Source organism: Paraburkholderia sp. EG287B, from assembly GCF_040965595.1.
Taxonomy (GTDB): domain Bacteria; phylum Pseudomonadota; class Gammaproteobacteria; order Burkholderiales; family Burkholderiaceae; genus Paraburkholderia.
Map to the genome: position 1 here is coordinate 284,133 of NZ_JBFRCG010000011.1, position 57,671 is coordinate 341,803.

The following is a 57,671-nucleotide window of genomic DNA, read 5'->3' on the forward strand; positions in this document are numbered from 1 at the left end:
CGTGCCCGCGAACAAGCTCCGTGACGTGAGCGCGGTGTGCGCGTCCTGTCCGCCGCTTTCGGCGCAATGGCTCGCGCTGGCTGGCTTTGCCGCCGACTACTACCAGCGGGGCTTGGGCGAAGTCGCCTTGCCGGCGCTGCCGCAGGCGTTGCGCGATCCGTCGCGCTGGACGCGCCTGCTCGCCCCCGAGGAGCGCTACCGTCTGTCGCCGCAAGGGCGCGCCGCGCTGCCCGACGCCTTGCCGGCGCGCGCCCAGGCGCTGCGCCGTCTCGCGCAGGCGCTGGCCGACGCCGGCGAACTCGACGCCGCCGCGGCCCGCGCGCTGCATCCCAAGGCGATTGGGACGCTCGAAGCCTGGTGCGAAGCCGGCTGGGTCGAGCATGAATCCATCGAATTCGGCGCGGCCGCAAGCGTGGCCCACAGCGCCGCGGCGACGGCGGCCGTGGCGGAAGTCCCGCGCCTGAGCGACGAGCAGGCCGACGCCGTGGAAGCCATCGGTGCGGCGAGCGGCTTCGCGCCCTTCCTGTTGCACGGCGTGACGGGCAGCGGCAAGACCGAGGTCTATCTGCGTGCGCTCGCGGCGCTGCTCGAGCGCGACCCGGGCGCCCAGGCGCTCGTGCTGGTTCCTGAAATCAATCTCACGCCGCAGTTCGAGGCGGCTTTTCGGACGCGCTTCGCGGCCACGCTTGCCGACGAGGCCATCGTCACGCTTCACAGCGGCCTCGCGGAAGGCGAGCGCGCCCGCAACTGGCTCGCGGCGCACACGGGCCGCGCGCGCATCGTGCTCGGCACACGGCTCGCGGTGCTGGCCTCGCTGCCGCGTCTCGCGATGCTCGTGGTCGACGAGGAGCACGACCCCGCCTACAAGCAGCAGGAAGGGCTGCGCTACTCGGCGCGCGACCTCGCGGTATGGCGCGCGAAGCAGCTGGGTGTGCCGGTCGTGCTGGGCTCGGCCACGCCGTCGCTCGAAAGCTGGTGGCAGGCCGAGCAGGGCCGCTATACACGCCTCACGCTCTCGCGCCGAGCGATTGCCGATGCTGTGCTGCCCACGGTCAAGCTGATCGATCTCGAAGAGGAGCGCCGGCGGGGCCGCGCGTCGTTCGAAGGGCTCTCCGGGCCTTTGGTCGCGGCGATGAAGACGCGCCTCGAGCGCGGCGAGCAGAGCCTCGTGTTTCTCAACCGTCGCGGTTACGCGCCCACGCTCGCGTGCGACGCCTGCGGCTGGGTGGCGGGCTGTCCGCGCTGCAGCGCGTACGTCGTGCTGCACAAGCCCGAGCGCGCGCTGCGCTGCCATCACTGCGGCTGGGAATCGCGCATTCCGCATTCGTGCCCCGAGTGCGGCAACGTCGACATCGCGCCGATGGGGCGCGGCACGCAGCGCATCGAGGAGGCGCTCGCGAGCGCGGTGCCGGGCGCGCGGGTGCTGCGCATCGACGCCGACAGCACGCGCCGCAAGGGCAGCGCGCAGGCGCTTTTCTCCGACGTGCACGCGGGCGAGGTCGACATCCTCGTGGGCACGCAGATGATCGCGAAGGGGCACGACTTCCAGCGCGTGTCGCTCGTTGGCGTGCTGAACGCCGACAATGCGCTCTTTTCACACGATTTCCGGGCGAGCGAGCGCCTGTTCGCGCAGCTGATGCAGGTGAGCGGGCGGGCGGGGCGCGCCGGGCTGGCCGGCGAGGTGCTCGTGCAGACGCGCTACCCGCGCCATGCGCTCTATCACGCGCTGGCGCGCCAGGACTATGTGGGGTTTGCGAATACGCAGGTCGCGGAGCGGCGCGACGCGCACCTGCCGCCGTTCGTCTATCAGGCAATATTGCGCGCCGAAGGGCGCACGCTCGAGGCGGCGCTGGCGTTTCTCGCCCAGGCCGCAGAGGCGCTCACGGCGATTCCAGGCGCCGAGCGTGTCATGGCTTACGACGCCGTGCCGCTCACCATCGTGAAGGTGATGAACGTGCATCGCGCGCAACTGCTAGTGGAAAGCCAGTCGCGTGCCGCGCTGCAGGCCACGCTGCGCGCATGGCAACCCGCGCTGCGCGCCTTGCGCGGCGTGCTGCGCTGGAACCTCGAAGTCGATCCGCTCGATATCTAGCCGCGGACAGCAGCCGGCATGGCCCCGTTGCCGCAACAGCGGGGCCACCGGCATCAACTTCCCGTTACTTCCTTACTGGCCGACCGTATCGGCCACTTCCCTGCGCGCCGCGCGCTTCAAGCTCATGCGGCGTTCATCCGGCGCCGTCGCGCCGCGCATGAACAGCACGGCACACATGGCGCACATCGTCCAGATCCCTGCGATTACCAGCAGCTTTTCCATTTTTCGGTCCCTACGCTCTTTCTTGTGATCAACAACCCCCGCTCTGTTTGTATAACGGCACGGCCGCGGAATCGATTAGGGTTGTCCAGCGTGTTGCTGGGCCAGGGAAAATACCGAGCGCAACCCGCGCGGCCCGGTGGACGGCCATCGGCCGCAAACCCAGGCTGCACAAGGCCTCAACCGTGGTGCAACCATTTTGAGAGAGTGGTTGCACCTTTTTATTGGTAGGGTTACGATTCGCCAACTTTTTGGTCACCGCCGGTGCGGATCTGCCGGCATACGAAGGAAACATGGCTAGCACCACACTTGGCGTCAAAGTCGACGATCTCCTCCGCTCCCGTCTCAAGGACGCCGCCACGCGGCTCGAGCGCACGCCGCACTGGCTCATCAAGCAAGCCATCTTTGCCTATCTCGAGAAAATCGAGCACGGCCAGCTGCCTCCCGAACTTAACGGTCATGTCGGTGCGACCGATCTCGCGGAAGGTGCTACCGCTGACGACGACGAAGCCGCGTCGCACCCGTTCCTCGAATTCGCGCAGAACGTGCAACCGCAGTCGGTGCTGCGCGCGGCCATCACGGCCGCGTACCGCCGTCCGGAGCCGGAGTGCGTGCCGTTCCTGATCGGCGAAGCGCGCCTGCCGGCCAACCTCACGGGCGAGGTGACGAAGCTCGCCACGAAGCTCGTCGAAACGCTGCGCGCGAAGGGCACCGGCGGCGGCGTGGAAGGCCTGATCCACGAGTTTTCGCTGTCCAGCCAGGAAGGCGTGGCGCTGATGTGCCTCGCCGAAGCGCTGCTGCGCATTCCCGACCGCGCCACGCGCGACGCGCTCATCCGCGACAAGATCAGCAAGGGCGACTGGAAATCGCACGTCGGCCACGCGCCGTCGCTGTTCGTGAACGCCGCCACCTGGGGCCTCATGATCACCGGCAAGCTCGTCACGACGAACAGCGAAACCGGTCTGTCGTCGGCGCTCACGCGCATGATCGGCAAGGGCGGCGAGCCGCTGATCCGCAAGGGCGTGGACATGGCCATGCGCCTGATGGGCGAGCAGTTCGTCACGGGCGAGAACATCTCCGAAGCGCTGGCCAACAGCCGCAAGTTCGAAGCGCGCGGTTTCCGCTACTCGTACGACATGCTCGGCGAAGCCGCGACGACGGAAGCCGATGCCCAGCGCTACTACGCCTCGTACGAGCAGGCGATTCACGCCATCGGCAAGGCCGCGGGCGGCCGCGGCATCTACGAAGGCCCGGGCATCTCGATCAAGCTCTCCGCGCTGCACCCGCGCTATTCGCGCGCGCAGCAGGAACGCACGATGGGCGAGCTGCTGCCGCGCGTGCGCGCGCTCGCCGTGCTCGCTCGCCGCTATGACATCGGCCTCAATATCGACGCCGAAGAAGCCGACCGCCTCGAACTCTCGCTCGACCTGCTCGAAGCGCTGTGCTTCGACCCGGAACTCGCGGGCTGGAACGGCATCGGCTTCGTGGTGCAGGCGTACCAGAAGCGCTGCCCGTTCGTGATCGACTACATCGTCGATCTCGCGCGCCGCAGCCGTCACCGCATCATGGTGCGCCTCGTGAAGGGCGCGTACTGGGATACGGAAATCAAGCGCGCCCAGGTGGACGGCCTCGAAGGCTACCCGGTGTACACGCGCAAGATCTACACGGACGTCTCGTACCTCGCCTGCGCGAAGAAGCTGCTCGGCGCGCCGGATGCCGTGTATCCGCAGTTCGCCACGCATAACGCGTACACGCTCTCGGCGATCTATCACCTCGCGGGCCAGAACTACTATCCCGGCCAGTACGAATTCCAGTGCCTGCACGGCATGGGCGAGCCGCTGTACGAAGAAGTCACGGGCCCGCTCTCGCAGGGCAAGCTCAACCGTCCGTGCCGCGTCTACGCGCCGGTCGGCACGCATGAAACGCTGCTCGCATATCTCGTGCGCCGTCTGCTCGAAAACGGCGCGAACACCTCGTTCGTGAACCGCATCGCCGATGCCTCCGTGCCGGTCGCGGAGCTGGTCACGAACCCGATCGACGACGCCGCCAAGGTCGTGCCGCTCGGCGCGCCGCACGCGAAGATTCCGCTGCCGCGCGAGCTGTATGGCAACGAGCGTTTCAATTCGATGGGCCTCGATCTGTCGAACGAGCATCGTCTCGCGTCGCTGTCGTCGGCGCTGCTGGCGAGCGCGCATCATCCGTGGCGCGCCGCGCCGATGCTCGCCGACAGCGATATCGCCGAGGGCGCCGCACGCGACGTGCGCAACCCCGCCGATCATCGCGATCTCGTCGGGACCGTGGTGGAAGCGACGAGCGAGCACGTGAGCGCCGCGCTCTCGCACGCCGTGGCCGCCGCGCCGATCTGGCAGGCCACGCCCGTCGAAGCGCGCGCCGATTGCCTCGCACGCGCCGCCGATCTGCTCGAAGCGCAAATGCATACGCTGATGGGCCTGATCGTGCGCGAAGCGGGCAAGTCGCTGCCGAACGCCGTGGCCGAAATCCGCGAAGCGATCGACTTCCTGCGCTACTACTCGACGCAGATCCGCGAAGAGTTCTCGAATGACACGCACCGTCCGCTCGGCCCCGTGGTGTGTATCAGCCCGTGGAACTTCCCGCTCGCGATCTTCATGGGCCAGGTGGCCGCCGCGCTCGCAGCCGGCAACACGGTGCTCGCGAAGCCCGCTGAACAAACGCCGCTGATCGCCGCGCAAGCCGTGCGCATCCTGCGCGAAGCCGGCGTGCCGGCGGGCGCGGTGCAACTGCTGCCGGGCAACGGCGAAACCGTGGGCGCGGCGCTCGTCGCCGATCACCGCACGCGTGCCGTGATGTTCACGGGCTCGACCGAAGTCGCGCGCCTCATCAACAAGACGCTGTCCGAGCGCCTCGACTCCGAAGGCCGCCCGATTCCGCTGATCGCCGAAACCGGCGGCCAGAACGCGATGATCGTCGATTCGTCGGCGCTCGCGGAGCAGGTCGTGGCCGACGTGCTGCAAAGCGCATTCGACTCGGCCGGCCAGCGTTGTTCCGCGCTGCGCGTGCTGTGCCTACAGGACGACGTGGCGGATCGCACGCTCGAAATGCTCACGGGCGCGATGAAGGAACTCGCGGTGGGCAATCCCGATCGCCTCTCGACCGACGTCGGCCCCGTGATCGACATCGACGCGAAGCGCGGTATCGATACGCACGTCGCCGGCATGCGCGAAAAGGGCCGCAAGGTCCAGCAGATGCCGACGCCCGACACCTGCGCGCAAGGCACCTTCGTGCCGCCCACGCTCATCGAGCTCGACAGCCTCGACGAACTCAAGCGCGAAGTGTTCGGCCCGGTGCTGCACGTGGTGCGCTATCGCCGCAGCCAGCTCGACAAGCTGCTCGAGCAGATCCGCGCAACGGGCTACGGCCTCACGCTCGGCATTCACACGCGTATCGACGAAACGATCGCGCACGTGATCGGCCGTGCGCATGTGGGCAACATCTACGTGAACCGCAACGTGATCGGCGCGGTGGTGGGCGTGCAGCCGTTCGGCGGCGAAGGTCTGTCGGGCACGGGTCCGAAGGCGGGTGGCGCGCTGTATCTCTCGCGTCTGCTCGCGAAGCGTCCGGCTGGTTTGCCGAAGTCGCTCGCCGATGTGCTCGTCGTCGATGCGCCGCAAGGTGCCGAGGCCAACAACGGCGCGCCGCAATCGGCCCAGGCCGCGCTCACGACGCTGCGCGACTGGCTCATCGCCGAGCGCGAGCCCGCGCTCGCGGCACGCTGCGACGGCTACCTCGAATACGTGCTCGCGGGCGCCACGGCGGTTCTGCCGGGCCCGACGGGCGAGCGCAACACCTACACGCTTTCGGCGCGCGGCACGGTGCTGTGCGTGCCCTCGACGGCCACGGGCGCCCGCGCGCAACTCGCCGTTGCGCTCGCAACGGGCAACCGCGCGCTGTTCCAGGGCACGGCGGGCGAAGCGCTGGTGAGCGCGTTGCCGGCGGCACTGAAGGCGCACGTAGCGATCAAGAAGACGGCCGACGCCGACTTCGATGCGGTCCTCTTCGAAGGCGACAGCGACGAGCTGCTCGCACTCGTGAAGGAAGTGGCCAAGCGTCCTGGCCCGATCGTCTCGGTGCAGGGCGTGGCAGCCCACGCGCTCGCCAACGGCGACGAAGATTACGCGCTCGAACGACTGCTCGCGGAACGTTCGGTCAGCGTAAATACGGCAGCAGCAGGCGGTAATGCGAATTTGATGACGATCGGTTAAGCACAAGCCATACTGTCGGTCGTCTCAAGACAAGGAAGCGGCAAGGCCCATTGAAATCCGAAGCCGCTCGTTTGATACCTGGTACCAAGGAGAAGCAATGCAACACACGATGAAGCAGCTGGCAGGCGCAACGCTTGTTGCCGCCCTGTCGCTGGCGGGGACTGCGCACGCACAACAAGCCGAAGACGTGAAGATCGGTTTCGCCGGTCCGATGACGGGCGCGCAGGCGCACTATGGCAAGGACTTCCAGAACGGCATCACGCTCGCAGTCGAAGACATCAACGCGACGAAGCCCGTGATCGGCGGCAAGCCGGTTCACTTCGTGCTCGACTCGGCCGACGATCAGGCCGACCCGCGCACGGGCACGACGGTCGCGCAGAAGCTCGTCGACGACGGCATCAAGGGCATGCTCGGTCACTTCAACTCGGGCACGACGATCCCGGCTTCGCGCATCTACGCGAACGCAGGCATCCCGCAGATCGCCATGGCGACGGCGCCTGAGTACACGCAGCAAGGCTTCAAGACGACGTTCCGCATGATGACCTCCGATACCCAACAGGGTTCGGTCGCAGGCACGTTCGCAGTGAAGAACCTCGGCTTGAAGAAGATCGTCGTGATCGACGACCGCACGGCCTACGGCCAGGGTCTCGCCGACGAATTCTCGAAGGCTGCGAAGGCGGCCGGCGGCAACATCATCGACCGTGAATACACCAACGACAAGGCCGTCGACTTCAAGTCGGTCCTGACGAAGGCGAAGGCGATGGCCCCCGACCTGGTCTACTTCGGCGGCGCGGATTCGCAAGCGGCACCGATGGTCAAGCAGATGAAGTCGCTGGGCATCAAGGCCCCGCTGATGGGCGGCGAAATGGTTCACACGCCGACCTTCCTGCAGATCGCGGGTGACGCGGCGAACGGTACGGTGGCGTCGCTCGCCGGCCTGCCGCTCGACCAGATGCCGGGTGGCAAGGACTACGTCACGAAGTACAAGAAGCGCTTCGGCGAAGACGTGCAGACGTACTCGCCGTACGCCTACGACGGCGCGATGGCGATGTTCGACGCGATGAAGAAGGCCAACTCGACGGATCCGGCGAAGTACCTGCCGTTCCTCGCGAAGACCAGCATGCCGGCGGTCACGACGGCGGACCTCGCGTACGACACGCGCGGCGACCTGAAGAACGGCGGCATCACGCTGTACAAGGTTGTCGACGGCAAGTGGACGACGCTGCAAAGCGTGGGCGGCAAGTAAGCGTTTGACGCCGCACCGTAGTTGTCAAAAAGCCCCGCAGGTGTTGAGCCTGCGGGGCTTTTGTTTGTGCGCTCACCTTTAAAGGTGAGCTTGTTCAGGATTCCTTCTCAGTCATTCTCCGCGCATTTTCCTGCCCGCTTCGCGAATCTGTTCGAGCGTCGCCGCAGGCGTGCTCGCTTCCTTCGTCACGCGGATCTCGATCAGCGCGGGCTTGCCTGCCGTGAGCGCACGCTCCAGCGCGGGGGCGAATTGCGCCGTGCTCGTGACGACTTCGCCGTGCGCGCCGAACGACTGCGCAAACGCCGCGAAGTCGGGGTTCGTGAGCTGCGTGCCGTGCACGCGGTTCGGATAGTGGCGCTCCTGATGCATGCGGATCGTGCCGTAGTGCGCGTTGTTCACGACGATGAACACGACATTCAGGCCGTACTGCATCGCCGTGGCGAGCTCCGACGACGCCATCATGAAGCAGCCGTCGCCCGCGAGCGCGACCACGATGCGCGAGGGGTATTGCGATTTCGCGGCGATCGCGGCGGGCACGCCGTAGCCCATCGCGCCGCTGGTGGGCGCGAGCTGCGAGCGGAAATGGCGATACGCGAAATGGCGATGCAGCCACGTTGCGTAGTTGCCCGCGCCGTTCGTGACGATCGCGTCGTCGGGCAGACGTGCGCGCAGCTGCTGCATGACTTCGCCGAGCTGCACGTCGCCGGGCATCGGCAGCGGCTTGCGCCATGCGTGCCACGCCTCGTGCGCTTCGGCGGCGCTGCCGGCCCACGCGGGTTGCGCGGGCGCCGGAAGCGCTGCGAGCAGCGCGGCGATTTCCGCGAGGCCCGAAACGATCGGCAGATCCGCTGCATAGACGCGGCCGAGTTCCTCCGCGCCCTGATGCACATGAATGAGCGTTTGCTTCGTTTTGGGAATATCGAAGAGCGTGTAGCCGCCCGTCGTCGATTCGCCCAGGCGCGGACCGAGTGCGAGCAGCACGTCGGCTTCGCGGATGCGCTTGGCAAGCGCCGGATTCACGCCGAGGCCCACGTCGCCCGCATAGTTCGGGTGATCGTTGTTGAGCGTGTCCTGAAAGCGGAACGCGAGGCCGACCGGCAACTGCCAGTTCTCGACGAAGCGCTGGAAGTCCGCACAGGCCTGCGGGTTCCAGCCATGGCCGCCCGCGATCACGAACGGCTTCTTCGCGCCCGCGAGCAACTCGCGCACGCGCTCCATCTGCGCAGCGGAAGGCGACGCCTGCACGCGCTGCGCGGGCGGCGCGATGGGCTGCGCTTCGGATGCGCGAATCGCGCCGCTCAGCATGTCTTCGGGCAGCGCGAGCACGACCGGACCCGGCCGTCCCGACATCGCGACATGGAACGCGTGGCTCAGGTATTCGGGCACGCGGCGCGCGTCGTCGATCTGCGCGACCCACTTCGCCATCTGGCCGAACATGCGTCGATAGTCGATTTCCTGGAACGCCTCGCGGTCCATCTGCTCGCGCGCGACCTGGCCGATCAGGAGGATCATCGGCGTGGAGTCCTGGAACGCCGTGTGCACGCCAATCGAGGCGTGCGTAGCGCCCGGCCCGCGCGTGACGAGCGCGACGCCGGGCCTGCCCGTGAGCTTGCCGATCGCTTCCGCCATGTTCGCCGCCGCCGCCTCGTGACGGCACACCACGGTTTCGATCTGCGCGGTTTCGTCGGACAACGAATCGAGCACCGCAAGATAGCTCTCGCCCGGCACGCAGAACACGCGCTCGACGCCATTGGCGACGAGCGCATCGACGACGAGGCGAGCCCCGGTGGTAGTGGCTTCGGTGGTAGCGGATGCGTTCGGCTGCTGCATGGCGGTCAAGTCTCCTTCAATCGTTACGTGATGACGTTCAGATGCTTCAGGCAAGGCGACAGCGCTTCAGCGAATCAGCACTCGACGATGTTCACCGCGAGGCCGCCGCGCGAGGTCTCCTTGTACTTCGTCTTCATGTCGGCGCCGGTTTCGCGCATCGTCTTGATCACCGAGTCGAGCGAGACGTAATGCGCGCCGTCGCCGCGCAGCGCCATGCGCGCCGCGTTCACCGCTTTCACGGAGGCCATGGCGTTGCGTTCGATGCAGGGAATCTGCACCATGCCGCCCACGGGGTCGCAGGTGAGGCCGAGGTTGTGCTCCATGCCGATTTCGGCGGCGTTTTCCACTTGCAGCGGCGTGCCGCCCAGCACGGCGGCGAGCGCGCCCGCGGCCATCGAGCAGGCCACGCCCACTTCGCCCTGGCAGCCCACTTCGGCGCCCGAAATCGACGCGTTGAGCTTGTAGAGAATGCCGATGGCGGCCGCGGTGAGCAGGAAGTCGATCACGCCCTGTTCGTTCGCGCCCGGCGTGAAGCGCACGTAGTAGTGCAGCACGGCCGGGATGATGCCCGCTGCGCCGTTGGTCGGCGCGGTCACCACGCGCCCGCCCGCGGCGTTTTCCTCGTTCACGGCGATCGCGTACAGATTGATCCAGTCGATCATCGAGAGCGGGTCTTGCAGCGCGCGCTCGGGGTTGCTGGTCAGCGCGCGATAAAGCTGCGACGCGCGGCGCTTCACGGCGAAGGGGCCGGGCAGCGTACCGTCGGCGTCGGGATTGTTGATGCCGCAACCGCGCGACACACACGACTGCATCACGTTCCAGATGTGCAGGAGACCTGAGCGGATCTGCTCGTCGCTATGCCAGACGCGCTCGTTTTCGAGCATCAGCTGCGCGATGCTCTTGCCCGTCGAGGCGCACAGCGCGAGCATCTCCGCGCCCGTGGTGAACGGATTCGGCAACTGCTGGGCGGCGGCGAGCACCTTCGTGTTCGGCGCGCCGGCCGTGACGACGAAGCCGCCGCCCACCGAGAGGTAGGTGCTTTCGCGCAGCGTGTCGCCGTTCGCGTCGAGCGCGCGCAGCTTCATGCCGTTCGGGTGCTCGGGCAGCGCCTGGCGGTAGAACGCCACGTGCTCCTTCGCAACGAACGCGATGGGATGGCGGCCGAGCAGCGCGAGCTGGCGCGAGGTGCGCACGGCTTCGAGACGCTCGCCGATGGTGTCGGGATCGACGGTGTCGGGCGCGTCGCCCATGAGGCCCAGCATGACGCCGCGGTCGGTGCCGTGGCCCTTGCCGGTGGCGCCGAGCGAGCCGTACAGCTCGACCTTCACGGCGGCGGTGCTCGCAAGCAGACCGTCGCGATCGAGTCCTTCGGCGAACATCAGCGCCGCGCGCATCGGCCCGACCGTGTGTGAGCTGGAGGGCCCGATGCCGACTTTGAAGAGATCGAAGACGCTTACTGCCATGGGTACTGCTCCTGCTTGTCTGACTTTGGTTTGTGGGGATGCGGCGTGATTCGCGGCATCGTCCGTGCCGCCGCAACCCGCGCGCGTTTTACCGCGCCGGCAACGGCAGACAGACGGCGAGCCACGCGGGCGGCGTGGGCGCGAGTTTCAGCGCGACTGGCGCAAAGCGGCCGTCGAGTCGCGCCGCGAGATGAAACAGTTCGGCGGCGTTTTTCGGGTCCCACTGGCCGGTGTAGCCCGGCAGGCCCGCTTCGCGCCGCTTCGCGTCGAACGGTACGTTCGAATGCACGAATTCCTCGTGCGTTTTCTGGCCGAGCGCATACGGCGTGAGCCAGTCGAGCGCGCCCGCGAGCGTCGCGCCGTTGGCCGCGCGCTCGGTCAGCCAGTTGCGGTTGTGACGGCGCGCGGCGAGCGCGGCGGTCACGAGCGGCTGCAGATCGTAGGTCACGTAGTGCAGTGCGTCGCGCTCGGAGAAGTCGAGTGTCGAGCCGTCGGGCGCGACGTTGTCGCCGAGATGCTCCACGAAGAGCCGCTGCGCCGTCGCGATCATCTTCCGGTTGTCGAGCGTGAACGCGATCATCGCTATCAGTTTGACCCGATGGCTCTGCCAGTTGTTCGCGAAATTTCCCTTGAGCGGGCGCGGTTGCGCGTCGATCTGCGCGATATAGCCGGTCGCGAAGCTGTTCAGGAACTGCATGGTCGCGTTGCGCGTTTTCACGGGCAGCGCGCTCGCGGTCATGTCGTAGGCGAGTATCAGCCCCTCGAAACGCGTTTCGTCGATGGGATTGAAGCTCGGCTTGTACGTGGTGACCCAGGCGAGCAGAAAGCGGTCCACGAGCTTCAGGAAGCGCTCGTCGCTCGTCGCGCGCCACGCGAGCGCGGCGTTGCGCATGAGGTCGAGTTCCTTCGCGGCCTCGACGCTCTGGTCGTAGATGCCCTCGTGCGGCAGCGTGCCCTCGGTGTGCAGGCGCGGCAGCGGACGCGGCGTGTCGTTCACGTGCGTCAGCACCTCGGCCACGAGCGCCTTGACGCCCGGGTCGGAGTTGGTGCGCTCGCTCGATTGCAGCGCGGGGGCCGCGCAGAAGTTCATGGCCGCATGGGCCGTGCCGGCGAAGGTGCCGGTGAAGGTGGCGCAGGCCAGCGCCAGCGCGGCGGCAAGGCGCTGCGGGCGGCGTTGCAGCGCACCGCGCGCGTGCCGGGTCTGCCGGACCGAATTCCGCGTTGCGGCATGCGGTAAGTCCCGCACCGAGTCCCGCAATGGAACCATTCGCACCTTCCGCGCCATGCGCGACTCCCTGATTCAAGGCTGACAGGTGTGTGATGTTAGCGGTTTGCGGCGGCAAATGTGAGGGGGATGACCGCCGCTGCATTAACCGAAGATAACGCAGCGGCTTCGCAGCGGCTTATTCGCCGGCGGTCGCGTCGGCATGTTCGCCCGCATATTCGCTAAGCGGCACGCACGAGCAGAACAGGTTGCGGTCGCCGTAAGCGTTGTCGGCGCGGCCGACCGGAGGCCAGTACTTGCGCGCGACGAGCGACGCGACCGGGTAGGCGGCCTGCTCGCGCGAGTAGGCGTGCTGCCAGTCGTCGGCGACCACCACGGCGGCCGTGTGCGGCGCGTGGCGCAGCGGGTTGTCCTCCTTGTCCGCGCGGCCGTCTTCCACGGCGCGGATTTCCTCGCGGATCGCAACCATCGCGTCGATGAAGCGGTCGAGTTCTTCCTTCGACTCCGACTCGGTCGGCTCGACCATTAGCGTGCCCGGCACCGGGAAGCTCATGGTCGGGGCGTGGAAGCCGTAGTCCATCAGGCGCTTGGCGACGTCGTCCACGGTGATGCCGCTTGCATCCTTGATGGGGCGCAGGTCGAGAATGCACTCGTGCGCGACGAGCCCGCCCGGGCCGCTGTAGAGCACTGGGAAGTGCGGCGCGAGCTTGTTCGCGACGTAGTTGGCGTTGAGGATCGCGTTTTCGGTCGCAGCGGTCAGGTTGGCCGCGCCCATCATGGCGATGTACATCCACGAGATCGGCAGGATCGAGGCCGAGCCGTAAGGCGCCGCGCTCACCGCGCCGATGCCGTGATCGTCGCGCTTATAGCCCGACGAAAGCTGGTTCGGCAGGAACTGCGCGAGGTGCGCACCCACTGCGACCGGACCGACGCCCGGGCCGCCACCGCCGTGCGGAATGCAGAAGGTCTTGTGCAGGTTCAGGTGCGAGACGTCGCCGCCGAACTGGCCCGGCGCCGCCAGACCCACCATGGCGTTCATGTTCGCGCCGTCCACGTACACCTGGCCGCCCGCCGCGTGCACGATCTCGCAGACTTCGCGCACATTCTCTTCGAACACGCCGTGCGTGGACGGATACGTGATCATGATCGCCGCGAGCTTCGCCGCGTGCTGTTCGGCCTTGGCCTTGAGGTCGGCGACATCGATGTTGCCCTGCGCGTCGCACGCGACCACGACCACCTGCATGCCGGCCATCTGCGCCGATGCGGGGTTCGTGCCGTGCGCCGAAGCGGGAATCAGACAGACGTTGCGATGCGCTTCGCCGCGCGAGGCGTGGTACGCCTGGATGATGAGCAGGCCCGCGTACTCGCCCTGCGAGCCGGCGTTCGGCTGCAGCGAGACGGCGGCGTAGCCCGTTGCGGCCACGAGCATCTGTTCGAGCTGATCGACCATCTCGCGATAGCCCACCGTTTGCTCGGCAGGCGCGAACGGGTGGATGCGGCCGAACTCGGGCCACGTGACCGGCAGCATTTCCGAGGTCGCGTTGAGCTTCATCGTGCACGAGCCGAGCGGGATCATCGAGCGGTCGAGCGCGAGGTCCTTGTCGGAGAGGCTGCGCAGGTAGCGCAGCATTTCCGTTTCCGAATGGTGACGGTTGAACACCGGATGCGTGAGGTACGCGCTTTCGCGAGCCAGCGCGGCCGGGAACGTCAACGCGGCGGCTTGCGTGAGTTCGGCGTCGAGCTTGTCGACCGAGGGCGCTTCGCCGGCGAACGCGGCTTGCGCGAACACGGCGAGCAGGTCGGCCAGATCGGCGCGCGAGGTGGTTTCGTCGACGGACACGCCCACACGCGTCTCGCTCACGTGGCGCAGGTTCATGCCGCGTGCGAGCGCTGCGTCGTGCAGCGCCTGGGTGCGCGGGCCGGCTTCGAACGTGAGCGTGTCGAAGAACGCTTCGGTCACGAGCGTGTAGCCGAGCTGCTTTGCGCCCGCGGCGAGGATCGCGGCGACGCGGTTCACGCGCTGCGCAATGCGCTTCAAGCCTTGCGGGCCGTGGTAGACGGCGTACATGCTCGCCATGATCGCGAGCAGCGCCTGCGCCGTGCAGACGTTCGAGGTCGCCTTTTCGCGGCGGATGTGCTGTTCGCGCGTTTGCAGCGCGAGGCGCAGCGCCGGGTTGCCTTGCGCGTCGACGGTCACGCCGACGAGACGGCCTGGCATCTGGCGCTTGAATTCGTCCTTCACCGCGAGGTAGGCAGCGTGCGGGCCGCCGAAGCCCATCGGCACGCCGAAGCGCTGCGAGTTGCCCACAGCCACGTCCGCGCCCCATTCGCCCGGTGGCGTGAGCATGGTCAGCGCGAGCAGGTCGGCGGCGGCGATCACCGCGCCGCCGGCTGCGTGCACGGCTTGCGCGAGCGCGCGGTAGTCGCGCACGTCGCCGTTGACGCCCGGATATTGCAGCAACACGCCGAAGGCGCCTGCATTTGCTGCCTCAGCGGCCGGGCCGACCTTCACTTCGATGCCGATCGGCTTCGCGCGCGTCTTCACGACTTCGACGGTCTGCGCCAGCACGTCGTCGGCGACGAAGAACACGTTCGACTTCGACTTGCCCACGCGCTGCACGAGCGTCATGGCTTCGGCGGCGGCGGTGGCTTCGTCGAGCAGCGACGCGTTCGAGATCGCGAGGCCGGTCAGGTCGGTGATCATCTGCTGGAAGTTCAAGAGGGCTTCGAGGCGGCCCTGCGAGATTTCCGGCTGGTACGGCGTGTACGCGGTGTACCACGCCGGGTTTTCGAGCACGTTGCGCAGGATGACGGCCGGCGTGTGCGTGTCGTAGTAGCCCTGCCCGATATACGAGCGGAACACCTGGTTCTTGTCCGCGAGCGCGCGCAGGGCGGCGAGCGCCTCGGCTTCCGAGCGCGGCTGCGAGAACGGCCCGAGCGGCAGCGTCTCGTTGCGGCGGATCTTCGCCGGAATCACCGCATCGATCAGCGCGGCGCGCGAGGCGAAGCCGAGCGCGTCGAGCATCGCCTGCTGGTCGGCCGTGTCGGGGCCGATGTGACGGGCGGCGAAGGCGTCGTGCGCTTCAAGTGCAGCAAGCGAGAGCGGGGAGTTCATCAGACGATCCGGGTGTTCGAGCTTCATAGGAATTCCTGCGGGCGCGGGCGGCGTTCTGGGCGCGCCGCCGCGCCGTGGCGGTTAAGGCAAGGTTGCGCTTTAAGCGCCGATCGCCTTTTCGTAGGCGGCGGCGTCGATCAGCGAGTCGAGCTTGGCGTCGGCGGCGGGCTTGATCTTGAAGAGCCACGACTCGTACGGCGCGCCGTTGACCTGGTCGGGCGTGTCGACGAGCGACGTGTTCGCTTCGATGATTTCGCCTGCGACCGGCGCGTAGATGTCCGAGGCGGCCTTGACCGACTCGATCACGGCAACGGCGTCGCCGGCGGTGACCGCGCGGCCCGCTTCGGGCAGTTCGAGGAAGACGATGTCGCCGAGTGCTTCCTGCGCGTGGTCGGTGATGCCGATGGTCAGCGTGCCGTCGGCTTCGGTGCGGATCCACTCGTGCGATTCGGTGTATTTCAGATCGGCCGGGATGCTCATGGTTGCTCCAGTGCGTGGTTCGGTTTTTGTTGCTTAAAAGGGGGAGGGCGTGCGCGCGGGCAGGATCCTCGCGGATCAGGCGGCGAGCACCTTGCCGTTGCGCACGAACGGCAGTTTTACCACGCTTGCGGGAAGGGCTTTGTCACGGATCTGCACCTGCACGACATCGCCCGGCTGCACGCCCTGAGGCACGCGTGCGAAGGCGATCGATTCCTGCATGCTCGGCGAGAACGTGCCGCTCGTGATCTCGCCCTCGCCGTGCGGCGTGAGCACTTTCTGGTGGGCGCGCAGCACGCCGCCGGCCTTGCCGTTTTCCTTCTGCAGGATCAGGCCGACGAAGGCCGAACGCGAACCGTTCGCCTCGAGCGCCGGGCGGCCGACGAAGTCGCGCGGCTCCTTCATGTCGACAGTCCAGGCGAGGCCGGCGTCGAGCGGCGAGACGCCGTCGTCCATGTCCTGGCCGTAGAGGTTCATGCCCGCTTCGAGGCGCAGCGTGTCGCGCGCGCCGAGGCCGCAGGGCTTCACGCCCTGGCGCTGCAGGGCGTCCCAAAGTTCGCAAACGGCGGCGGCGGGCACCACGATTTCGAAGCCGTCTTCGCCGGTGTAGCCCGTGCGCGCGATCATCAGCTCGCCGAACGGCGTGGCCTCGACCTTCGCGGCGTTGAAGGGTTTGAGAACTTCGGTGGCGCTGCGCGACGAGGGCGCGACCTGCCAGACCTTTTCGCGCGCGTTCGGGCCCTGCACGGCGACGATCGCGAGATCGCGGCGCGGCGTGATGGTGAGGCCGAAGCCGCCTTCGGCGTTGAGCTTCTCGAACCAGGCGATGTCTTTCTCGGCCGTGCCGGCATTGACGACGGTGCGGAACTGGTCGTCGGCGAAGAAGTAGACGATCAGATCGTCGATCACGCCGCCTTCGGGGTTCAGCATGCACGAGTAGAGTGCCTTGCCCGGCGTGGTGAGCTTGGCGACGTTGTTGGCGAGCGCGCGGGAGAAGAACTCGCGCGCCTTCGGGCCCGAAAAGTCGACGACGCACATGTGCGAAACGTCGAACATGCCGGCGTCGGTGCGCACGGCGCGATGCTCGTCGATCTGCGAGCCGTAGTTGACGGGCATGTCCCAGCCGCCGAAGTCGACCATGCGGGCGTTCAGCGCGCGGTGCGTGTCGTTCAGCGGGGTGCGTTTGAGTTCGGTCATGGGGCCTCAGGCGATCGCGAAAATTCGCGCGAAAACGAAAAAGGCCATGCAGGAAGCGCCGCAGGCACGATGCCCGTGGTCGGTTCTTGCATGGCCCCTCTGTCCTCGGTACCTGAGAGATTGCGCCCTGTTGCGGTTGGCGCGCGCCCCTTCGGTGGGCAGCCTGAACGCGTGGGGGTTACGATCCGCCGCCGCCCGTTCTACTGCCGCTCTCCAGAGTTGCGGACTGTGTGCCGCTTCGCGTCATCTCGCGCAAAAAGCGCAAATGCAGCGAATCAGCGGTCCGGCGCGCACGGTCCTTTTGCCTGAGAGTTTGTGGGTTGCCCCTTCGGCGGCGCCGGTTGCACTAGCGAAAGCAAGCTAAAGCAAACGGCGCGCTCTCCCGGCGCGCGCAGCGATTGTGCGCGACGCCTCGGGGCTATGTCAATGCGGAAAAATTCTGCGCGCGGCGCCAGCAAAGGGGCGTGAGGCTTGCTGGTATTGGCTTGCGCGGATCGGCAGCGCGCCAACCATCGCACAGGGGGAAAAACGGGGGCGGTTCGGATCGGTGGGAAGGCGCGGCACGAACCGCGAGCGCGCGGTCCGTGCCGACAGGCCAAGGCGCGTGGCGCTTACTCGCCGATGGCGCGAGCGGCCGTGTCGAGTTCCTCGTTCAGCACGCGTTGCTCGTCGGGCGAGATGCCGCCGCCGTGCTGCGCGGCCATGTCGTGCGCTTCGCCGCGGATCGTGTCGAGGCGGTGATGGAGCGCGCTGCCCTGGGGCGGCGGGTAGTACCCCTGGCTCACGCGCATGTCGATGCGATGGCCCAGGTTGTCGATGCGGCTGTCGACCTGATGCAGGCGATCGACGGCGACCTCGTGCGGATTCGGGCCGGGCGGGGGCGGCGCAGCAGGGTGGTGCGCCGGCTGCTGGTTGACCACGCACGCTGCAAGGGTCGAGACGAGTGCGCCAGCGGCGATCAGGCGTAGAGCGCGGGTGTAGCGGGTCATTCAGACTCTCCTTTGTCTTGTCGTTGCTGCCTTTTTGGTCTTGCATGTCCACAAACGTCTGGCGATTGCCGCGTGATGACCCTACCGCGGCAACCAGATGTAACCATTTGTATGGACCTTTCAGCGGCGTCGGCGCAATGCAAGGTCGACACCGCAGCCGAAAGCGCGCGCCGGTGCGCTCAGGACTGGCGCACGAACGCGAGCGTGCGGCCTTCTTGCGCGCTTTGCATGGCGAGTTCGATGAGCGTCATGACGTCGATGGCGTCCTGCGGGCTCACGGGGAACGGCTTGCCCTCGCGGATCGCTGCGGCCAGCGCGCGGTACAGATCGGCGTAATTGCCCGCGGCGTTGGGCACGTCGAGATCGGCTTCCTGGCCGTCGTCGCGCAGCACGTGCAGGCGGCCCGTCTCGTTGCCCGCGCCGAAACCGGGCTGACCCGGGCGCAGGCCGTCCTTGAGCTGATCTTCCTGGGTGTCGAGCCCGTTTTTCAGATAGCTGCCGCGCGTGCCGTGAATCGCGAAGCGCGGCGCGTAGGCGGCGAGCGCGCTGGCGTGCAGCACGGCGTCGTGGTGCGGGTAGCGCAGCACGAGGTGCGCGTAATCCGGTGCGCTCGCGTTTTCGCGGCGCGTGTGAACGAACGCGGTGATCGACTCGGGCGCGCCGAACAGCGCGAGCGTCTGGTCGATCAGGTGCGGACCGAGATCGTAGAGCAGGCCGCCGCCGCGCGTGGCGTCTTCGCGCCAGCGCTGCTTCACTTGCGGGCGGAAGCGGTCGAAATGCGATTCGTAGTGCGTGATGCGCCCGAGTTCGCCGCGCTCGATCAGCTCGCGCACGGTGAGGAAATCGCCGTCCCAGCGGCGGTTGTGGAACGGCGCGAACACGAGGCCGCGCTGCTTTGCGATGGCCGCGAGCGTGCGCGCTTCCTCGGCCGTGAGCGTGACGGGCTTGTCGACCAGCACGTGCTTGCCGCGCTCGAGCGTGCGGCGCGCGAGGTCGTAGTGCGTGTCGTTGGGCGTGGCGATCACGACGCATTCGATGGCGTCGATCGAGAGCAGCGCGTCGAGGTCGGGCACGATCGCGGCATCGGGGTAGTCAGCCTGGGCGCGTCCGGCCTGGCTCGTGGCGATGGCGGCGAGCTGCGCGGCGCCGCTATGCGCGATCACGGGGGCGTGGAAAGTCTGGCCGGCGAAGCCGTAGCCCATCAGGCCGATTTGCAGCGGTTGCGGTGCAGTCATTTAGCGCGTCCTCTTTCCAGCGAGTGCGGGTGGCGGGAGCCCGTTATTGTGGCACGGCGCGTAGAACGAGCGGAACGCGGCGAGGGACGGATGACCGGCGGAAAGGAACATCGGGGGCGCCATCGGCGTATCGCTGTGCCGTGTTAACATCGCACCTCCCGCGTGAGAGGCCGCTGCGACGTTCGCACGCCTCGCGCCGTGCGGCGTCACGAAAGGCCAGGCGCCTCGTCCGCACGCCTCCCAGCCGTACCACCCGTTTTTCCAATCCAGCCAACGATGTCCGCAGGCCTCAATTCCGCCCAGAACGAAGCGGTGCGCTATCTCGACGGTCCCTGTCTCGTGCTCGCCGGCGCGGGCAGCGGCAAGACGCGTGTCATCACGCAGAAGATCGCGCACCTCATCGAAGCGAAAGGCTTCGAGCCGCGCCATATCGCCGCCGTCACCTTCACGAACAAGGCCGCCGCCGAAATGCGCGAGCGCGTGGGCAAACTGCTCGAAGGCAAGACGCTCACCACGCCCGGCAAGGAAGGCCGCAAGGTGCCGACCAACCAGCTGACGGTCTGCACATTCCACTCGCTCGGCGTGCAGATCCTGCGCCAGGAGGCGGAGCACCTGGGCCTCAAGCCCCAGTTCTCGATCATGGACGCCGACGACTGCTTCGCCATGATCCAGGAGCAGGTGGGCTCGACGGACAAAGGCTTCATCCGCAAGATCCAGTCGATCGTCTCGCTCTGGAAGAACGGTCTCGTGATGCCCGAGCAGGCGCTGGCCACGGCCTCGAACGAGGACGAGCACCAGGCGGCCATCGTCTACCGCAACTACATGGCGACGTTGCACGCGTATCAGGCGGTGGACTTCGACGACCTGATCCGCCTGCCCGCCGAGTTGTTCGCGAAAAACGAGCAGGTGCGCGACCGCTGGCAGAACAAGCTGCGCTACCTGCTCGTCGACGAGTACCAGGACACCAACGCCTGCCAGTACGAACTGCTGAAACTGCTGGCGGGCCCGCGCGCGGCGTTTACGGCCGTGGGCGACGACGACCAGGCCATCTACGGCTGGCGCGGCGCCACGCTCGAAAACCTCGCGCAGCTCGGCAAGGACTTTCCGAAGCTGCACGTCATCAAGCTCGAGCAGAACTACCGCTCGACGGTGCGCATCCTGACGGCCGCGAATAACGTCATCGCGAACAATCCGAAGCTGTTCGAGAAGAAGCTGTGGTCCGAGCACGGCATGGGCGACACCATCACCGTCACGCCCTGCAACGACGAAGAGCACGAGGCCGAGTCGGTCGTGTTCCGGCTTTCGGCGCACAAGTTCGAGCGCCGCGCGCAGTTTCGCGACTACGCGATTCTGTATCGCGGCAACTTCCAGGCGCGCATCTTCGAACAGGTGCTGCGCCGCGAGCGCATTCCCTATGTGCTCTCGGGCGGCCAGTCGTTCTTCGACAAGGCGGAGATCAAGGACATCTGCGCTTATCTGCGCCTGATCGCCAATCACGACGACGATCCCGCGTTCATCCGCGCGATCACCACGCCGCGGCGTGGCGTGGGCAACACCACGCTCGAAGCGCTCGGCTCGTTCGCGGGGCAGGCGAAGGTGTCGCTGTTCGAGGCCGTCTACATGGGCGGTATCGAGGCGCGGCTTTCGGCGCGCCAGGTCGAGCCGATGCGCGTGTTCTGCGACTTCATGCAGCGCCTCGCCGAGCGCGCGCAGAAGGACCCGGCGACGGTCGTGCTCGACGACCTCATGGACGCGATTCACTACGAGGCGTATCTCTACGACGCCTTCGACGAGCGCCAGGCGCAATCGAAGTGGCAGAACGTGCTCGAATTCCTCGAGTGGCTCAAGCGCAAGGGCACGAAGCCCGAGCAGGAGATCGGCGAAGACAGCGAAGCCACCGGTTATGACAACGCCGATGGTCTCGCCGATACCGGCAAGAACCTCATGGGCCTCATTCAAACCGTCGCGCTGATGTCGATGCTCGAAGGCAAGGAAGAGGACCCGGACGCCGTGAGGCTTTCGACCGTGCATGCGTCGAAGGGGCTGGAGTATCCGCACGTGTTCCTGGTGGGCGTGGAAGAGGGGATCATGCCGCACCGCGGCGGCTCGGAAGACGACGTGATCGACGAAGGGCGCATCGAGGAAGAGCGCCGCCTCATGTACGTGGCGATCACGCGCGCGCAGCGCAGCCTGCATCTGAACTGGTGCAAGAAACGCAAGCGGGCGCGCGAGACGGTGGTGTGCGAGGCATCGCGCTTCATTCCGGAGATGGGCCTCGACGACGCGCCGCCGCCGACCGCCGAGGAGGCGCCGATGACGCCGAAGGACCGGTTGGCGAGTTTGAAGGCGTTGTTGCAGAAGGGGTGATGACCCTGGCGTGCAGCGGGTGTTTGCTTTTTGGGGACGCGGGCGGCAGTAAAGTGAACGCCCCTGTCCCGCTCGCTGCCGCCGATGGAAGATCCATTACTGCCGCATTACCGTCACGCGCTTGAAACGTATATCGACGCGAAGGACAACACGAAGCCCGTACGGATTCAAGAAGCGTTCGCGCCGGATGCCGAACTGACGTTCTCGCTGGCCACACCGAACATCGCGTTTCCGGCGCGCAGCGTCGGCGCCGAGGCGATCGCGAAGACGCTGGTAAGCGATTTCGGTGAGCGCTATTCGCGCTGTCGCACTTACTACCTGTGCGAAGCCGCTGCGCTCGTTGTGCGCGAGCGCACGATCGACGCGCTGCCCTGGCTCGTCGTGATGCGCGAGGACGCGGCGGGCGCGCTGCGCATCGGTCACGGCACGTATCGCTGGACGTTCGACGCAAACGACAGCGCGCCGCGCGTGTCGGCATTCCACATTCACATTGCCCGGATGGACGTGATCGACGACCCGGACGGTGCGCGGCTCGAGCGCCTGCAAGCGGGCTTGAGCTATCCGTGGCTCGCTCCCGCCGAGCTGGCAGAACGCTACGGCGCGCTGGCCGACGACGCTTCGGGTTCGTTCACCTTCGCCCGCGACTATGCGCATCCCGCGCGCTGACGCGCTAGCGCTTTTTCATCGACGCAAATAAAAATCCCCGCGCCGTATCGCTACGGGCGGGGATCGTTTTGTGCTTTGGCCCGCGTGGGGCGCTTACTTCGCCGCGCTGACCATGTAATCGACGGCGGCCTTCACGTCGGCGTCCGACGCGGTCGAACCGCCCTTGGGCGGCATCTGGCCCTTGCCGTGCAACGCGTAGTTGTAGACGGTGTCCATCGAGTCCTTCAGGCGCGGCGCCCAGTCGGCCTTGTTGCCGAATTTCGGCGCGCCCAGCACGCCCGCGGCGTGACACGCCTGGCAAACCTGCTGATAGAGCGCCTTGCCTGCCTGCGAAGCATCGGCGCTTTGCGAGCCGCCACCTGCCGCGGGAGCGGACGAAGCCTGCGGGATGGCCGCGATCGCCGCCGCGGCGGCTTGCGCCTGGGCGGCGTTCGTATCGGCGGCCGATGCACCCGAGGCCGGCGCAGCGGCCGCCGCGCCCGACGCCGCATTGGCGGCATTGGCCGCGCCTGGCGCGGGCTTGGGCGGATCCTGGAAGTTCGCGCCGGCGTGGTTCGCCATATAGGCGACGGCGAGGCCGATTTCGTAGTCGCTGTAGTCGTCGGGGCTCGTGCCGCCGCGCGGGGGCATCGCGCCCTTGCCCGAGAGCGCCGTTTTCCAGAGCGTGTCGAAGCCCTGCGCGATGCGCGGTGCCCAGTCGCCCGAGTTGCCGAATTTCGGCGCGCCGGCGGCGCCCGAGGCGTGACACGCCGAGCAGACAGCCTGGAAGACCTGCTCGCCGGTCTTGTAGACGCGCGGCGCATTGGCGTCGCGCACGTTGACCTGCGCGACCGGCGCGATGCGCGCGGCGACCTGCTGGGTGGAGAGTTCGTCGGTGCCCGCGCCGGTGCGCGTCGTGTTGTCGACGTAATAGGCGAGCAGAACGATGATGACGATGGGGACGGCAAACCCGGCGATGACAGCGGCGATCAGCTGGCCGGGCGTTTTGATCGGGGCTCCGTGGGGTGCTTCGCTCATGCTTGTCTCGACTCCCGTTGGTTTTATGGTGAGCGGTACAGCAGGACGGCAATGGCCATGCGGCAGATCAAACACCGACGATTATAGACGGAAGGTTTTCCGGCTGGTGGGTGGGCGCGGGAGTAGTTCAGCGGGCGTTTACCCGGAGCGGACCGGCGGCGGCCTGCGCTGTTTCGCCTGGGTTGTGCCTCGTGGAGATGCGACCCTTAATAACCTGTGCGGTGGACGGTTTAACCGAAACCGGTTATTCTCTCGGTCTCTCTTCGGCGCTGCCTTTTCCGTATTCTTCGGTCAGTCGGCGGCGCCAGCAAGTCAACGCGCCCGTAGCTCAATGGATAGAGTACTGCCCTCCGAAGGCAGGGGTTGCTGGTTCGATCCCAGCCGGGCGCGCCAAAAATTCCCACCACTGCAAAGTCGAGAGTCCTGCCGCGGGACGCCTTCAGAACTCGACACACCAGCGTCATCTCCCGTCACACCTCTGGCTCCATGACCTCCGCAAGGCGTTCGTGTCCTCCGCTGTCGAGCGTGGCTTGACACGCTCAATGCGTTGCATGCGCCCGATACCAGGCAATCCGTAAGGATGTCCATTTGGAACTCGATGCCTTCGATCGTGCTCCTGACCGCGCCTGCCCGGGTGTGCACGACGAAGCGCCAGTGCCAACAGCGCATCCAAAGAATTGCACCGCTAACCGCGGTCTGTTCGCCCGATTGAGGGGAAGGCACAGCCGTTAGCCTTTAGCTTCGCAAAAGGATTTGTGGGCCCGTCAAAATGAATACGTTGAATGTGTGCATCGGGCACGTGCCGTTTCCGGCCGAGCACGCGCATTTCGTCGATCTGTTGATTTCGCCGAATGCCGTGCCGGGCAACATCCGGAGAAAGGCAATCGTGCCTGATGAGTTGTACGGCGAGCACGGGCACGCGTTGTCGGAATACGCGCAGCTTTTCTGGCTGTTTCGCAATCTCGACTCGATCGCGTCGGGCTACGAGTATCTGAATATCTTTCAGTACCGCCGGTTCATTTCGCCCACGCCAGTCAATGCGCCGAAAGCAAGCAATCTGCCGTGGGCTTCCGTGGTTCAGGAAGCGGAGCTGGGCAATTACGCATATTGCTTCGAGCGTCAGCGTACGAACAGCTGCTTCAATACGCCGATCACCCTCGGTGCGGCGGGCGTCATTGCGCAATACCAGGGCGCCCACGTACTCGAGGATTTCCTGAGCTTCACGCAGTACATGATGGGCGAGAAGCTGTTCGATTCCTCGGACGCGCTTAAATTCATCAGCCAGCAGCACTTCGTGCCCTCCTGCAGCATCGGTCTCTACCACGTCGATTTGTTCCGCTCGATCTTCGCGGTGCTCGAGCGCGCCTCGGAGTTCATGAACTCGCCGCGCTTCGTTGCGCGCGACGGTTATCAACGGCGCTCGGTCGGCTTCCTGCTCGAACGTCTGCACAGCTATCTGATCGTCGAACACTTCAGGAACGCCGGTGTGTTCGGCCACAACATGTTGATCTCGGATTCGGCGGTCGCCACGCACACGGCAGATCGCGTGCAGTGACTCCATTCCATCCGTTTACCACCGAAATCGCTTCGTTCCGGAGCCATCCATGAATTCATATCGTGCCATTCCCGGTTGCCGTGTGAGCGGCAGCACGCATCAGATCCCGGTGCTCAATCTCGGCCACCAGGCACTTACCGGCGTTTTTCCGAAATCGGCTGACGAGCCGGTCACGCAGGGCCCGCTGGAGCTCGTGTGGTCGCCGGGCAGCGGCTTGTTGCAGCTCGCGCATTCGTACGAGCCGTCGGAGATGTACGGCGACAATTACGGCTATCGATCGGGGCTGAACCAGTCGATGGTCGATCACCTGACCGACAAGATCGCGTACCTCGAACGCCTGAAGCCGCTCTCGGCCGGCGACGTCGTGCTCGACATCGGCAGCAACGACTCCACGACGTTGAGGGCTTACCGCACCAACGGTCTGCGCCGGATCGGCATCGATCCGACCGGCAACAAGTTCCGTGAATACTATCCGGAAGACGTGCGCCTCGTCCCCGACTTCTTTTCCGCCGACGCTTACCGCTCGGTCGAAAGTCGCCCGGCGAAGATCGTCACGTCGATCGCGATGTTCTACGACCTCGAAGCGCCGATCGAATTCGCGAAACAGATCGAATCGATTCTCGCCGATGACGGTGTCTGGCATTTCGAGCAAAGCTACATGCCGTCGATGCTGCGTCTGAATTCGTACGACACGATCTGCCACGAGCACCTCGAGTACTATTCGCTCGCCGTCGTGAAGATCATTCTGGAAGCGGCCGGCCTCAAGCTGGTGGACGTCGTGATGAATGCCGTCAACGGCGGCAGCTTCGCCGTGACGGCCGCGAAAGCCGGCGACCACTCGATCAAGGTCAATCATCCGGTGATCGACTGGCTGCTCGAGCAGGAAGACCGGATGGGCCTGAATACGCCGCGTCCTTATCGCGAATTCGAGGAGCGCGTGTTCCGCCATCGCGACGACCTGACGCGACTGATCCGCGCCCTGAATGCGGACGGCAAGAAGGTGCTCGGTTACGGTGCTTCGACGAAGGGCAACGTCGTGCTGCAGTTCTGCGGATTCACCGCGGCAGACATTCCGGCCATCGCCGAAGTGAACGAGGAAAAATTCGGCCGCGTGACGCCGGGCACGCATATCCCCATCATCTCCGAAGCGAAGGCGCGTGCGATGAAGCCGGACTATTTCCTCGTCCTGCCGTGGCACTTCAAGAACGGCATCCTGCGCCGTGAAAGCGAGTATCTGAAGAGTGGCGGGCGACTGATTTTCCCGTTCCCGGAAATCGAAATCGTCTAAGCCGGGATTCGCATGCAAGACGCCATCTCTATGGATATTCAGTCATTGCAGCAAGCGTGGACGTGGCAGCCGCAGATGCAGCAGCATTTGCGCTTCCCGTTCGCGGGTGCTGGCACGCTCAATCGCAATGCTTCGCAGGCATGGCAGGACATCTTCGTGCTGTCGATGCTGGAGGGCCGTACGCACGGCCGCTATCTGGAAGTCGGCGCGAATTATCCGCTGTCGAACAACAACACTGCGTTGCTGGCGCTCCTTTACAGCTGGCAAGGCGTGTCGATCGAGTTCGATCCGGCATTTTTCGGCAGCTGGCTCAAGGACCGGCCCGACCATACGCTCGTGCTCGCAGACGCGCTCGCACTCGATTACGCGAAGGCGTTGCCCGTATGGTTCGGTCAAGACACGCAGCGAATCGATTATCTGCAACTCGACATCGATCCGAGCTACAACACGCTGCAGGTCCTGAAGAAGTTGCCGCTGGATCGCTACCGGTTCTCAGTGATCACATTCGAAACCGATGCGTATTCGGGCGACTTTCGCGCCCGCAGCGAGAGTCGCGATATTCTGCTTCGCCACGGCTATGAACTCGTCGGGCGAGACGTGTCCGTGCTGTTCCCGCCCGTTTCGCCGCATCCGATTCCGTTCGAGGATTGGTGGGTCGATCCGCAGGTCGTCTCGCGTGAAAAGATTCGCGCGCTGCAGGCGATCGACAAGTCACCGCTGTTACCGCAGGACATTCTGTTCGCTGTGACCTGAGTGTCACGGGACGAGTCAAAGCCTGCTCCGGGACTATCCCGTGAGCAGGCTTTTTTTGTTCGAAGCGATGTGAGCAGGGTGCGCGGACGGCGCGGCAGGCAGGTCGTGTTCATGACAAGACCGCTGGACAGAATGACAACCCGGAGGCGCCCCGCCGCAATTGCTCGACGCCTGTTCGGACTGTCTTCGTTATGTGTGTTTGGCGAATCGGCAAGCCATGACAGGCCCGGTCAACAGCGTCTCATTGAGCGCCATTCGATCGACCGGAAGAGGAACGTGCAACGCGAGACGGGCGCTGCGCCGATATGGCCGCCGTCAGGGCTGGACCGCTGCCCGACGAACCGTTTATTGACTGCCAGCAGGCGACGCCGGAGCGTCGCCTGGTTGTTGGGAGAACGGCCTCAATCGCCGTATTTGCGCAGATAATTTTCGTAGCCTTCGCGCCAGCTCGGCGTGCCGAACGCGCCGCCGCTTTCGTGCACGACCGAAATCGGCCAGGTGCCCATGCGCAGCCCCTTGAGTTCCGCCTGGCGACAGAAGTCCATGTCGTAGAAGTGGAACTTGAACTGCTCGTCGAAATGCAGGCCGCTCTTCGCGAGCACTTCGCTATCCGCAATCAGCAGCAGACCGTCGAGAAGCTTGCATTCCTGTCCGGAAGGCCCGAAGGTCGACGCGATGTTGCACGGGAACCCCTTGCCGTGGCCGACGGTTCCGCTCAGATACTTGCGCTCGTCCCACTGCAGATCGGGCGTCGCGAAGGCCCATGCGGGCTGGCGCGGCGCGCGGCGCAGGTTGCCGGCGAGCCCCACCACCTCGAAACGGGCGAGGGATTCGCGGATGCGCTCGGTCCAGAAGAAGTCGTTGAGCCAGACGTCGTCGTGAACGAATACGAGGATCGCCGGACGCTGCTTCGCCTCTTCGATCGCCGCGTTGTAGATGCTGGACAGCCCGCGCGTGTTGTTGTCGAACAGCTGGAGTTCGATGTTGGGCAGTTGGGCGTAGAGCTTTAGCGACTGGCCAAGCGCCGTTTCATTCGAGAACTGCTCACGGGTGCGGCGGGTGCCGCAGATGATACGGATTGGTTTCGTCGCTGCGGGGATGCCGGTCACCGCGTCGATCGACGTGATCGAGCCGGCTGTTGGCGCAATACCCGGTTGTTGCTGCTCGCGCGCCGGTTCCGCAACCGGTTCCGCTGAAGCATCCTGCGGCTGCGCCAGGACCTCGAAATGCTCCGGCGCAAGTCCGTCGCACCAGCGCTGCCACATGGTTCGCAGCGCACGCGATACGGCGTTGGCGATCGTGCTTGCGCTGATGATGGGCGACTGCATGCAGTGCTGGCGCAACTCGCGGCGCACCGTTGCGAGTGCCTCGATGTCGCTGGCGAGCGCGACGCACTTGCTCACAAAGTCGTCCTTGTCGTTCGCGACGAACGCCTCGTCGAGCCCGAGGTGCGAGAGCCATCCCGTGCTGCCCCGGCTCGCCATCGAAACGCCGGGCAGGGTCATGGTGGGCACGCCCATCCACAGGGCGTGCATGGTCGTGGTCGAACCGGCGAATGGGAACGCGTCGAGACAGACGTCGACCTGCTGGTGCTGTTGCAGGTAGACATCGGTGCCCTTGCGCTGCATGAAGCTGATGCGGCTCACGTCCACACCTTCGCTCGCGAACAGTTTGGCTACTCTGTTCATCTGTTCGATCGACGTGATCGCGCCAATGAGCATGCGCGAAGTCGGTATCTCGCGCAGCACGCGCGCCCAGAGCGCCACGACTTCCGGCCCGATCTTGACCAGACGGCTGAAGCTGCCGAAGGTCAGGTAGCCGTTTTTCAAGGCGGGCAGCTCGTTTACCTCCGGCGCTTGCGCGTACGGCTTAAACGGCGCGAGAGCCGGCAGGAACACGAGCTTTTCCGAGAAACGGCTGGCGAACTGTTCGAGCGGTGTGACGAACCGGTCCGACATGTAATAGTCGATGGCCGTCAGGCCGGTCGTGGCCGGATTGCCGATCCAGCTCACCTGGATGGGCGCGGGCTTGTGCGCGAGGGCCACGAGACGGTTACGGCCGGTATGGCCGGACAGATCGATCATGATATCGATGCCGTCGTCGCGCATTTTTTGCGCGACCGCTGCGTCGGTCATGCCGAAGATTTCGTGCCACTCTTGCGCGTGCTCCCGGATCGTCTTCGTGAACGCGTCGGTGACGACGTAGTTCGAATAGACGTGCAGCGACAGGCTCGTATCGCGGGCCAGATGCTCCACGATCGACTGGAAGAAGTAGGCGACCGGGTGATTGATCAGGTCGCCGGAAACGAAGCCGATCCGCAGGCGCCGCGATGGGTTGCGATCGTTCGTGTGCTGCGGCCAGTGTGGACGCAGGGAGGCTTCCTGGCGCTTCCCGTACTCGCTGAACTCCGCGAAGGCGCTTTCTGCATCGAGGTCGGTCTTGTGCATCAGGCAGAACAGCAGGTTGCTGTGCGTGGCCGCCTGCATGGGCGCGAGTGCGAGCGCCTTGCGAAAGGCGCTTTCCGCTTCGTCGTACTGGCCATCCTCGTTCAGTGCGTTAGCCAGCGCGTCGAGCTCGAGAGCATTGTTCGGCTCCAGTTCAACTGCGCGGCGCATCTGGGCGATGCCCTCGCCGGCGCGGCCGGTCGCCTGAAGGGCGGCACCCAATGTGCGATGCAGTGCTGCACTCTCGGGATGTTTTTCGAGCGCCTGGGTGCAGTGCGCGATGGCTCGCTGGTGCTGGCGCGTGATATGCAGCGCGTCGGCCAGCATAGACTGCGCGGGGAGACTGTTGGGCAGCAGGCCGGTGGCCCGCTCGGCCGACATCACGGATTCCGCATACTTGCCTGCGCGCTGCAGGGCGTGCGTGAGCGTCAGCCAGCATTCGCCGTGCGCCGGGTTTTGCTCCGTCAAGCGACGGGCAAGCTTCAGCGCGGCCTCTGTTTTTCCGCCGTTGAACAGATCGGCAAACTGGCGCAGATCCGTCATGCTGGCGCGACGCAGGTCGGCTATCGCTGCGGGCGTGTCCGGAGTCTTCTGCTTCGACGCAGCTTCGGGAGGCTCCACCGCGGCCGCGTGCGAAGGTTCAGTCGACAGCGCTGGTGCTGCCGCCGCATCAGGCTGGGGCAGACGAGCCTTCAACGTCTCGATGGCATCCCCGGGAACGCCGCATTGCCGCGCCACATCAAGCGCCATCCGCGCGGCTTCGAACTGGTTGCTCGCGGTCAGGGCGTTGAAGTAGTAGACCCAGAGTTGCGCGAAGTTCGGCGTATGGCCGAGCACCGCTTCGAAGTGCGGCGCGGCCTCGGCTGGCCGGTCCGTTTGCATGTACAGCACGCCCATATGGTAATTGGCGTCGACATGATCGCTATCCGCTTCCAGCACGATGGCGTAGAGCGCTTCGGCTTCGCTGTATTCCTGCTTGCGATGATGTTCGATCCCGGCTTCCATGACGAGCTGGATGTCGTTCCCCATTTGCGATTGGGGGGCGAGCGCGGTGGTTTCGGTCGGAGTGGGGAAAGCGGTCATGACGAAGGCGTGCTTGCGCCGCAGTTAGCAGAAGTAAGGCAATTATCGAGGGCGCGCACTCGGGACGAATTGCCGAGTTGACGTCAAAACGCCCGCCAATTCGGTGGTGCGAACGAAGGGCGGAGATGGGTCGGGGTAGTCGGCCGTTGCGGCCATGGCCGTGCGCAATGAGGGCGCACAAAGAAAAGCCCGCACGAGGCGGGCCGAGGTACGCGAATGCGCCCTCGAGGGCGCAATGGTTGTTTGTTATTCCTGTACGCGCTGCAAAGTCCGTACTTCAGAACTGCGCGACGCGCTGATACTGGTTCACGTTGCGCGTGGCCTGCATGGCGGAACGGTATTCGGCGCTCAGCGCCGACTGTGCCGAACCTGCCGTTGCGGCGATGCGCGCGTCGATCGCGTGAACCTGCTTGAGCACGTCGAGCGCGGCGTCCGTTTGCTTCGCGGAGAGCGACATGAGCAACGGCGAGCGCTCGTTGGCGAGCGCGGCCGCCTTTTCCCATTCGCCGACGGCTGCCGCCTGTTCGATGTCTTTCGTGATCTGCCAGATGCGATCGATGGGCGCTGCGAATTCCACGTCGTCTCTCCTGCTGGATGCGCTCAGCTCTTGTTGGTGGCCAGCGCGCCTGCGCTGTTGGTGCCGCCGAAGAGCTGCGTGAGGTACTGCTGGTTGTTGTTCATCGTCGCCATCAGCGTGTTGAGCGCGGTGAATTGCGCGGTGTACATGCTGGTGAGCTGCGACTGGTATTCCGCGAGATTGGACTGCTGCGTCGAAAGGTTCGTCAGGTCAGTCTGGATCGCGTTGGTACGCGTCGTGATGACGCCCGTGCTCGACTGATAGCTCGTGATGTTGTTATTCAACTGGGCGGCGACGCCGTTGGTCGAATTGAACAGCGCCGCCACGGTCGACTGATTGTTTTGCAGTGCCGTATTCAGCGTGTCGCTGTCGACCGAGAGCGAGCCGTCCGAATTCAGGGTCACGCCAATCGATGCCAGGCTGGTCGTCGTATTGCCGCTCTTCACGCCGGTTGCCACGATCGTCGCCAGCTGGTTCTGAATCATGTTCAGCGTCGAGTCGCCGAGCAGCACGCCCTGCGACGTCGACGTCGAACTGAACGACGTGAGCGTCGACATCGTCGTCACGAGCGTGTTGTACAGCGTGACGAAATTGTTGATCGCGCTGGATTCCGCGCTGGTGTTCTGCGCAACCGTAAGCGTTTGTGCGCCGCTGCCCGTGCTCGACGTGTCGACCGCCGCTGCGGTGAGGGTCAGCGTGACGCCAGACAGCGCGGTTTTTACGGTGTTCGTCGTGCTGGTCGCGCCCGTGCCGTCGATCGTGAAATAGGCGTCGTGTGCGGCCGTGGACTGTGTCCAGTTGGTCGTGTTGGAGATCGTCGACTGGTTGGCGGTGAGGTTGGCGGAAGTCGCGCTCGCGCTCGTGATCGCCGTGCCTGCCGTGGTCGTCACGGCAAGGTTGTTCAAGGCATCGCTGGAATTCGAGTCGCTGATCGCGATGCTGATGCCGTTCGATGCGCCGGTCGAGGTGGCGTGCAGCACGAGGTGCGCGCCATCGGCGCCGTTGACGACCGTTGCCGTCACGCCCGGATTGTTGGTGGCCGAGTTGATCGCGGATGCAATGCCCGCGACGGTGCTGTTGGTGCTGTCGAGCGAGATCGTGGTGCTGGCGCCGTTGACCGTCAGCGTCATCGTGGACGAGCCCGAGGCGAGCGCCGTTGTTGCGCCGTAGCCGGTCGAGGTGAGCACCTGAGCTTGTGCCACTTGCTTGACGTCGAGCGAATACGTCCCTGCTGCCGCGCCGCTGCCTGCGGTGGCCGTAAGGCCGGTGCCGCTGAGCGTCGTGCTGAACGCACTGAGGGTCGTGCCGTCCGAGAGCGGCGAGAGACCTGCCTGGAGCGCGGAGAGCGCGGCGGAAAGCGCGCCGTACGCAGAGATTTCGGTGTTGTCCTGCGTCTGCTCGGCGCTGATCGTGGCGGCCTGGCCGGCGATCTTGGAGTTGACGAGCGCCGTGACGAGCGAATTCACGTCCATCGACGAGTTGCCGGTCGAGCCGCTGACAATCGACTGGGCTGCTTGCTGCAGAGCGGCGTTGCTCGCTGCGGTCGTAGCGGCGACGCTACTTGCGATCGTGCTGGCTGTCGAACTGGTTACGGTGGACATGAAGGGGCTCCGTGCGTCGGCGTTGCAGTTTGAATCGGTTCAAGTCTGGAAAACGCCAATCGGGAGGCGATCCTCCCGATTGGCTTGCGTTGCGCTCACGGGTATGGCGGCCGGGCGCGCAACGCTTGGGCTACAGAAGCTCGTATTACTGGAGGAGCTTCAGGATCTGCTGCGGCTGCGAGTTCGCTTGTGCGAGCACCGAGATACCGGCTTGCTGCAGCACTTGCGCCTTCGAGAGGTTCGCCGTTTCTTCTGCGAAGTTGGCGTCCTGGATCGACGACTGGGCGGTCGACAGGTCGGTCGACTGAGCTTGCTGCGTCGTGCCGATTGCCGTGAAGCGGTTCTGTGCTGCGCCGAGCGTTGCCTGCAGGTTGTTCAGCGTGTTCAGCGCGTTGTCAATCGACTCCATGGCCATGCTTGCGCCGCTTGCCGTGCTGATGTCGACGTTAGCAACGTCCGTCGGCACGTTGTAGGAGTTGACCTGAGCGTCCACAGAAGCGACAGCAGCGGAGCCGGCCGAGCCGACAGCCGTATTGAAGGCTGCGGCAATGCTGAGCGAGACCGCACCGCCCGAGCCCTGGATGGCGTTGCCGCTGGTGCCCGAAGCGCCCGTGGCCGTGAACAGCGTACCGACCGCACCGCTGCTCAGTGCCTGATTGTTCTGGTCCGTGAACGTGAAGCCGCCGCTGCCGTCGGAAACCACATTGATCGACGTGACGGTTGCTGCCGAGGCGGCGACCGAAGCGCCAGCCGAGCTCAGGCTCAGGCCGCTGAACGTGCCGAGCGTCTGGCCGGCTTGCGGCACGCCGCTGCCGATCGAGGCTGCCGACATGTTTTGCGACAGGCTCAGGCTGATCGTCTGACCGACGTTTGCACCGACCTGGAACGACACGGTACCGAGCGAACCGTTCAGCACGTTCATGCCGTTGTACGTCGTTTGCGACGCGATACGGTTGATTTCCGAAACTTGCTGGTTCACTTCCTGCTGCAGTGCTGCGCGGTCGTCTGCGGTCATCGAGCCGTTGGCCGCTTGCGTGGCCAGCTGGCGGATACGCTGCAGGCTGCTCGTCAGCGACGACAGACCGCTCGATGCCGTTTGAACCAGCGAAACGCCGTCGTTCGAGTTCGACACACCCTGATTCAGACCGTTGATCTGGGTCTGCATGATGTTCGAGATCGCGAGGCCTGCTGCATCGTCAGCTGCGCTGTTGATGCGCTTACCCGACGACAGGCGCGTGATCGCTTGCGACAGCGCGCTGCCCGAGCCCGTCAGGTTCTGTTGCGCGACGAGCGAGTTGATGTTGCTGTTAATTCCGAGCATGGAAATTCTCCTAAGCGGGCTGAAAGCCCGTTACAAGCCACTATGGCCGCGGCGGGTGCAATCTTTCATTGCTGGCCGCCTCAGTGAAGGTTGTCGGCGTGGGTAAAAAAAACTTGAGGGGAAGCACCGACAATCGAGACCTCATTTGCGCGGTGCATAAAAAATCCAGTTGCGCCGCGCTCCGTGCTTCCCGCTTCCCTCACGCATTCCTGCGTCCTGCAGTTTGCAAGCGTGTTTACGGCAGGTATCGCGCGTGGTTTAGTGCAGCGCCGCCAGGGCACTTCCGCGGCCGCGTGCCCGTGCCCGCTGCAGCGCGCCGCGAGGCGGCGTATGCTCAGCGGTTCCCCGTCCGCCCTTTTTCTGGAGGCCCCATGGAACTACGCAGGATCGGCACTTCCTCGTTGCAGGTCGCCCCGCTCATGTTCGGCGGCAACGTCTTCGGCTGGACCGCAGACGAAGCCACCTCGTTCTCGATCCTCGACGCCTTCACCGACGCCGGCCTCAACTTCGTCGACACCGCCGATGTGTATTCCGCGTGGGTGCCCGGCAACCAGGGCGGCGAGTCGGAGACGATCATCGGCAAGTGGATCGCGAAAAGCGGCAAGCGCGACAAGGTGGTGATCGCAACGAAGGTCGCAAAAGATGCGCGCCGCCCGGGACTTTCCGCCGCCAACATCGCGGCTGCCGTAGAAGATTCGCTGCGTCGTCTGCAGACCGATTACATCGATGTGTACTTCTCGCACGAGGACGACCAGAAGGTCCCGCTCGAGGAAACGCTCGGTGCCTACCAGCGGCTGATCGAGGCCGGCAAGGTGCGTGTGATCGGCGCGTCGAACTACACGGGCGCGCGCGTCGAGGAAGCGCTCGCGGTTTCGACGAGGTCCGGCCTGCCCGCGTACCAGATCATCCAGCCCGAATACAACCTGTACGACCGCGCCCGCTACGAGGCCGATCTCGAACCGGTGGCGATGGCGCAGAAGCTCGCGGTTGTGCCCTATTACAGCCTCGCGAGCGGCTTTCTCTCGGGCAAGTACCGTTCGCGCGAGGATCTCGCGAAGAGCACGCGCGGCTCGCGCGTCGAGAAGTACCTCGATCACCGCGGTATCCGGATCCTCGCGGCGCTCGATTACGTGGCCGAGCGCCACGGCAGCACGCTCGCGGCGGTTGCGCTGGCGTGGCTGATCGCGCGCCCGAGCATTACCGCGCCGATAGCGAGCGCGACCTCGCTGGATCAACTGGAGAGCCTGGCTGCCGCGGTACGGCTGAAGCTCGATCCGGCCGACATCCAGGCGCTCAACGACGCGAGCGCCTGACGGCAAAGGCATTAACCCAGGTGTCCTAATTGACAGGGCGGGCGCGGCGGCCGTGGCAAGCCGCGCAAGTCCCTGACTAGAATCAAGAAACCCTGGTCAGGCGGATCTTTTCCTGATATCATTGGGAGTGAATTGAGATCTTTGCCTGTTTTGTTGCCGTGTTCGTTACTGTTGGCGGCCGCAAACCGGCGGTCAGGTGTGTTGCAGCAAGGTCGACCTGATCGCGTTCCGCTGTGAACCCCCTACTTCTCTTTTCCGGCCTCCGTGGCCGCCTTGCCTCTCGTTTAGCCCCAGCGTGGCGAACGACCGGAGGGCCGGCGCGTGAGCGGCTTTGACGCTCGCGCCTTTGAACCGTATTAAGCGATTTGAGTTAGGAAATACATGACGACGATTCTTCTGAAGGAAAACGAGCCGTTCGAAGTGGCGATTCGCCGCTTCCGCCGTGCAATCGAAAAGAACGGCCTGATCGCCGAGCTGCGTGAGCGTCAAGCTTACGAAAAGCCGACGGCAGTTCGCAAGCGCAAGAAGGCAGCTGCTGTGAAGCGCCTGCACAAGCGTCTGCGCAGCCAGATGCTGCCGAAGAAGCTCCACTAAGCTTTTTCGCTTTTCGGTGTTCCGCCAGACGGCGGCGCATGCTTCGCAAGAAGCTGCGCCGCCGTTTGCGTTTGCGCGTGTTCGTGCGTAGCACTAAGCGCCGAAGCGCGGCGCGCGATGTGCGCGCCGGCCGATTTCAGGCGGCGTCCTTCAGCTGCTCGGGCGACAAGCCGAACTGCGCGGCGATCGAGCAAAGGCGTTCGCGCCATTCCCACACGCCAAACACGTCGTGCACGTTCTGCAGGCAACTCAGCAGATTGATCGTAGCGGGGTCGTATATGTTGATATGGGCGCGCAGCAGCGCCTTTTTCAGCGCGGCAACGCCCACGTCCATATAGAGCGGCACGTCGTTCGTTTCACGGCCGATGAAGCGCACGGGTATGCCTTCCATGGCGCTCATGTAGTCGCGTGGCCGGATGAAGCTGCCGACCGGACATCCGCCGTAGCAGTGCGCGCTGCCGGAGCCACCGCCACAGCCACCGCCCCGATAGGCGCCGCCGCCGCGTGGAAGAAGTGCCGCGCGCCCCTGGCCAAACAGATGGGCCACTGCGCGGTCGAAGATCTCCTGATGACTCAGGAAGTGGACGTTTTTCATTTCAACCCCCTGTTGCCCAGGTGCCAGGCACAGGTTAATTCCCTTCTAATGCGGCGCCGCCGGCCTCCCAGCCGGCATCACTACCCGTTCCCCTGACGCGCCTGCATTCACTTCCCGTTATAACGGCACGCCAGTGGAAAACCGTGGGGCGGCGCACGGTAGCGATCAAAAGACAGGCTGGCCGGCGCCGGGCGCAGTCGCTCTGGCGTGTCACAAAGCCATGCGAGACAAGAGTTTGCACGGCGTCCCGCTCCGCTCGGGAGTTACCCGAGTCGCACGAGCTTCGCTGCGCTCAGGCGCGACGCTTCTTTTTGCCAAGCGCTGCGCATGCCTTGCGGCGCATGCAGTCGCGCTCGTGGTCGTTGACCATGCCGACAGCCTGCATGAACGCGTAACAGATCGTCGTACCAACGAATTTGCAGCCGTACTTTTTGAGCGCCTTGCTAAGCGCGTCCGAGACTTCGGTAGAGGCCGGTGCGTCGCGATACGAGGCGAGGTCGTTCTGGATGGGCGTGTCGTCCACGAACGACCAGACAAATTTCGCGAGCGTGCCGTGATCGGCCTGGATCTGCTGCACGGCGCGCGCGTTGGCGATGGCGGCCTCGATCTTGGCCCGGTTGCGCACGATCGAGGCGTCCTGCATGAGCGTTTCGACTTGGTTGGGCGTAAAGCGCGCAACCTTGGCGATGTCGAAGTTGGCGAAGGCGCGGCGATAGCCTTCGCGCTTGTTGAGTATCGTGGACCACGAGAGTCCTGCCTGCGCGCCTTCGAGCACGATCATTTCGAACAGATGCTGGTCGTCCCGCGACGGCACACCCCACTCCTCGTCGTGGTATTGCACATACTGCGGCGACGCGCCGGCCGATACCCAGTTGCAGCGGTGTGTCACGGTAAGTTCCCCTTGCGAGACGTCGTTCGAGCCACGCAAGCATAGCGGATCGGTGCCGCGCCGCCACCCTGGCCGGATGGCCGATTGTGCGAAGCCTGGGAAGCCGTTAGTCTCTGCGGCACGACAAAAATTTTGGCTTTCGAACCGGACTCTCAGGCGCGCGCGGCGCGGCGGACATCATGCAGAAATACACTTGGTTGATTGGCGTGGACGGCGGCGGCACCGGCACGCGCATCGCGCTTGGCGACACGAACGGCGTCGAACTCGCGCGCGCGGCTGCGGGGCCGTCGGGGCTCGGGCTAGGTATCGAACGGGCCTGGCAATCGATCGAGGAAGGCTGCCGCGCGGCGTTTGCCCAGGCGGGGCTCGCGTTCGACTGGTCGCAATGCGTGCTTGGCTGCGGGCTCGCAGGCGTGAACAACCCCGACTGGCTGGCGCCGTTTCTCGCTGCCGCGCCCCCGGCGGCCGGGCTCGCGGTGGAAAGCGACGCCTACACGACACTGCTGGGCGCGCACGGCGGCGCGCCGGGCGTGGTGGTCGCCCTCGGCACGGGCAGCATCGCGGCGGTTCTCGGTGAGGACGGTCAGTGCCGCATTGCGGGCGGTTTCGGCTTTCCCTCGGGCGACGAAGCGAGTGGCGCCTGGTTCGGCCTGCGTGCGATCGTCTGGGCGCAGCAGGCGCTCGATGCCCGCGTGCCCATGGACGACTTCGCACGGGCCCTGCTCGCACACGCGTGCGCCACCGATCGAGACAGTCTCATTGTGTGGCAGTGCGCGGCCAACCAGACGGCGTATGCCAGCCTCGCGCCGGTCGTCCTCGCGCATCGCGAACATCCGTTCGTCGCCAGGCTGCTCGCCGAAGCCGGCGTGGAAATTGCGAAACTCATCACCGCGCTCGATCCTTCGGGCAAGCTGCCGGCCGCGCTCTCGGGCGGCCTTGGGCAGCCGCTGCGCGAATGGGTGCCGCAAGCGGTGCGCGATCGCCTGCGCGCGCCGCTCGCCGATTCCACCACCGGTGCGCTGCGGCTCGCGCAGATGGAGGCCCAGCGGCTGGCAAGCGCCGCCGCGGACAGCTGAGTGGCTGTGAGAAGGGGCACGAACGTAGGTCAACGGCATAGCCATGCCGCAGATGCTACGATTCAACGTTTCCCGCTAGCTGTGTGATCACCATGTACAAGGTCATTGCAACCGATCTCGACGGAACGCTGCTCAATAGCGACCATCAGGTCGATCCGTTCACGGTTGCCACGCTGGGCGCGCTCGATGCGCAAGGGCTGCCGTTCGTGATCGCGACCGGCCGCCACTATTGCGACGTGGCCGGCATTCGCGACGTGCTCGGCATCCGACCGTATCTCATCACCGCGAACGGCGCGCGCGTGCACGCACCTGACGACACGCTGATCCACGCGAGCAATCTGGGCGCGCCCATGGTCGAGCGTCTCGTGGCTGCCGACACCGTGGGCGAGCATGGCCGCGTGATCGTGAGCATCTACACCGACGACGCCTGGCTCATCGACCGCGATGCGCCCGAACTCCTCGCATATCACCAAGACTCGGGCTTCGAGTACCGCGTGGCGGATCTGCGCGACTACGCGGGCGCAGGCATTGCCAAGGCGCTCTATATCGGCGATCCGGCAGATCTCGCACACGTCGCGCAAAATCTCGCGCGCGAGTTCGGCAACGCGCTCTACGTCACCTACTCCCTGCCCGATTGTCTCGAAGTCATGGTGGCCGGCGTTTCGAAGGGCCGCGCGCTGCGCGTCGTGCTCGACCGCCTCGGCGTGGACGCGGCGGGTTGCGTCGCGTTCGGCGACAACATGAACGACATCGATCTGCTCGAAACGGCGGGCCATCCGTTCATGATGAACAACGCCAATCCCGATCTCATCAAGCGGCTGCCTCGGGTGCCGCGCATCGGCAACAACTTCGAAGCCGGTGTCGCGCATCATCTGCGCAAGCTGTTCGCGCTCGACGACGAACTCGCGTCGTAATTCACGCGGGCGCGGTCGCTAGCGCCGCCACCGCTCTCGCGATTCCATGCGAACGGTTACCGCGGGACGGTTACTGCGCCGCGGGCAATTGCGCGCACGGGCAGTCGTCCGCACGTGCGTCGAGCCCTTCGCGCTCGTGGGAGAAACGCGCACGCGCGGCGCCGCCGCTCCAGTCGATGCGCACCACATAGATGCTGTCGAAGTCCGCGCTTTCCCAGCGCGGCACATCGCTCGCGCTGCCGCCGTGCGCGGCGACGATGCGGCGCACGAGCGTCTCGATTTCCCGGTGTTCCCACGCAACGAGCACGGTGCGGCCGCGCCACTGCGGATCGACGAGCGTGGTTTGCAGCGCGTCGATCTTCGAATAGCCATACGGCGTCTGGATCGGCATGCCGAACTGGATCGCGGTCGGCTCGATCGTCGCGAGCGGGCGCACGTAGTAGTAGGAATGCCCGTTGTCTTCCTTTTGCTCGCCGGGGTCGGGCGCATAGATGGCGTCGGGCTTGCCGTACTTGGCCGCGATCACGGCTGGCAGCGCAAGCGCGCGGTTCAGCCCCTTGCAGTTGAGCTGGCCGAATCCCTCCGGCGGCTTTTCGCCATGCCTCACGAAGATGAGTGTTTCGACGTTGCGCGCAGCTGGCGCGCTGCTCGCATTCGTTTGCGCTGTCTCGCCGGCGTTAGCGGGTCCGTTGGCGTGCGGCAGCGGCGCACAGGCGCATAGCAGTGCGCTCAGCGCGGCGGCGAGCGTCGAGGCGATCCGGCCTGGCCGGGGGCGTGAGCGCTTCATGCTGGGCGTGATGCTCCAGGTCGCAAGACAATGGGAAGGTCGCCCGATTCTAGCAGTGCAGCCATCACGGGCCCGGCCAGCAGCGCAGCCGGAGCGCGCCGCGGCCAGCAAGACAAACGGGCGCCGAAGCGCCCGTTTGCAACTGCACGGAGAACGTGTCGCAATGCGGCGCGGCTCGGGCCGCGCGGACGTGTCAGCGCGCGTCAGAGGCCGTCAAGCCGTCTCGCGCACGGCGACCGCCGCCACCGCTTCGCGCCGCCCCGCCACCGCCGGGTACACGATGCCTGCGATCACTGCGCCGGCGATCGGCGCGACCCAGAACAGCCACAGCTGCGAGATCGCCTCACCGCCCACGAACAGCGCGGGGCCGGTCGAGCGAGCCGGATTCACCGAGGTATTGGTGACGGGAATCGAGATCAGATGAATCAGCGTGAGGCACAGGCCGATGGCGATCGGCGCGAAGCCTGCGGGTGCGCGCTTGTCGGTTGCGCCGAGAATGACGAACAGGAAGAACGCGGTCATGACGGCTTCGCACACGAACGCGGCGCCCATGGCGTAGTGGCCCGGCGACTGCCCGCCGTAACCGTTGGTCGCGAAGCCGCTCGCGACGAGGTCGAAGCCGGGCTTGCCCGTCGCGATGAGCGCAAGCACGAAAGCGCCGATCACCGCGCCCACCACCTGTGCTGCGATATAGGGCACGAGGTCGCGCGCCGGGAAGCGGCCCGCCACGGTCAGGCCAACGCTCACGGCGGGATTCAGATGGCAGCCCGAAATGTGGCCGATGGCGTAGGCCATGGTGAGCACGGTCAGACCAAAGGCGAGCGACACGCCCACGAACCCGATCCCGAGTCCGTGAACCGGCCCGGCGAAGTTGGCCGCGAGCACCGCGCTGCCGCAGCCGCCCAGAACGAGCCAGAAAGTGCCGATCAGTTCGGCGATGAGCCGCCTGGATAAGTGCATTGCGTGACACCTCGAAAAGTCGATTTTTGAAGGGGCCGCGTAAAGCACCGGCACCGGGAAATGCCAGATTCTAGGCAGTCGCCCTTTTCGATGCTGTCAAGGATTGTCAATTTGGACGTAATTGATCGAATTATTGCGATCGATGTGTACGCAATTGCGCTGGAGCCGGTCGATCGTTAAATCGAAGAATAGCGTGAAAAAACAGTATTAATAGCGATTGCGAATTCCGTTATTTGCGTCTAATCTCCGATCGAGCCGGTTTCAAGAGCAATGAAGGGGGAATAGAAATGTCGCAATATACAGAAATCAAGGCGCAGATCGCAAAACTCCAGGCTCAGGCCGAAGAGGCGCGGCGCACCGAGATCGCGGACGTCATCGCCGCGATCCGGGAAAAGATCGCCGAGTATGGCCTTTCCGCCCAGGACCTGGGCTTTGCCGAGGCCGCGCGCCGCGGACGCCCGCCGAAAAAGGCGCCGCTGCCCGCGCGCTATCAGGACCCCAAGTCGGGCGCGACCTGGAGCGGGCGCGGCAAGCCGCCCAAGTGGATCGCGGGCAAGAATCGCGAACGCTACCTGATCGCCTGACGCATGCCGCCGGAGAACAGCCCGGCCGCCATACCGGCGTAACTGCAATGCAATAAAAGAGCCGCATGTTTCATGCGGCTCTTTTTTGTGCGTCTTCTGTAATCAGCGCGTAATGGCGCTATTCGACGACTCGCAAACGATTCACGTCGTGCATTCGTCTGGATTTATCGCGAAAACCGGAATGCTTCGCACTCAGCCGGCGGCGACGCGACGCAGTACCGGACGCTGTGCGGCTTCGATCAGCGCCGTATAAGTGTCGACATAATTCCCCGCCATGATGTGCGACGTGAAGCGGTGTTCGAACTGGTTGCGAATCGCCACGCGCGAAAGCGAATCGATATTCTGCAGCGCGGCCACGGCGCCTTGCACGTCCTCGACGACATAGCCCGTGACGCCCGGGTCGATCACCTCCGGCACCGAACCGCGATTGAAGGCGATCACCGGCGTGCCGCATGCCATCGCCTCGATCATCACGAGGCCGAACGGCTCGGACCAGTCGATCGGGAACAGCAGCGCCTTCGCCCCCGAAAGGAACGCGGGCTTCTGCTCTTCGTTGATCTCGCCGACGAACTCCACGTGGGCCTGCGAAAGCAGCGGCTCGATCTCGGTCTTGAAGTAGTCCTGGTCGACCTTGTCGACCTTGGCGGCGATCTTCAGCGGCAGGCCGGAGAGCGCGGCGATCTTGATCGCCGTATCTACGCGCTTTTCCGGGCAGATCCGGCCGAGGAACGCGAGGTACTCGGGCTTGCGGTCGGCTTGCGGCGTGAGCAGGTTCTTTGGCAGTCCGTGATAGATCGTGTTCTGCCATGCGGCCTGGGACAACGGCTGGCGCTGCGAGTCCGAAATCGAGATCACCGGTGCGTTCGGGAACTGCTCGAACACCGGTTGCAGCTCCGGCAGGTCGAGACGGCCGTGGAGCGTCGTGACGAACGGCGTGTCCATGGTCGTGAAAAGCGGGAACGGCAGATAGTCGAGGTGGAAGTGCAGCACGTCGAATTCGTGCGCGACGCGGCGCACGCGCTCGAGCAGCACCATGTGCGGGGCCAGCGCGTCGCGGATCGTCGGGTCCAGACGCAGTGCGCGCGGCCAGGCGGCTTCGAGGTTTGCCGAGGTGACCGAATCGCCGCTGGCGAACAGCGTCACGTCGTGGCCGAGGTCGACCAGCGCTTCGGTCAGGTAGGACACGACGCGCTCGGTGCCGCCATAAAGCTTGGGCGGAACGGCTTCATAAAGTGGCGCAATTTGTGCGATTCGCATTGTTCGATCTCCTGGGCAAAAAGCCCAAAAAGGCCGCGTGTGCAACGAACTCGGTGATGCGGCACTGCGGCGGTACAACGGTATCGGGTTATCCCTGAGACCGATTATGGCCATTTCGCGGCCCGATACACGCGGTTTTGCAAACGCTTAAAGTTGTTACAGCGGGATACAGCAGGTGTAAGAGGCCATTGCAAAGCGTGACGCGGCTTGCGCGCGCACTGCGCAAGCCGCGTGCCCGGACGCCAGAACAAGGGTCAAAAGGCCCGGGTGAGTCGGTCGAGCGCGCGCTAGTTAGCACGCACGCGTGACGCATCCATGAAAAAGCCTATAATCGACAGATAATTTCGCGGCTTATGCGCATGACATGACGCGCCCCGCCTCCCGCCGCTGCTCCCGCCTCTGTGTCAGAAAAATTCCTACACGTTTGCGAAACTTTTTCTCGCAACGCGTCGCGGCATCCGTCCGATTTCCATTTGTTCCCGCCCCAGCCACAATGGACCCACGACCATAAACAGGCCGTTCGGATGCACTCGGGTTGCATCTGGGCGAGCAAACGTTTTCCGCGGGCGGTCTGACCAGCCGCCGCGATTTGATTCGGGGGAATCCATGAGCGCGACGACGCACAGCGACATGCTCAATGAGATCAAGGAAGTGAACCTGTCATACCTGTTGCTCGCGCAACGTCTTTTGCGCGAAGACAAGCCGACGGGTATGTTCCGCATGGGCATCTCCGAGCAGTCTGCCGAGGTGCTCGCCAATCTCACTTTCGCGCAGACCGTACGCCTTGCCGCATCGAACCAGCTGCTTTGCCGCTTCCGGTTCGACGACCACGCCATCCTGAGCGCGCTTGCCGACAAGGGCAAAACCGCGCTGACGCACTCGGCGATCATCATGGCGGGCCAGGACGTCGAGCAGATCGGCTGAACCGCTTCGCCCCGCGCCGCCGTGCGCGGCCGCGCATTGCGCCTTGCTGCCCGTGAACGGCGGCAGGCGCCACGCGCATTCCATTGCGGCTTCCAACGGGTGTCTATGGCGACAAAGAGTGTGGTGCAGGAGGTAAAAGAGATCGCGCTCGCGATCGAGCTGATCGAACTGGGCGCGCGTCTGCAACTGCTCGAGGCGGAGACCTCGCTCTCGCGCGACCGGCTCATCCGGCTTTACAAGGAAGTGAAGGGCGAGTCGCCGCCCAAGGGCATGCTGCCGTTTTCGACCGACTGGTTCATGACCTGGCAGCCCAACGTCCATTCCTCGTTGTTCTACAACACGTTCATGTTCATGAGCCGCCACGCGCGCTGCGAGCCGATCCACGCGATCGTGAAGAGCTACCGGCTCTATCTCGAGCACTTGCGGCTGCACGATGAAACGCCCGCGCTGAGCCTCACGCGCGCCTGGACGCTCGTGCGCTATTTCACCTCGGGCCTGCTGCAGATGACGCCGTGCAGCCGTTGCGGCGGCCGCTACGTGGCGCATGCGCACGACCCGCAGCGCGGCTTCGTCTGCGGGCTGTGCCAGCCGCCGTCGCGGGCGGGGCGCACGCGACGCAGCGCGCTTGCCTCGCAGATCGCCGCTTGAGGCAGATCAACCCGGCTTCACCTCGATCGATGCGGCTTGCTGCCGTTCATGCAGGCCGGGACTCCGGATAAACCCGGCTCGTCCCGGCGCAGAGGCCGCGCGGCTGCGCCGGATGGCGCCTGCCGCAGCGGGGCCGCATCGTCACACGCAGCCGCAGGCACGAACTGCAACCCCTTCCCGCGCGGCTTTGCGAACCGGCCCCAGATTCCTCCGTCATGCCGATGCCAGGCAGACGGCAGATGCCCGGCCGGCTTGCGATCCGCGCCCATTCAAACCCAAAGTTTTTCGCGCCGTTGCCGTAAACCCAGCTAAGGGCGCGGGCCGACGGCGGTTCGCGGCGCATTTCTAGTGAGGACCCGGCAGTGCTGATTATCGTTGGAACCCTCTTGACGATCCTTTGCGTCTTCGGCGGCTATGCACTCGAGGGCGGCCATCTGGGCGCGCTCATGCAGCCGATGGAACTGCTCATGATCGGTGGTGCTGGCGTCGGCGCGTTCATCCTCGGCAACGGCATCAAGACCATCAAGGCCACCTTGCGCGTGCTTCCCACGCTGTTCAAGGGCGCCAAATACAACAAGGACGTGTACATGGAGCTGCTCGCGCTGCTCTATGTCCTGCTCGCGAAGGCGCGAAAGGAAGGCACGCTCACGCTCGAAGCGGATATCGACGATCCGCAGAAGAGCCCGATCTTCACGCAGTATCCGAAGATCCTGGCCGACCACCACATCGTCGAATTCCTCACCGACTACCTGCGCCTCATGGTGGGCGGCAACATGAACGCCTTCGAGATCGAAAGCCTCATGGACGAGGAAATCGAAACCCACCACGCCGAAGGCGAGGCGCCCGCTCATGCGCTCGCGAAGGTGGGCGACGCGATGCCGGCGTTCGGTATCGTCGCGGCGGTGATGGGCGTGGTTCACACCATGGCGTCCGCCGACAAGCCGCCCGCGGTGCTCGGCGAGATGATCGCCCAGGCGCTGGTCGGCACCTTCCTCGGCATTCTGCTTTCGTACGGCCTGATCGGACCGCTATCGAGCCTCGCGGAGCAGCGCGTGACCGAGTCGACCAAGATGTTCCAGTGCATCAAGGTGACGATCCTCGCGAGCCTGAACGGCTACGCGCCGGCGATTGCCGTGGAGTTCGGCCGCAAGGTGCTGTTCTCGACCGAGCGTCCGTCGTTCACGGAACTCGAAGAGCACGTGCGCCGCGTGAAGGCGAAGTAAGGGACGGCCCATGAGCAACAACAAGGACCGCGCAATCGTTGTCAAGCGCGCCGCGCCGAAGAAGGCCGGCCACCATGGCGGCGCATGGAAGCTCGCGTACGCGGACTTCATGACCGCGATGATGGCGTTCTTCCTGCTGATGTGGCTGCTGTCGTCGGCTTCGACGGTGCAGTTGAAGGGCATCGCCGACTACTTCAACCAGCCGATGAAGATCACGCTCTGGGGCGGCGATCGCAGTGCGGAAGACTCGAGCATCCTGAAGGGCGGCGGCCGTGACATCTCGTCGCAAGACCAGGGCGTCACGCGCCGCAGCGACGGCGCGACCGAGCGCTCGGAGCGCAACCAGTCGAAGCACAACGACGACGACGCCACGAAGCAGCTCGAAGGCTCGCTCGAACGCAAGGAGCAGGTGCGCCTGCACGACCTGCAGGTGAAGCTGATGGCGGCGATCGAGGCGAACCCGGTGCTGCGCCAGTTCAAGCAGCAGATCCGCATCGACTCCACGCTGCAGGGCCTGCGCATCGAGATCGTCGACTCGCAGAAGCGCCCGATGTTCGCCACCGCGCGCGACGTGGTCGAGCCGTACATGCGCGACATCCTGCAGGCGATCGGCAAGACACTCAACGACGTGCCCAACCGCATCGTCGTGCAAGGCCACACCGACGCCGTGCCGTACGCCGGCGGCGAGAAGGGCTACAGCAACTGGGAGCTTTCCGCCGATCGTGCGAATGCCTCGCGGCGCGAGCTGATCGCGGGCGGCATGGACGAATCGAAGGTGTTGCGCGTGCTCGGCCTCGCTTCCACGCAGAACCTGAACAAGGCCGATCCGCTCGACCCGGAGAACCGCCGCATCAGCATCATCGTATTGAACAAGAAATCCGAAGACGCGCTCATGCACGACGACTCGACCACCACCACGCTCTCCGACGACGCGGCGGGTTCGGGCAAGAGCCTGCCCGCGCTCACGCCGGACGCCGGCATGGGCCGGGCGGCGCCGGCGCCGGTGGCGATCGCGCCGAAGGTGGCAAACACGGTGGCGCCGGCGGGGCCGGCCGTCGCCCCAGCCGTCGCGCCGGCAGCGCAATGACAACGAGGAACGGATGATCAGGAACATTCTGGCGATCGACGATTCGGTGTCCATGCGGGAGATCCTGCAGGCGGCGCTCGGCTCGGCAGGCTACGAGGTGACGGTGGCGAGCGACGGCGAAGAAGGGCTCGAGCATGCGCTCGCCCAGCGCTTCGACCTCGTGCTCACCGACCTTTACATGCCGCGCATGGGCGGACTCGACCTGATCAAGCAGTTGAGGGCGAATCCTTCGTACTTCGAAACGCCCATCCTCGTGCTGACCACGGAATCGGACGAAGGCTTCAAGGCAGCCGTACGCGACGCAGGCGCGACTGGCTGGATCGAAAAACCGGTGGACCCCGAGCTGCTCGTCGATCTGGCGAGCGCACTCGGCGAGGCCCACCCTTGAGGTGCCGTGCGGCGAACGACCAGGCACCCCCCAGGCAATTAACGCGGTGAAAGAGCAATGACTCTCGACATCACTCAGTTCTATCAGACGTTTTTCGACGAGGCGGACGAGCTGCTCGCGCAGATGGAGCAGCTTCTCCTGAACCTGAACGTCGGTCGCCCGGATCCCGAGGATCTGGCGGCGATCTTCCGCGCGGCGCACTCGATCAAGGGCGGCGCGGCGACGTTCGGCTTCACGGCTTTGACCGAGACGACCCACATTCTCGAATCGCTGCTCGACCGCGCTCGCAACAACGAGCTGGTGCTGCGCAAGGACATGATCGACACGTTCCTCGAAACGAAGGACGTGCTTTCCGACCAGCTCGGCGCCTACCGCGCGAGCGCCGAGCCCGACGCGCAGGCGGCTGCCGCCGTGCGCACGAAGCTCGAGCGCCTCTACGCGGAAAGCCGCGGCGTACCCGCGCCCGAACCCGCACCGGCGCCGGCCCCCGCGCCCGCACCGGCTCCGCAGGCGAGCGCCGGCGATTCGGAAGAAGATCTCGAAGCCGCTTTCGAAATGCACAGCACGCTGGCGGCGGCAGGCGCGGGTGCGCCCGAGCACGTTGTGAGCGAAGCGATCGATGCGGCGGCCTCGGCGCCCGCTGCCGGCGCCGAGGCCGCAGCCGAAGGTCCGCACCTGCGCGTCACGCTGCGCGCCGTCGACGCGAAGGACCAGGAACTGCTCGTCGAAGAGCTCGGCAACCTCGGCCGCATTCTCGGCCAGGTGAAGACCGGCGACGACCTCACGCTGTGGCTCGAAACCGATGTGACCTCCGACGACATCATCGCGGTGTGCTGCTTCGTGATCGACGAGAAACAGATTTCGATCGGCCGTGGCGCCGCGCCGCAGGGCGACGCGCAACCGGCTGCCGCCGCACCGGCCGCAGCACCTGCGGCTGCACCGGCCGCGCCTCCCGCTGCACCGGTGGCGGCCCCGGCGGCGAGCGCCGTGATTCCGGCCGCGCCGCCCGCTGCGCAAGCCGACCACGACATGCCGCGCCCGCCCGCGAGCGCCCCGGCGCCCGCGCAAGCCGAGGGCGAGCGCAAGGCGCGTCCGGCCGCCGCCGCTGCATCGGCGGAAGGCAGCTCGATTCGCGTGGGCGTCGAAAAGGTCGACCAGCTGATCAACCTCGTGGGCGAACTCGTCATCACGCAGGCCATGCTGGCGGAAACCACCAGCACGTTCGACCCGGCGCTGCACGACCGCCTCTACAACGGCATGGCGCAGCTCGAGCGCAACGCGCGCGATCTGCAGGAAGCGGTGATGTCGATCCGCATGATGCCGATGGATTACGTCTTCAGCCGCTTCCCGCGCCTCGTGCGCGATCTCGCGGCGAAGCTCGGAAAGGAAGTCGAGCTTGTCACCTTCGGTCAGGCGACCGAACTCGACAAGAGCCTGATCGAGCGCATCATCGACCCGCTCACCCACCTCGTGCGCAACTCGCTCGACCACGGCATCGAAACCGTGGAAGCGCGCCGCGCCGCGGGCAAGGACGCCACGGGCCAGCTCGTGCTGTCCGCCGCGCACCACGGCGGCAACATCGTGATCGAGGTGAGCGACGACGGCGCGGGCCTGCGCCGCGACAAGATTCTCGCCAAGGCGATCAAGCAGGGCATGCAGGTGAGCGACAGCATGTCCGACGACGAGGTCTGGAACCTCATCTTCCTGCCGGGGTTCTCGACCGCCGAGCAGGTGACGGACGTGTCGGGCCGCGGCGTGGGCATGGACGTGGTCAAGCGCAACATCCAGGCGATGGGTGGCCACGTGGAGATCACCTCGCACGCGGGCAAGGGCAGCACCACGCGCATCGTGCTGCCGCTCACGCTGGCGATTCTCGACGGCATGTCGGTGAAGGTGGGCAGCGAGATCTTCATCCTGCCGCTGAACTTCGTGATGGAGTCGCTGCAGCCGCGCCACGAAGACATCTACACGGTCACCAACGGCGACCGCGTGGTGCGCGTGCGCGGCGAGTATCTCCCGCTCGTGGCGCTGCATCAGGCGTTCAACGTCGAAGGCGCGCGCACGGACCCGACCCAGGGCATCGTCACGATCATGGAAACCGAGGGCCGTCGCTTCGCCATGCTGATCGACGAGCTGGTCGGCCAGCAGCAGGTCGTGGTGAAGAACCTCGAAACGAACTACCGCAAGGTGCACGGCATTTCGGCGGCGACCATTCTCGGCGACGGCAGCGTCGCGCTGATCGTCGACGTGGCCGCGCTCAATCGCGAGACGCGCGCCACACATGGCGTAAGCGCCAGCGCAAATTCGGGTGCGTTCGCCGAATTCGCGTAATCGTTATGAAGTCCGGACGCACTCAACCAATCATCTCCCAACCGTTCAGGGGCTAACGTGGCAGAAGTCCAATCGATTCAAGGCAACGGCGCGCACGGCGCGATTGCCGGCGCGCAACGCCGCGACGCGCTGCAGGCCGACGCAGGCGGCCAGGAATTCCTCGTCTTCACCCTCGGCGCGGAAGAGTACGGCATCGACATCCTGAAGGTGCAGGAAATCCGCGGCTACGACAGCGTGACGCGCATCGCGAACGCACCCGATTTCATCAAGGGTGTGATCAACCTGCGCGGCATCATCGTGCCGATCGTCGACATGCGCATCAAGTTCCATCTGGGCCGTGTCGAGTACGACCACCAGACGGTCGTCATCATCCTGAACGTCGCGCATCGCGTGGTCGGCATGGTGGTGGACGGCGTCTCGGACGTGCTCACGCTGCAGATGGAGCAGATCATGCCGGCGCCCGAATTCGGCGCGACGCTCACGACCGAGTACCTCACGGGGCTCGGCACCGTGGAAGGCCGCATGCTGATCCTGATGGACATCGAAAAACTGATGACGAGCCGCGAAATGGCTCTGATCGAGGCGCTGGTCTAACGCGCCGAAAGTTAAACCGGGGGGCCGCGAGGCCAGCGTGAGAGAGAGCGGAAAAGCCGCCGCCAAAGAGCGGCAAGCCGCCTTCGTTTTCGCGCGCGCTTCGTGCAGGGTCCCGGGCGTCGCCGCGTCTTGCTGGCCGCCTGCGCCCGCCCACATAGCCCGCCCCGATTCGCACAGGACAGGAGCAAACGAGATGCAAAGATGGTCGATCCGCACGACGCTCACGGGCGTCGGGGTCATTCTGGTTGCGCTGACCGTGCTGGTCGGCGCACTCGGGCTCGTCGCGCTCGGGCGTGCGAGCGATGCGTTCACCGAAATCGTGCGAGGCGATCTCGTGGCGATGCATGCGCTGAACGACGCGTCGTCGTATCTGCTGCGCACGCGCGTCGCGATCGACCGCGCCAGCGCGCTCACGGCAGCAGGCCAGGCCGACGATGCGAAGAAGGTGATCGATCGCGCCCAGGAATTGCTCGGCAAATCCAACGAAGCCTGGCAGGCCTTCCAGAACGCGCCGAAGAGCGGCCTCGACGCCGCCACGCTCGACGCGCTCGCGGCCAAGCGTGCCACGCTCATGCAAGACGGCGTGCAGCCCGAATTCGCGGCCCTGCGCGCAAACGATCAACCGGCCTATCACGCCATCGCCGACACGAAGATCAGCCCGATGTTCGTCGACTACGACAACGTCGCCGGGCCGCTCGCGCAGGCGCTGGAAGACAGCGCACAGGCGCGCGAGGTCGGCGCCCACGACAAGATCGCCGTGATGCGCATCGCGATCGGCGTGGTGATCGCCGTGGCGCTCGTGCTCGTGGTGGCGATCCGCTTCGCCATGCGCGGCCTCATCGTGCAGCCGCTCGAGGATGCGGTGTCGTGCTTCGAGCGCATCGCCCACGGCGATCTCTCGCAGCCGGTCACGGTCTACAGCGACAACGAGATCGGGCGTCTGTTCGGCGGCATCAAGCGCATGCAGGAAAGCCTCGTCACGCTGGTGAGCGCGGTGCATACGGGCGCAAGCTCGATCGACGTGGGCGCGCGCGAGATCGCGATGGGCAACACCGATCTCTCGCAACGTACCGAGCAGCAGGCCGCCTCGCTGCAGGAAACGGCGTCGAGCATGGAGCAGCTCACCGGCACGGTGCGCCAGAACGCCGAGAACGCGCGCCAGGCGAGCCAGCTGGCCGTCAACGCCTCCGATATCGCGACGCGCGGCGGCGAGGTGGTCGGCGAAGTCGTGAACACGATGCAGGGCATCGCGGTGAGTTCCGCGAAGGTCGTCGACATCATCAGCGTGATCGAAGGCATCGCGTTCCAGACCAACATTCTCGCGCTCAATGCGGCCGTGGAAGCGGCGCGCGCGGGCGAGCAGGGCCGCGGCTTCGCGGTGGTGGCCGGCGAAGTGCGCAGCCTCGCGCAGCGCAGCGCCAGCGCGGCGAAGGAAATCAAGGAACTCATCAACGACTCGGCCGAGAAAGTGCAAAGCGGCTCGCAGCTCGTGGGCCGCGCAGGCACGACGATGGAAGAAATCCTTCAGGCCGTGCGTCGCGTGACCGACATCATGGGTGAGATCAGCGCGGCGTCCGAGGAGCAGTCGGGCGGCATCGAGCAGGTCAATCGCGCCGTCACGCAGATGGACACCGTCACGCAGCAGAACGCGGCGCTGGTGGAGCAGGCGGCCGCCGCGGCGGCGTCGCTCGAAGAGCAGACGCGCCAGCTGCAGAACGTGCTCGGCACGTGGACGACGGGCAGTGCTGCGGCGCGCAGCGTGGGTGCAAGTCCTGCACGCGTCACGCCGGCAGCGCCGGTTGCCGCGAAACGCACGACGCCGTCTTCGGCTTTGGCGGGAACGAAGGCCGCGGTGGCGGCAACGTCGGCGGCGTCAGTGGCACCTGCGGACACTGCGAAGGCTGCGGCAAAGCCCGCGGCACAACCGGCAGCAAAGGTGTCGGCAAAGCCCGCAGCGAAACCGGCCGCGCCTGCGCGCGCCGAGACGTACGTGAGCACGGCGGCATCCGCTTCGGACGATTCGGACTGGGAAACGTTCTGATCGAACGCGGCATAGAAGAGTAGTGAAGTACTGAACACGACGAGCAACTGCAATGCACATGAGCGCTACACAACGGCAGGACCTGCCGCGCCGGGCCCGCAAGCCCGCGCGCGCTGCGCAGGCCGCCCATGCGCCGCACGCATTGCAACCGGGCAGGCGCGGCGCGCAGCAGTCCTGCGCCGCGGTATCCCATGCAGTGGGCGGCGCGCAATGCGAAGGAGCATCAGCATGAAAGCGCTGCGAAATACGCGCCAGGACGCCGGAGAGCCGGGCGGTTCGGGCGTGGAGAGCAACCGCGATTTCGATTTCACCTCGGCGGACTTCGAGCGCATTCGCGCGCTGATTCACCGCCGCGCGGGCATCTCGCTCTCGGACCACAAGCGCGACATGGCGTACAGCCGCCTCGCGCGGCGTTTGCGCACGCTCGGCCTCGACAGTTTTCGCGAGTACCTCGACCAGCTCGAAGCGCGCAACGACGCGACCGAGTGGGAAGCGTTCACGAACGCGCTCACCACGAACCTCACCGCGTTTTTCCGCGAGGCGCATCACTTCCCGATCCTCGCGGACTTCGTGAAGCGGCGGGGTTCGAATCCGGTCTCGGTGTGGTGTTCGGCGGCCTCCACGGGCGAAGAGCCGTACTCGATCGCGATGACGCTCGTCGAAGCGCTCGGCGACCGCGCCGCGCGCGAGGCGCGCGTGCTCGCGACCGACCTTGATACCCAGGTGCTCGCCAAGGCCGACGCGGGCGTCTACTCGTTCGACCAGGTCAAGCATCTGTCGCCGGAGCGTCTGAAGCGCTTCTTCTTCAAGGGCACCGGCTCGCATTCGGGACTCGTCAAGGTGCGCCCGGAGCTGCGCGCGATGATCAAGTTCGAGCAGCTCAATCTCACCGACGCGGACTACGGCTTGCGCACGACGTTCGACGCGATCTTCTGCCGCAACGTGATGATCTATTTCGACAAGCCGACCCAGGCACAGGTCCTCACGCGCTTCGAGCCGCTCATGAAGCCCGACGGCCTGCTGTTCGCGGGCCACTCGGAGAACTTCACCTACGTCACGCAGGCGTTCCGTCTGCGCGGCCAGACGGTGTACGAACTCACGCGCGGCGCCGCTGCCAGTGCCGCGCCGCGCCGCGCGAACGACGCGCTCGGAGTGCCCGCATGAGCGCCCGCCTTCCGATCGCGACGAACCGCTATTTCGACGCGCATTTCCAGCGCCCCGGCGTCAAGCTGCTCCCCAACGAGTTCTACACGACGGGCGAGGACATGGTGCTCGTCACCGTGCTCGGCTCGTGCGTGGCGGCCTGCATTCAGGACCGCACCGCGGGCATCGGCGGCATGAACCACTTCATGCTCCCCGACGACGGCGCGGACTCCGCCCACGCGCTCACCGGCGCCTCCGACGCGATGCGCTACGGCGCCTACGCGATGGAAGTGCTCATCAACGAGCTGATCAAGGCGGGTGGCCGCCGTGAGCGTTTCGAGGCCAAGGTGTTCGGCGGCGCGGCGGTGCTCGCGGGCATGACGACGATGAACATCGGCGACCGCAACGCCGTGTTCGTGCGCCGCTATCTCGCGACCGAGAACATCCGCATCGTGGCCGAGGACCTGCAAGGCTCGCATCCGCGCAAGGTGGCGTTCCTGCCGCGCACGGGCCAGGTGATGGTCAAGAAGCTGCGTCTCTCGCAGGACACGAGCGTGGCCGAGCGCGAACAGCAGCTCGCCGCGCAAACCGCCGAAGCGCGCGCCGAGAGGCTCGCGCGGGCCCGGGCGCGCGTCGAGCTGTTCGGCGTCGGCGGAGCCGGGCGCGCGGGCCCGGGCGCCACGTCGCCGGCAGCAAACGCGGCAGCTCATGCGCCCCAGATTTCCCAATCCCAGCCGCAGGGCGCGCGCCCTCGCATCGAGCTGTTCGGCTCGAGCGTGTCGTCCGCGCTGCGCGCATCCGGTCAAGACAACGCCAGGACAGTAGAGGAGGCGTGAACGCTGTGCAAAAAATCAAGGTTCTCTGCGTCGACGATTCGGCGCTGATCCGCAGTTTGATGACGGAAATCATCAACAGTCAGCCCGATATGACGGTCGTCGCCACCGCGCCGGATCCGCTCGTCGCGCGCGAGCTGATCAAGCAGCACAACCCCGACGTGCTCACGCTCGACGTGGAAATGCCGCGCATGGACGGCCTCGACTTCCTCGAGAAGTTGATGCGCCTGCGGCCGATGCCGGTCGTGATGGTGTCGTCGCTCACCGAGCGCGGCAACGAAATCACGCTGCGCGCGCTCGAACTGGGCGCCGTCGACTTCGTGACGAAGCCGAAGGTCGGCATTCGCGACGGCATGCTCGAATACTCGGAAAAGCTCGCCGACAAGGTGCGCGCCGCCGCGCGCGCCCGCGTGCGTGCGCACCACGCACCCGCTGCCGCACCGGCGGGCGCGGCAGCGCACGCGCACGGCCACGCTGCTGCGCACCCCGCGGGCCCGGCGCCGATGATCAACAACCCGCTCGTCTCGACCGAGAAGCTCGTGATCGTCGGCGCGTCGACGGGCGGCACCGAGGCGATCCGCGAAGTGCTGCAGCCGCTGCCGCCCGACGCGCCCGCGGTGCTGATCGCGCAGCACATGCCGCCCGGTTTCACGAAGTCGTTCGCACAGCGCCTGAACGGGCTGTGCCGTATCACCGTCAAGGAAGCGGAGCACGGCGAACGTGTGCTGCCCGGCCACGCCTACATCGCGCCGGGCCACGCACACCTCTTGCTCGCACGCAGTGGCGCGAACTACATCGCACATCTGTCCGACGACCCGCCGGTCAACCGGCACCGTCCGTCGGTCGACGTGCTGTTTCGTTCGGCGGCGCTGCACGCGGGCAAGAACGCCATCGGCGTGATTCTCACGGGCATGGGCCGCGACGGCGCAGCCGGGCTGCTCGAAATGCGCCAGGCCGGTGCGTACACGCTCGCGCAGGACGAAGCGAGCTGCATCGTGTTCGGCATGCCGCGCGAAGCCATTGCCATGGGCGGTGCCGACGAGATCGCCTCGCTCTCCGACATGAGCCGGCGCGTGATGACCCGACTCGCCTCGATGGGCGACCGGGTTCAGCGCGTCTAGGAAATTGCCGATATAGAGAGATCATGCAGGCCGCAAACGCTTGCTCGATCGCTCGCGATTAATTTATCTGGATAGGCAGTGCGCTTCTCTGGATAATTGCCCGGGTTTTCGCCTGGAGGAATGGAACGTGATGGATAAGGGAATGAAGATTCTGGTGGTGGACGATTTTCCGACGATGCGCCGGATTGTCCGCAACCTGCTCAAGGAACTGGGCTACTCGAACGTCGACGAAGCCGAAGATGGTGCAGCGGGCCTGGCCCGTCTGCGCGGCGGCAACTACGAGTTCGTGATCTCCGACTGGAACATGCCGAACCTCGACGGTCTCGCCATGCTCAAGGAGATCCGCGCCGACGCCAACCTGACGCACCTCCCGGTGCTGATGGTGACGGCCGAGTCGAAGAAGGAGAACATCATCGCGGCGGCGCAGGCTGGCGCGAGCGGCTATGTGGTGAAGCCGTTCACGGCCGCCACGCTCGACGAGAAGCTCAACAAGATTCTCGAGAAGATGGCCAAGACGGGGAGCTGACGTGAACGAGCCCATCAGTGAGCCGTCCGGCGCTCATTCCGGTGAGTGGCCGGAAGCCGATGGCATCGAGCCGCTTCCGCAGCCGCCCGAGTTCGACTTCGCGCCGCCCGCCGCGGGCGAGGCCAGCGAGCTGGCGACGGACCGCATCCTCGCGCGCATCGGACACCTGACGCGCAGCCTGCGCGACTCGATGCGCGAACTCGGCCTCGACAAGCACGTGGAGCGCGCCGCCGAGGCGGTGCCCGACGCGCGCGACCGGCTGCGCTATGTCGCGAACATGACCGAGCAGGCCGCCGAACGCGTGCTGACCGCGATCGACATCGCCAAGCCGCTGCAGGAAACGCTCGAACGCGACGCGAAGGAACTGACGAGCCGCTGGGCGACCTGGTACGACGCGCCGATCGGCCGTGCGGAAGTGCGCCAGCTGATGGACGACACGCGGGCCTTCGTGGATGGCGTGCCGCAAGCCACCGCGGCGACCAACCAGCAGCTCCTCGAGATCATGCTCGCGCAGGACTTCCAGGACCTGACGGGCCAGGTGATCAAGAAGATCATGGACGTGGTCTATCTGATCGAGCAGCAGTTGCTCACCGTGCTGGTCGAGAACATCGCGCCGGAGCGGCGCGAGCAGTTCGCGGCAACGGCGGCGGCGCTCGCGGAGACCCAGAGCAGCACGGGCAGCCCCGAAGGCCTGCTCAACGGCCCGCAGATCAATCCGGAAGGCAAGACCGACGTCGTGCAGGACCAGGCGCAGGTCGACGATCTGCTCGCAAGTCTCGGGTTCTGACCCCTAATGTGCAGCTAACCGCTCGGTTAGCTGCCGCATGTAGTCCAAGGCGGGCATACTACTGCTCATGCCTTCGTACCCTGCCGCGAAAAGCGTCGCGGTGGGGCGGCGAAGCATAGCCAGCCGTTGCCCGTCCTGCTGCGTCCCGCCGCGACGTTCCTGCGCGGCCCCGACAGCGTATGGTGCAACGCGCCATCGCAAGAGGGAGGGGACGCCTTGTATCCATACACATCGTTCTGTGGCAAGGCGGTGCGCTCGTTTGCGCGCCGCGCCGCGCTCTGCCGCGCGCCCGGCGCGGCGCTTCTCGGTTGCCTGCTTTGCGCGCTGCTCGCGGCGCCGGCGGCTCACGCCGCGTTGGGCGGTGCGCCTATGCCCACGCCGGCGGGCGCGAACGTCAGCACCCTGAGCGCCGCTTCGGCGGCAGCCGCGGCCGGCAACGCCTCGGCCGTTGCGCGCGCAGCGGTGCAAGGCGCGGCCTCTGGCGCTTCCACGACCCCTGCCTACACCGTCCAGCAGACCACGCTCGCCAACGGCACCGTCGTGCGCGAGTACCTCTCGCAGGCCGGCACCGTATTCGGCGTCGCCTGGGACGGCCCGCAGATGCCCAATCTCGCCACGCTGCTGGGCAGCTACTTTCCCCAGTACACGGCCGGCGTGAAGGCGAGCCACGCCGCCGGTCGCGTGCGCGGGCCGGGCGTGGTCGAAAACTCGAACGTCGTGGTGCATTCGGGCGGCCACATGGGCGCCTTCTCCGGGCAGGCATGGCTGCCGCAGGCGCTGCCTGCGGGCGTCAGCGCCTCCGATATCCAGTGACGAGCGGAGGCCGAACGTGCTGACTTCAGTGCTGACTTCACGCCATTCGCGCAGCGTGTGGCTGCGACCTTTCCGGTTCCTTTCGGGCGCCGCGCTCGTTGCCCTGGTTTCGCTCGTCGCCGCCTGCGGAGGCGGGGGCGGCAGCGGCAACAGCAGTAGCAGCAGCTCGAGCGGCAGCAGTGGCGGCAGCAGCGGCTCCGCGGTTCCCAGTCCCACCCAGCAGCCCACCGCGGCCACCGCCG

At 65.8% G+C, this 57,671-nt stretch carries 47 protein-coding genes, 1 tRNA gene and 2 riboswitches (2 of these 50 cut by a window edge); of the genes, 29 read left to right on the plus strand and 19 right to left on the minus strand.

The window, feature by feature from the left end:
- Positions 1–2,092: the 3' portion of a primosomal protein N' gene (locus AB4Y40_RS21850; RefSeq protein ID WP_368689532.1), read on the plus strand. Its footprint begins 164 nt before the window's first position; the window shows 2,092 of its 2,256 coding nt (coding positions 165–2,256); the start codon falls outside the window, past its left edge; its stop codon occupies positions 2,090–2,092.
- Positions 2,093–2,164: 72 nt separating this feature from the next.
- On the opposite strand, the gene AB4Y40_RS21855 is transcribed toward AB4Y40_RS21850, so the two are convergent.
- A complete protein-coding gene (locus AB4Y40_RS21855) occupies positions 2,165–2,314 on the minus strand; it encodes a hypothetical protein (RefSeq protein ID WP_165979378.1) in 150 nt (49 codons plus the stop codon).
- Positions 2,315–2,604: 290 nt separating this feature from the next.
- Between AB4Y40_RS21855 and putA the strand changes: the two genes are divergently transcribed.
- The gene (gene putA / locus AB4Y40_RS21860; RefSeq protein WP_368689533.1) at positions 2,605–6,552 is read left to right on the plus strand and encodes a trifunctional transcriptional regulator/proline dehydrogenase/L-glutamate gamma-semialdehyde dehydrogenase; all 3,948 of its coding nucleotides are present in this window, start codon (positions 2,605–2,607) and stop codon (positions 6,550–6,552) included.
- A gap of 97 nt (positions 6,553–6,649) precedes the next feature.
- Positions 6,650–7,798 carry a branched-chain amino acid ABC transporter substrate-binding protein gene (locus AB4Y40_RS21865; RefSeq protein ID WP_368689534.1) on the plus strand — a complete coding sequence of 383 codons (1,149 nt, stop codon included), beginning with the start codon at positions 6,650–6,652 and terminating at the stop codon, positions 7,796–7,798.
- Between the two features lie 111 nt (positions 7,799–7,909).
- Here AB4Y40_RS21865 and AB4Y40_RS21870 read toward each other — a convergent pair whose 3' ends face one another.
- From AB4Y40_RS21870 to AB4Y40_RS21905, 8 genes are all read right to left on the minus strand, one after another.
- Positions 7,910–9,628, minus strand: a complete 1,719-nt coding sequence (locus tag AB4Y40_RS21870; protein WP_368689535.1) for a thiamine pyrophosphate-binding protein — start codon at positions 9,626–9,628, stop codon at positions 7,910–7,912.
- Between the two features lie 74 nt (positions 9,629–9,702).
- Positions 9,703–11,091 (minus strand): L-serine ammonia-lyase, encoded by a 1,389-nt coding sequence (locus AB4Y40_RS21875; RefSeq protein WP_368689536.1) that lies wholly within the window; start codon positions 11,089–11,091, stop codon positions 9,703–9,705.
- An 88-nt stretch (positions 11,092–11,179) separates the two neighbouring features.
- On the minus strand, positions 11,180–12,358 hold the full coding sequence (locus AB4Y40_RS21880) for an alginate lyase family protein (protein ID WP_368689537.1): 1,179 nt from the start codon (positions 12,356–12,358) through the stop codon (positions 11,180–11,182).
- A 136-nt stretch (positions 12,359–12,494) separates the two neighbouring features.
- Positions 12,495–15,458: an aminomethyl-transferring glycine dehydrogenase gene (gcvP, locus tag AB4Y40_RS21885; protein WP_368689538.1), complete on the minus strand. Its 2,964-nt coding sequence runs from the start codon at positions 15,456–15,458 to the stop codon at positions 12,495–12,497.
- A gap of 72 nt (positions 15,459–15,530) precedes the next feature.
- Positions 15,531–15,911 carry a glycine cleavage system protein GcvH gene (gene gcvH / locus AB4Y40_RS21890; protein ID WP_028203325.1) on the minus strand — a complete coding sequence of 127 codons (381 nt, stop codon included), beginning with the start codon at positions 15,909–15,911 and terminating at the stop codon, positions 15,531–15,533.
- Positions 15,912–15,986: 75 nt separating this feature from the next.
- Positions 15,987–17,105 carry a glycine cleavage system aminomethyltransferase GcvT gene (gcvT, locus tag AB4Y40_RS21895; protein ID WP_368689539.1) on the minus strand — a complete coding sequence of 373 codons (1,119 nt, stop codon included), beginning with the start codon at positions 17,103–17,105 and terminating at the stop codon, positions 15,987–15,989.
- An 89-nt stretch (positions 17,106–17,194) separates the two neighbouring features.
- Positions 17,195–17,332, minus strand: a riboswitch (glycine riboswitch).
- A gap of 57 nt (positions 17,333–17,389) precedes the next feature.
- Positions 17,390–17,500: riboswitch (glycine riboswitch) on the minus strand.
- 216 nt (positions 17,501–17,716) lie between these two features.
- Complete coding sequence (locus AB4Y40_RS21900; RefSeq protein WP_368689540.1) at positions 17,717–18,094, minus strand: hypothetical protein; 378 nt, start codon at positions 18,092–18,094, stop codon at positions 17,717–17,719.
- Positions 18,095–18,273: 179 nt separating this feature from the next.
- Entirely contained in the window at positions 18,274–19,329 is a 1,056-nt protein-coding gene (locus tag AB4Y40_RS21905) for an oxidoreductase (RefSeq protein ID WP_368689541.1), read from the minus strand.
- A gap of 276 nt (positions 19,330–19,605) precedes the next feature.
- Here AB4Y40_RS21905 and AB4Y40_RS21910 point away from each other — a divergent pair, with 276 nt between their 5' ends.
- Together AB4Y40_RS21910 and AB4Y40_RS21915 are read left to right on the plus strand one after the other, a co-directional pair.
- Positions 19,606–21,696 carry a UvrD-helicase domain-containing protein gene (locus tag AB4Y40_RS21910; protein ID WP_254319173.1) on the plus strand — a complete coding sequence of 697 codons (2,091 nt, stop codon included), beginning with the start codon at positions 19,606–19,608 and terminating at the stop codon, positions 21,694–21,696.
- 84 nt (positions 21,697–21,780) lie between these two features.
- Positions 21,781–22,362 (plus strand): hypothetical protein, encoded by a 582-nt coding sequence (locus AB4Y40_RS21915; protein WP_368689542.1) that lies wholly within the window; start codon positions 21,781–21,783, stop codon positions 22,360–22,362.
- 93 nt (positions 22,363–22,455) lie between these two features.
- On the opposite strand, the gene AB4Y40_RS21920 is transcribed toward AB4Y40_RS21915, so the two are convergent.
- Complete coding sequence (locus AB4Y40_RS21920) at positions 22,456–23,379, minus strand: cytochrome c5 family protein (protein WP_368689543.1); 924 nt, start codon at positions 23,377–23,379, stop codon at positions 22,456–22,458.
- Between the two features lie 317 nt (positions 23,380–23,696).
- On the opposite strand from AB4Y40_RS21920, the gene AB4Y40_RS21925 reads away from it, so the two are divergent.
- The 4 genes from AB4Y40_RS21925 to AB4Y40_RS21940 all read left to right on the plus strand — a co-directional run bounded on the left by AB4Y40_RS21925 (position 23,697) and on the right by AB4Y40_RS21940 (position 26,975).
- Positions 23,697–23,772 (plus strand) — tRNA-Arg (locus tag AB4Y40_RS21925).
- 376 nt (positions 23,773–24,148) lie between these two features.
- Positions 24,149–24,934, plus strand: coding sequence for a hypothetical protein (locus AB4Y40_RS21930; protein WP_368689544.1), 786 nt, complete (start codon positions 24,149–24,151; stop codon positions 24,932–24,934).
- Between the two features lie 49 nt (positions 24,935–24,983).
- Positions 24,984–26,222: a class I SAM-dependent methyltransferase gene (locus AB4Y40_RS21935; protein WP_368689545.1), complete on the plus strand. Its 1,239-nt coding sequence runs from the start codon at positions 24,984–24,986 to the stop codon at positions 26,220–26,222.
- A 12-nt stretch (positions 26,223–26,234) separates the two neighbouring features.
- A complete protein-coding gene (locus AB4Y40_RS21940; protein WP_368689546.1) occupies positions 26,235–26,975 on the plus strand; it encodes a hypothetical protein in 741 nt (246 codons plus the stop codon).
- A gap of 401 nt (positions 26,976–27,376) precedes the next feature.
- Here AB4Y40_RS21940 and AB4Y40_RS21945 read toward each other — a convergent pair whose 3' ends face one another.
- From AB4Y40_RS21945 to AB4Y40_RS21960, 4 genes are all read right to left on the minus strand, one after another.
- A complete protein-coding gene (locus AB4Y40_RS21945; RefSeq protein WP_368689547.1) occupies positions 27,377–30,502 on the minus strand; it encodes a tetratricopeptide repeat protein in 3,126 nt (1,041 codons plus the stop codon).
- Positions 30,503–30,779: 277 nt separating this feature from the next.
- Positions 30,780–31,079 (minus strand): flagellar protein FliT, encoded by a 300-nt coding sequence (fliT, locus tag AB4Y40_RS21950; protein WP_324142778.1) that lies wholly within the window; start codon positions 31,077–31,079, stop codon positions 30,780–30,782.
- A 23-nt stretch (positions 31,080–31,102) separates the two neighbouring features.
- Positions 31,103–32,680 (minus strand): flagellar filament capping protein FliD, encoded by a 1,578-nt coding sequence (gene fliD / locus AB4Y40_RS21955; protein ID WP_368689548.1) that lies wholly within the window; start codon positions 32,678–32,680, stop codon positions 31,103–31,105.
- A 145-nt stretch (positions 32,681–32,825) separates the two neighbouring features.
- On the minus strand, positions 32,826–34,001 hold the full coding sequence (locus AB4Y40_RS21960) for a flagellin (RefSeq protein ID WP_368689549.1): 1,176 nt from the start codon (positions 33,999–34,001) through the stop codon (positions 32,826–32,828).
- Positions 34,002–34,372: 371 nt separating this feature from the next.
- Between AB4Y40_RS21960 and AB4Y40_RS21965 the strand changes: the two genes are divergently transcribed.
- Complete coding sequence (locus tag AB4Y40_RS21965) at positions 34,373–35,314, plus strand: aldo/keto reductase (protein ID WP_368689550.1); 942 nt, start codon at positions 34,373–34,375, stop codon at positions 35,312–35,314.
- Positions 35,315–35,695: 381 nt separating this feature from the next.
- Complete coding sequence (gene rpsU, locus AB4Y40_RS21970) at positions 35,696–35,908, plus strand: 30S ribosomal protein S21 (RefSeq protein ID WP_004198205.1); 213 nt, start codon at positions 35,696–35,698, stop codon at positions 35,906–35,908.
- Positions 35,909–36,044: 136 nt separating this feature from the next.
- Here rpsU and AB4Y40_RS21975 read toward each other — a convergent pair whose 3' ends face one another.
- Both AB4Y40_RS21975 and AB4Y40_RS21980 read right to left on the minus strand, forming a co-directional pair.
- Positions 36,045–36,503, minus strand: coding sequence for a hypothetical protein (locus tag AB4Y40_RS21975; protein WP_368689551.1), 459 nt, complete (start codon positions 36,501–36,503; stop codon positions 36,045–36,047).
- 292 nt (positions 36,504–36,795) lie between these two features.
- Complete coding sequence (locus AB4Y40_RS21980) at positions 36,796–37,392, minus strand: DNA-3-methyladenine glycosylase I (protein ID WP_368689552.1); 597 nt, start codon at positions 37,390–37,392, stop codon at positions 36,796–36,798.
- Between the two features lie 179 nt (positions 37,393–37,571).
- Here AB4Y40_RS21980 and AB4Y40_RS21985 point away from each other — a divergent pair, with 179 nt between their 5' ends.
- Together AB4Y40_RS21985 and AB4Y40_RS21990 are read left to right on the plus strand one after the other, a co-directional pair.
- Positions 37,572–38,468: a BadF/BadG/BcrA/BcrD ATPase family protein gene (locus AB4Y40_RS21985; RefSeq protein ID WP_368689553.1), complete on the plus strand. Its 897-nt coding sequence runs from the start codon at positions 37,572–37,574 to the stop codon at positions 38,466–38,468.
- Between the two features lie 92 nt (positions 38,469–38,560).
- The gene (locus AB4Y40_RS21990; protein WP_368689554.1) at positions 38,561–39,382 is read left to right on the plus strand and encodes a Cof-type HAD-IIB family hydrolase; all 822 of its coding nucleotides are present in this window, start codon (positions 38,561–38,563) and stop codon (positions 39,380–39,382) included.
- Between the two features lie 70 nt (positions 39,383–39,452).
- Here AB4Y40_RS21990 and AB4Y40_RS21995 read toward each other — a convergent pair whose 3' ends face one another.
- Positions 39,453–40,169: a histidine phosphatase family protein gene (locus AB4Y40_RS21995; RefSeq protein WP_368689555.1), complete on the minus strand. Its 717-nt coding sequence runs from the start codon at positions 40,167–40,169 to the stop codon at positions 39,453–39,455.
- A gap of 213 nt (positions 40,170–40,382) precedes the next feature.
- Complete coding sequence (gene aqpZ / locus AB4Y40_RS22000; RefSeq protein ID WP_368689556.1) at positions 40,383–41,129, minus strand: aquaporin Z; 747 nt, start codon at positions 41,127–41,129, stop codon at positions 40,383–40,385.
- A 287-nt stretch (positions 41,130–41,416) separates the two neighbouring features.
- Between aqpZ and AB4Y40_RS22005 the strand changes: the two genes are divergently transcribed.
- Complete coding sequence (locus AB4Y40_RS22005; RefSeq protein ID WP_368689557.1) at positions 41,417–41,713, plus strand: H-NS family nucleoid-associated regulatory protein; 297 nt, start codon at positions 41,417–41,419, stop codon at positions 41,711–41,713.
- Positions 41,714–41,905: 192 nt separating this feature from the next.
- Here AB4Y40_RS22005 and AB4Y40_RS22010 read toward each other — a convergent pair whose 3' ends face one another.
- Complete coding sequence (locus tag AB4Y40_RS22010) at positions 41,906–42,970, minus strand: glycosyltransferase family 4 protein (RefSeq protein WP_368689558.1); 1,065 nt, start codon at positions 42,968–42,970, stop codon at positions 41,906–41,908.
- A 606-nt stretch (positions 42,971–43,576) separates the two neighbouring features.
- Between AB4Y40_RS22010 and flhD the strand changes: the two genes are divergently transcribed.
- The 15 genes from flhD to AB4Y40_RS22085 form a co-directional block, all read left to right on the plus strand.
- Complete coding sequence (gene flhD / locus AB4Y40_RS22015; RefSeq protein ID WP_069264381.1) at positions 43,577–43,894, plus strand: flagellar transcriptional regulator FlhD; 318 nt, start codon at positions 43,577–43,579, stop codon at positions 43,892–43,894.
- 105 nt (positions 43,895–43,999) lie between these two features.
- On the plus strand, positions 44,000–44,542 hold the full coding sequence (flhC, locus tag AB4Y40_RS22020) for a flagellar transcriptional regulator FlhC (protein ID WP_133183381.1): 543 nt from the start codon (positions 44,000–44,002) through the stop codon (positions 44,540–44,542).
- A gap of 362 nt (positions 44,543–44,904) precedes the next feature.
- Entirely contained in the window at positions 44,905–45,765 is an 861-nt protein-coding gene (motA, locus tag AB4Y40_RS22025; protein WP_028203346.1) for a flagellar motor stator protein MotA, read from the plus strand.
- 10 nt (positions 45,766–45,775) lie between these two features.
- Positions 45,776–46,852, plus strand: coding sequence for a flagellar motor protein MotB (gene motB, locus AB4Y40_RS22030; RefSeq protein ID WP_368689559.1), 1,077 nt, complete (start codon positions 45,776–45,778; stop codon positions 46,850–46,852).
- Positions 46,853–46,865: 13 nt separating this feature from the next.
- A complete protein-coding gene (locus tag AB4Y40_RS22035; RefSeq protein WP_069264375.1) occupies positions 46,866–47,240 on the plus strand; it encodes a response regulator in 375 nt (124 codons plus the stop codon).
- Positions 47,241–47,297: 57 nt separating this feature from the next.
- Positions 47,298–49,571: a chemotaxis protein CheA gene (gene cheA / locus AB4Y40_RS22040; RefSeq protein ID WP_368689560.1), complete on the plus strand. Its 2,274-nt coding sequence runs from the start codon at positions 47,298–47,300 to the stop codon at positions 49,569–49,571.
- Between the two features lie 57 nt (positions 49,572–49,628).
- Positions 49,629–50,165, plus strand: coding sequence for a chemotaxis protein CheW (gene cheW, locus AB4Y40_RS22045; RefSeq protein ID WP_028203349.1), 537 nt, complete (start codon positions 49,629–49,631; stop codon positions 50,163–50,165).
- Positions 50,166–50,358: 193 nt separating this feature from the next.
- Positions 50,359–52,206, plus strand: coding sequence for a methyl-accepting chemotaxis protein (locus tag AB4Y40_RS22050; RefSeq protein ID WP_368689561.1), 1,848 nt, complete (start codon positions 50,359–50,361; stop codon positions 52,204–52,206).
- A gap of 228 nt (positions 52,207–52,434) precedes the next feature.
- Positions 52,435–53,370, plus strand: a complete 936-nt coding sequence (locus AB4Y40_RS22055; protein ID WP_368689562.1) for a CheR family methyltransferase — start codon at positions 52,435–52,437, stop codon at positions 53,368–53,370.
- The gene (gene cheD / locus AB4Y40_RS22060) at positions 53,367–54,185 is read left to right on the plus strand and encodes a chemoreceptor glutamine deamidase CheD (protein ID WP_368689563.1); all 819 of its coding nucleotides are present in this window, start codon (positions 53,367–53,369) and stop codon (positions 54,183–54,185) included. The genes AB4Y40_RS22055 and cheD overlap by 4 nt, the downstream gene beginning before the upstream one ends.
- Positions 54,182–55,303, plus strand: coding sequence for a chemotaxis response regulator protein-glutamate methylesterase (locus tag AB4Y40_RS22065; RefSeq protein ID WP_342920355.1), 1,122 nt, complete (start codon positions 54,182–54,184; stop codon positions 55,301–55,303). Before cheD ends, AB4Y40_RS22065 begins: the two co-directional genes overlap by 4 nt.
- Positions 55,304–55,433: 130 nt before the next feature.
- Complete coding sequence (gene cheY / locus AB4Y40_RS22070; RefSeq protein ID WP_028203354.1) at positions 55,434–55,829, plus strand: chemotaxis response regulator CheY; 396 nt, start codon at positions 55,434–55,436, stop codon at positions 55,827–55,829.
- A gap of 64 nt (positions 55,830–55,893) precedes the next feature.
- Positions 55,894–56,616 carry a protein phosphatase CheZ gene (cheZ, locus tag AB4Y40_RS22075; RefSeq protein ID WP_342920435.1) on the plus strand — a complete coding sequence of 241 codons (723 nt, stop codon included), beginning with the start codon at positions 55,894–55,896 and terminating at the stop codon, positions 56,614–56,616.
- A 312-nt stretch (positions 56,617–56,928) separates the two neighbouring features.
- Complete coding sequence (locus AB4Y40_RS22080) at positions 56,929–57,429, plus strand: DUF2844 domain-containing protein (RefSeq protein WP_368689585.1); 501 nt, start codon at positions 56,929–56,931, stop codon at positions 57,427–57,429.
- A 55-nt stretch (positions 57,430–57,484) separates the two neighbouring features.
- Positions 57,485–57,671, plus strand: partial view of a DUF3443 family protein gene (locus AB4Y40_RS22085; protein ID WP_368689586.1) — the start only. It continues 1,076 nt past the right edge of the window; 187 of the gene's 1,263 nt are visible here — the first part of the coding sequence; its start codon is at positions 57,485–57,487; its stop codon lies off the right edge, out of view.

Bases quoted from the DNA above. Each gene is read 5' to 3' on its own strand.
- AB4Y40_RS22035 (WP_069264375.1), top strand. From the start codon at position 46,866: ATGATCAGGAACATTCTGGCGATCGACGATTCGGTGTCCATGCGGGAG.
- fliD (WP_368689548.1), bottom strand. From the start codon at position 32,680: ATGTCCACCGTAACCAGTTCGACAGCCAGCACGATCGCAAGTAGCGTC.
- AB4Y40_RS21900 (WP_368689540.1), bottom strand. From the start codon at position 18,094: ATGACCCGCTACACCCGCGCTCTACGCCTGATCGCCGCTGGCGCACTC.
- gcvT (WP_368689539.1), bottom strand. From the start codon at position 17,105: ATGACCGAACTCAAACGCACCCCGCTGAACGACACGCACCGCGCGCTG.
- AB4Y40_RS21965 (WP_368689550.1), top strand. From the start codon at position 34,373: ATGGAACTACGCAGGATCGGCACTTCCTCGTTGCAGGTCGCCCCGCTC.
- AB4Y40_RS21975 (WP_368689551.1), bottom strand. From the start codon at position 36,503: ATGAAAAACGTCCACTTCCTGAGTCATCAGGAGATCTTCGACCGCGCA.
- aqpZ (WP_368689556.1), bottom strand. From the start codon at position 41,129: ATGCACTTATCCAGGCGGCTCATCGCCGAACTGATCGGCACTTTCTGG.
- cheY (WP_028203354.1), top strand. From the start codon at position 55,434: ATGGATAAGGGAATGAAGATTCTGGTGGTGGACGATTTTCCGACGATG.
- AB4Y40_RS22050 (WP_368689561.1), top strand. From the start codon at position 50,359: ATGCAAAGATGGTCGATCCGCACGACGCTCACGGGCGTCGGGGTCATT.
- cheD (WP_368689563.1), top strand. From the start codon at position 53,367: ATGAGCGCCCGCCTTCCGATCGCGACGAACCGCTATTTCGACGCGCAT.
- AB4Y40_RS21990 (WP_368689554.1), top strand. From the start codon at position 38,561: ATGTACAAGGTCATTGCAACCGATCTCGACGGAACGCTGCTCAATAGC.
- AB4Y40_RS21960 (WP_368689549.1), bottom strand. From the start codon at position 34,001: ATGCTCGGAATTAACAGCAACATCAACTCGCTCGTCGCGCAACAGAAC.
- cheA (WP_368689560.1), top strand. From the start codon at position 47,298: ATGACTCTCGACATCACTCAGTTCTATCAGACGTTTTTCGACGAGGCG.
- AB4Y40_RS21880 (WP_368689537.1), bottom strand. From the start codon at position 12,358: ATGGTTCCATTGCGGGACTCGGTGCGGGACTTACCGCATGCCGCAACG.
- flhD (WP_069264381.1), top strand. From the start codon at position 43,577: ATGAGCGCGACGACGCACAGCGACATGCTCAATGAGATCAAGGAAGTG.
- AB4Y40_RS21985 (WP_368689553.1), top strand. From the start codon at position 37,572: ATGCAGAAATACACTTGGTTGATTGGCGTGGACGGCGGCGGCACCGGC.
- AB4Y40_RS21915 (WP_368689542.1), top strand. From the start codon at position 21,781: ATGGAAGATCCATTACTGCCGCATTACCGTCACGCGCTTGAAACGTAT.
- AB4Y40_RS22055 (WP_368689562.1), top strand. From the start codon at position 52,435: ATGAAAGCGCTGCGAAATACGCGCCAGGACGCCGGAGAGCCGGGCGGT.
- AB4Y40_RS21875 (WP_368689536.1), bottom strand. From the start codon at position 11,091: ATGGCAGTAAGCGTCTTCGATCTCTTCAAAGTCGGCATCGGGCCCTCC.
- AB4Y40_RS21870 (WP_368689535.1), bottom strand. From the start codon at position 9,628: ATGCAGCAGCCGAACGCATCCGCTACCACCGAAGCCACTACCACCGGG.
- AB4Y40_RS21935 (WP_368689545.1), top strand. From the start codon at position 24,984: ATGAATTCATATCGTGCCATTCCCGGTTGCCGTGTGAGCGGCAGCACG.
- gcvH (WP_028203325.1), bottom strand. From the start codon at position 15,911: ATGAGCATCCCGGCCGATCTGAAATACACCGAATCGCACGAGTGGATC.
- AB4Y40_RS21910 (WP_254319173.1), top strand. From the start codon at position 19,606: ATGTCCGCAGGCCTCAATTCCGCCCAGAACGAAGCGGTGCGCTATCTC.
- AB4Y40_RS21865 (WP_368689534.1), top strand. From the start codon at position 6,650: ATGCAACACACGATGAAGCAGCTGGCAGGCGCAACGCTTGTTGCCGCC.
- AB4Y40_RS21920 (WP_368689543.1), bottom strand. From the start codon at position 23,379: ATGAGCGAAGCACCCCACGGAGCCCCGATCAAAACGCCCGGCCAGCTG.
- AB4Y40_RS21940 (WP_368689546.1), top strand. From the start codon at position 26,235: ATGCAAGACGCCATCTCTATGGATATTCAGTCATTGCAGCAAGCGTGG.
- AB4Y40_RS21995 (WP_368689555.1), bottom strand. From the start codon at position 40,169: ATGAAGCGCTCACGCCCCCGGCCAGGCCGGATCGCCTCGACGCTCGCC.
- motB (WP_368689559.1), top strand. From the start codon at position 45,776: ATGAGCAACAACAAGGACCGCGCAATCGTTGTCAAGCGCGCCGCGCCG.
- gcvP (WP_368689538.1), bottom strand. From the start codon at position 15,458: ATGAAGCTCGAACACCCGGATCGTCTGATGAACTCCCCGCTCTCGCTT.
- putA (WP_368689533.1), top strand. From the start codon at position 2,605: ATGGCTAGCACCACACTTGGCGTCAAAGTCGACGATCTCCTCCGCTCC.
- AB4Y40_RS21855 (WP_165979378.1), bottom strand. From the start codon at position 2,314: ATGGAAAAGCTGCTGGTAATCGCAGGGATCTGGACGATGTGCGCCATG.
- AB4Y40_RS22010 (WP_368689558.1), bottom strand. From the start codon at position 42,970: ATGCGAATCGCACAAATTGCGCCACTTTATGAAGCCGTTCCGCCCAAG.
- AB4Y40_RS21945 (WP_368689547.1), bottom strand. From the start codon at position 30,502: ATGACCGCTTTCCCCACTCCGACCGAAACCACCGCGCTCGCCCCCCAA.
- flhC (WP_133183381.1), top strand. From the start codon at position 44,000: ATGGCGACAAAGAGTGTGGTGCAGGAGGTAAAAGAGATCGCGCTCGCG.
- AB4Y40_RS21930 (WP_368689544.1), top strand. From the start codon at position 24,149: ATGAATACGTTGAATGTGTGCATCGGGCACGTGCCGTTTCCGGCCGAG.
- rpsU (WP_004198205.1), top strand. From the start codon at position 35,696: ATGACGACGATTCTTCTGAAGGAAAACGAGCCGTTCGAAGTGGCGATT.
- AB4Y40_RS22005 (WP_368689557.1), top strand. From the start codon at position 41,417: ATGTCGCAATATACAGAAATCAAGGCGCAGATCGCAAAACTCCAGGCT.
- AB4Y40_RS21905 (WP_368689541.1), bottom strand. From the start codon at position 19,329: ATGACTGCACCGCAACCGCTGCAAATCGGCCTGATGGGCTACGGCTTC.